The organism is Photorhabdus sp. RM322S, assembly GCF_042879395.1.
Classification (GTDB): domain Bacteria; phylum Pseudomonadota; class Gammaproteobacteria; order Enterobacterales; family Enterobacteriaceae; genus Photorhabdus; species Photorhabdus khanii.
The window spans coordinates 115,344-173,014 of record NZ_JBHFKW010000006.1; the positions used below are offsets into that span (position 1 = coordinate 115,344).

45 protein-coding genes and 4 pseudogenes (1 of these 49 only partly in view) are annotated in these 57,671 nt (G+C 41.8%); 24 read left to right on the top strand and 25 right to left on the bottom strand.

Going from position 1 to position 57,671, the window contains the following annotated elements:
- A protein-coding gene (gdhA, locus tag ACGF63_RS05905) for an NADP-specific glutamate dehydrogenase (protein WP_036846411.1) crosses the window boundary here: on the bottom strand, positions 1-94 show its 5' end (the start). The gene continues 1,250 nt to the left of window position 1, outside the view; 94 of the gene's 1,344 nt are visible here — the first part of the coding sequence; it begins with the start codon at positions 92-94; the stop codon falls past the left edge of the window.
- A 259-nt stretch (positions 95-353) separates the two neighbouring features.
- Positions 354-785: a universal stress protein UspA gene (uspA, locus tag ACGF63_RS05910; RefSeq protein ID WP_036846412.1), complete on the bottom strand. Its 432-nt coding sequence runs from the start codon at positions 783-785 to the stop codon at positions 354-356.
- 420 nt (positions 786-1,205) lie between these two features.
- On the opposite strand from uspA, the gene uspB reads away from it, so the two are divergent.
- Entirely contained in the window at positions 1,206-1,541 is a 336-nt protein-coding gene (gene uspB, locus ACGF63_RS05915) for a universal stress protein UspB (RefSeq protein ID WP_036846413.1), read from the top strand.
- A gap of 54 nt (positions 1,542-1,595) precedes the next feature.
- Here the strand turns inward: uspB and pitA are convergent, their stop codons facing one another.
- Entirely contained in the window at positions 1,596-3,086 is a 1,491-nt protein-coding gene (gene pitA / locus ACGF63_RS05920; RefSeq protein WP_036846414.1) for an inorganic phosphate transporter PitA, read from the bottom strand.
- A 299-nt stretch (positions 3,087-3,385) separates the two neighbouring features.
- Here pitA and ACGF63_RS05925 point away from each other — a divergent pair, with 299 nt between their 5' ends.
- Complete coding sequence (locus ACGF63_RS05925) at positions 3,386-4,570, top strand: NAD(P)/FAD-dependent oxidoreductase (RefSeq protein WP_162524185.1); 1,185 nt, start codon at positions 3,386-3,388, stop codon at positions 4,568-4,570.
- An 860-nt stretch (positions 4,571-5,430) separates the two neighbouring features.
- Here ACGF63_RS05925 and ACGF63_RS05930 read toward each other — a convergent pair.
- From ACGF63_RS05930 to ACGF63_RS05945, 4 genes are all read right to left on the bottom strand, one after another.
- Positions 5,431-5,940: an MFS transporter gene (locus ACGF63_RS05930; RefSeq protein WP_152963220.1), complete on the bottom strand. Its 510-nt coding sequence runs from the start codon at positions 5,938-5,940 to the stop codon at positions 5,431-5,433.
- Positions 5,892-6,494 (bottom strand): hypothetical protein, encoded by a 603-nt coding sequence (locus tag ACGF63_RS05935; protein ID WP_152963219.1) that lies wholly within the window; start codon positions 6,492-6,494, stop codon positions 5,892-5,894. The genes ACGF63_RS05930 and ACGF63_RS05935 overlap by 49 nt, the downstream gene beginning before the upstream one ends.
- 748 nt (positions 6,495-7,242) lie before the next feature.
- Entirely contained in the window at positions 7,243-7,719 is a 477-nt protein-coding gene (locus tag ACGF63_RS05940) for a hypothetical protein (RefSeq protein ID WP_162524184.1), read from the bottom strand.
- A complete protein-coding gene (locus ACGF63_RS05945; RefSeq protein ID WP_036846435.1) occupies positions 7,719-8,216 on the bottom strand; it encodes a hypothetical protein in 498 nt (165 codons plus the stop codon). The genes ACGF63_RS05940 and ACGF63_RS05945 overlap by 1 nt, the downstream gene beginning before the upstream one ends.
- Before the next feature lie 887 nt (positions 8,217-9,103).
- On the opposite strand from ACGF63_RS05945, the gene ACGF63_RS05950 reads away from it, so the two are divergent.
- Both ACGF63_RS05950 and ACGF63_RS05955 read left to right on the top strand, forming a co-directional pair.
- Positions 9,104-9,979: an alpha/beta fold hydrolase gene (locus ACGF63_RS05950; RefSeq protein ID WP_036846442.1), complete on the top strand. Its 876-nt coding sequence runs from the start codon at positions 9,104-9,106 to the stop codon at positions 9,977-9,979.
- Between the two features lie 26 nt (positions 9,980-10,005).
- A complete protein-coding gene (locus tag ACGF63_RS05955; RefSeq protein WP_387629477.1) occupies positions 10,006-11,532 on the top strand; it encodes a flavin-containing monooxygenase in 1,527 nt (508 codons plus the stop codon).
- 81 nt (positions 11,533-11,613) lie between these two features.
- Here ACGF63_RS05955 and cynS read toward each other — a convergent pair whose 3' ends face one another.
- Positions 11,614-12,084 carry a cyanase gene (gene cynS / locus ACGF63_RS05960; protein ID WP_387629479.1) on the bottom strand — a complete coding sequence of 157 codons (471 nt, stop codon included), beginning with the start codon at positions 12,082-12,084 and terminating at the stop codon, positions 11,614-11,616.
- A 350-nt stretch (positions 12,085-12,434) separates the two neighbouring features.
- On the opposite strand from cynS, the pseudogene ACGF63_RS05965 reads away from it, so the two are divergent.
- Positions 12,435-12,653 (top strand): annotated as a pseudogene (locus ACGF63_RS05965) (type II toxin-antitoxin system HigB family toxin); the annotation flags it as partial.
- A gap of 482 nt (positions 12,654-13,135) precedes the next feature.
- On the opposite strand, the gene ACGF63_RS05970 reads toward ACGF63_RS05965, so the two are convergent.
- Both ACGF63_RS05970 and ACGF63_RS05975 read right to left on the bottom strand, forming a co-directional pair.
- Positions 13,136-13,696 (bottom strand): hypothetical protein, encoded by a 561-nt coding sequence (locus ACGF63_RS05970; RefSeq protein ID WP_387629482.1) that lies wholly within the window; start codon positions 13,694-13,696, stop codon positions 13,136-13,138.
- Positions 13,693-14,343 (bottom strand): hypothetical protein, encoded by a 651-nt coding sequence (locus ACGF63_RS05975; protein WP_387629485.1) that lies wholly within the window; start codon positions 14,341-14,343, stop codon positions 13,693-13,695. The genes ACGF63_RS05970 and ACGF63_RS05975 overlap by 4 nt, the downstream gene beginning before the upstream one ends.
- Before the next feature lie 547 nt (positions 14,344-14,890).
- Here ACGF63_RS05975 and ACGF63_RS05980 point away from each other — a divergent pair.
- The 3 genes and pseudogenes from ACGF63_RS05980 to ACGF63_RS05990 all read left to right on the top strand — a co-directional run bounded on the left by ACGF63_RS05980 (position 14,891) and on the right by ACGF63_RS05990 (position 16,837).
- Complete coding sequence (locus ACGF63_RS05980) at positions 14,891-15,343, top strand: hypothetical protein (protein ID WP_387629488.1); 453 nt, start codon at positions 14,891-14,893, stop codon at positions 15,341-15,343.
- A 123-nt stretch (positions 15,344-15,466) separates the two neighbouring features.
- Positions 15,467-15,752 (top strand): annotated as a pseudogene (locus ACGF63_RS05985) (transposase); the annotation flags it as partial.
- Positions 15,753-16,126: 374 nt separating this feature from the next.
- Positions 16,127-16,837, top strand: coding sequence for a hypothetical protein (locus ACGF63_RS05990; protein ID WP_387629491.1), 711 nt, complete (start codon positions 16,127-16,129; stop codon positions 16,835-16,837).
- 155 nt (positions 16,838-16,992) lie between these two features.
- On the opposite strand, the gene ACGF63_RS05995 is transcribed toward ACGF63_RS05990, so the two are convergent.
- Positions 16,993-17,205 (bottom strand): hypothetical protein, encoded by a 213-nt coding sequence (locus ACGF63_RS05995; RefSeq protein WP_387629494.1) that lies wholly within the window; start codon positions 17,203-17,205, stop codon positions 16,993-16,995.
- A 376-nt stretch (positions 17,206-17,581) separates the two neighbouring features.
- Between ACGF63_RS05995 and cynR the strand changes: the two genes are divergently transcribed.
- Positions 17,582-18,364: a transcriptional regulator CynR gene (gene cynR, locus ACGF63_RS06000; RefSeq protein ID WP_152963215.1), complete on the top strand. Its 783-nt coding sequence runs from the start codon at positions 17,582-17,584 to the stop codon at positions 18,362-18,364.
- A 36-nt stretch (positions 18,365-18,400) separates the two neighbouring features.
- Here the strand turns inward: cynR and ACGF63_RS06005 are convergent, their stop codons facing one another.
- From ACGF63_RS06005 to pulA, 5 genes are all read right to left on the bottom strand, one after another.
- Positions 18,401-19,597, bottom strand: a complete 1,197-nt coding sequence (locus tag ACGF63_RS06005) for a DUF3322 domain-containing protein (RefSeq protein ID WP_387629496.1) — start codon at positions 19,595-19,597, stop codon at positions 18,401-18,403.
- Complete coding sequence (locus ACGF63_RS06010) at positions 19,594-22,992, bottom strand: ATP-binding protein (protein WP_239002471.1); 3,399 nt, start codon at positions 22,990-22,992, stop codon at positions 19,594-19,596. The genes ACGF63_RS06005 and ACGF63_RS06010 overlap by 4 nt, the downstream gene beginning before the upstream one ends.
- Positions 22,985-23,893, bottom strand: a complete 909-nt coding sequence (locus ACGF63_RS06015; RefSeq protein ID WP_387629500.1) for a DUF4194 domain-containing protein — start codon at positions 23,891-23,893, stop codon at positions 22,985-22,987. Before ACGF63_RS06015 ends, ACGF63_RS06010 begins: the two co-directional genes overlap by 8 nt.
- Before the next feature lie 45 nt (positions 23,894-23,938).
- Positions 23,939-25,399, bottom strand: a complete 1,461-nt coding sequence (locus ACGF63_RS06020; RefSeq protein ID WP_152963211.1) for a DUF3375 domain-containing protein — start codon at positions 25,397-25,399, stop codon at positions 23,939-23,941.
- Between the two features lie 393 nt (positions 25,400-25,792).
- On the bottom strand, positions 25,793-29,062 hold the full coding sequence (pulA, locus tag ACGF63_RS06025; RefSeq protein ID WP_387629503.1) for a pullulanase-type alpha-1,6-glucosidase: 3,270 nt from the start codon (positions 29,060-29,062) through the stop codon (positions 25,793-25,795).
- A 544-nt stretch (positions 29,063-29,606) separates the two neighbouring features.
- Between pulA and ACGF63_RS06030 the strand changes: the two genes are divergently transcribed.
- The 7 genes and pseudogenes from ACGF63_RS06030 to ACGF63_RS06060 all read left to right on the top strand — a co-directional run bounded on the left by ACGF63_RS06030 (position 29,607) and on the right by ACGF63_RS06060 (position 38,796).
- Positions 29,607-29,885: an Imm42 family immunity protein gene (locus tag ACGF63_RS06030; protein ID WP_239002470.1), complete on the top strand. Its 279-nt coding sequence runs from the start codon at positions 29,607-29,609 to the stop codon at positions 29,883-29,885.
- A 695-nt stretch (positions 29,886-30,580) separates the two neighbouring features.
- Positions 30,581-35,659 carry a DUF637 domain-containing protein gene (locus tag ACGF63_RS06035; RefSeq protein ID WP_274534114.1) on the top strand — a complete coding sequence of 1,693 codons (5,079 nt, stop codon included), beginning with the start codon at positions 30,581-30,583 and terminating at the stop codon, positions 35,657-35,659.
- Positions 35,649-35,849, top strand: coding sequence for a hypothetical protein (locus ACGF63_RS06040; RefSeq protein ID WP_036846462.1), 201 nt, complete (start codon positions 35,649-35,651; stop codon positions 35,847-35,849). Before ACGF63_RS06035 ends, ACGF63_RS06040 begins: the two co-directional genes overlap by 11 nt.
- Before the next feature lie 315 nt (positions 35,850-36,164).
- Positions 36,165-36,545 carry a hypothetical protein gene (locus ACGF63_RS06045; protein WP_036846464.1) on the top strand — a complete coding sequence of 127 codons (381 nt, stop codon included), beginning with the start codon at positions 36,165-36,167 and terminating at the stop codon, positions 36,543-36,545.
- 219 nt (positions 36,546-36,764) lie between these two features.
- A pseudogene (locus ACGF63_RS06050) lies at positions 36,765-37,091 on the top strand (hemagglutinin); the annotation flags it as partial.
- Complete coding sequence (locus ACGF63_RS06055; RefSeq protein ID WP_239002468.1) at positions 37,048-37,347, top strand: hypothetical protein; 300 nt, start codon at positions 37,048-37,050, stop codon at positions 37,345-37,347. The pseudogene ACGF63_RS06050 and the gene ACGF63_RS06055, both read left to right, overlap by 44 nt.
- A gap of 473 nt (positions 37,348-37,820) precedes the next feature.
- Positions 37,821-38,796, top strand: a pseudogene (locus tag ACGF63_RS06060) (IS630 family transposase).
- A 61-nt stretch (positions 38,797-38,857) separates the two neighbouring features.
- Here the strand turns inward: ACGF63_RS06060 and ACGF63_RS06065 are convergent.
- From ACGF63_RS06065 to ACGF63_RS06080, 4 genes are all read right to left on the bottom strand, one after another.
- A complete protein-coding gene (locus tag ACGF63_RS06065; protein ID WP_036846469.1) occupies positions 38,858-39,310 on the bottom strand; it encodes a hypothetical protein in 453 nt (150 codons plus the stop codon).
- Between the two features lie 384 nt (positions 39,311-39,694).
- The gene (locus ACGF63_RS06070) at positions 39,695-40,183 is read right to left on the bottom strand and encodes a heme-binding protein (RefSeq protein WP_036846471.1); all 489 of its coding nucleotides are present in this window, start codon (positions 40,181-40,183) and stop codon (positions 39,695-39,697) included.
- A gap of 101 nt (positions 40,184-40,284) precedes the next feature.
- Positions 40,285-40,911 (bottom strand): response regulator transcription factor, encoded by a 627-nt coding sequence (locus tag ACGF63_RS06075; RefSeq protein ID WP_036846473.1) that lies wholly within the window; start codon positions 40,909-40,911, stop codon positions 40,285-40,287.
- A complete protein-coding gene (locus ACGF63_RS06080; protein ID WP_152963208.1) occupies positions 40,911-42,242 on the bottom strand; it encodes a HAMP domain-containing sensor histidine kinase in 1,332 nt (443 codons plus the stop codon). Before ACGF63_RS06080 ends, ACGF63_RS06075 begins: the two co-directional genes overlap by 1 nt.
- A 723-nt stretch (positions 42,243-42,965) precedes the next feature.
- Between ACGF63_RS06080 and ACGF63_RS06085 the strand changes: the two genes are divergently transcribed.
- Positions 42,966-43,661, top strand: coding sequence for a pirin family protein (locus ACGF63_RS06085; protein ID WP_036846479.1), 696 nt, complete (start codon positions 42,966-42,968; stop codon positions 43,659-43,661).
- 49 nt (positions 43,662-43,710) lie between these two features.
- Here the strand turns inward: ACGF63_RS06085 and pckA are convergent, their stop codons facing one another.
- From pckA to ACGF63_RS06105, 4 genes are all read right to left on the bottom strand, one after another.
- A complete protein-coding gene (gene pckA / locus ACGF63_RS06090) occupies positions 43,711-45,330 on the bottom strand; it encodes a phosphoenolpyruvate carboxykinase (ATP) (protein ID WP_387629511.1) in 1,620 nt (539 codons plus the stop codon).
- 205 nt (positions 45,331-45,535) lie between these two features.
- Positions 45,536-46,408 (bottom strand): Hsp33 family molecular chaperone HslO, encoded by an 873-nt coding sequence (gene hslO, locus ACGF63_RS06095; RefSeq protein WP_036846483.1) that lies wholly within the window; start codon positions 46,406-46,408, stop codon positions 45,536-45,538.
- Between the two features lie 22 nt (positions 46,409-46,430).
- Positions 46,431-46,847: a ribosome-associated heat shock protein Hsp15 gene (hslR, locus tag ACGF63_RS06100; RefSeq protein WP_036846485.1), complete on the bottom strand. Its 417-nt coding sequence runs from the start codon at positions 46,845-46,847 to the stop codon at positions 46,431-46,433.
- Positions 46,848-46,907: 60 nt separating this feature from the next.
- Complete coding sequence (locus tag ACGF63_RS06105) at positions 46,908-49,019, bottom strand: IgaA/UmoB family intracellular growth attenuator (protein WP_387629515.1); 2,112 nt, start codon at positions 49,017-49,019, stop codon at positions 46,908-46,910.
- 353 nt (positions 49,020-49,372) lie between these two features.
- Here ACGF63_RS06105 and nudE point away from each other — a divergent pair, with 353 nt between their 5' ends.
- Positions 49,373-49,921 carry an ADP compounds hydrolase NudE gene (gene nudE, locus ACGF63_RS06110; RefSeq protein ID WP_036846490.1) on the top strand — a complete coding sequence of 183 codons (549 nt, stop codon included), beginning with the start codon at positions 49,373-49,375 and terminating at the stop codon, positions 49,919-49,921.
- Between the two features lie 43 nt (positions 49,922-49,964).
- On the opposite strand, the gene mrcA is transcribed toward nudE, so the two are convergent.
- Entirely contained in the window at positions 49,965-52,493 is a 2,529-nt protein-coding gene (mrcA, locus tag ACGF63_RS06115) for a peptidoglycan glycosyltransferase/peptidoglycan DD-transpeptidase MrcA (protein ID WP_387629517.1), read from the bottom strand.
- A gap of 119 nt (positions 52,494-52,612) precedes the next feature.
- Here mrcA and pilM point away from each other — a divergent pair, with 119 nt between their 5' ends.
- The 6 genes from pilM to aroB all read left to right on the top strand — a co-directional run bounded on the left by pilM (position 52,613) and on the right by aroB (position 57,590).
- On the top strand, positions 52,613-53,443 hold the full coding sequence (gene pilM / locus ACGF63_RS06120; RefSeq protein WP_387629520.1) for a type IV pilus biogenesis protein PilM: 831 nt from the start codon (positions 52,613-52,615) through the stop codon (positions 53,441-53,443).
- A complete protein-coding gene (locus tag ACGF63_RS06125; protein ID WP_036846496.1) occupies positions 53,440-53,994 on the top strand; it encodes a PilN domain-containing protein in 555 nt (184 codons plus the stop codon). Before pilM ends, ACGF63_RS06125 begins: the two co-directional genes overlap by 4 nt.
- Positions 53,981-54,526 (top strand): hypothetical protein, encoded by a 546-nt coding sequence (locus tag ACGF63_RS06130; RefSeq protein ID WP_036846498.1) that lies wholly within the window; start codon positions 53,981-53,983, stop codon positions 54,524-54,526. Before ACGF63_RS06125 ends, ACGF63_RS06130 begins: the two co-directional genes overlap by 14 nt.
- On the top strand, positions 54,519-55,553 hold the full coding sequence (gene pilQ, locus ACGF63_RS06135) for a type IV pilus secretin PilQ (RefSeq protein WP_036846605.1): 1,035 nt from the start codon (positions 54,519-54,521) through the stop codon (positions 55,551-55,553). Before ACGF63_RS06130 ends, pilQ begins: the two co-directional genes overlap by 8 nt.
- Before the next feature lie 368 nt (positions 55,554-55,921).
- Entirely contained in the window at positions 55,922-56,443 is a 522-nt protein-coding gene (aroK, locus tag ACGF63_RS06140; RefSeq protein ID WP_011144496.1) for a shikimate kinase AroK, read from the top strand.
- A gap of 46 nt (positions 56,444-56,489) precedes the next feature.
- The gene (gene aroB / locus ACGF63_RS06145) at positions 56,490-57,590 is read left to right on the top strand and encodes a 3-dehydroquinate synthase (RefSeq protein ID WP_387629523.1); all 1,101 of its coding nucleotides are present in this window, start codon (positions 56,490-56,492) and stop codon (positions 57,588-57,590) included.
- The last annotated feature ends 81 nt before the right edge of the window (positions 57,591-57,671 follow it).

Sequence of the window (57,671 nt, forward strand, 5' to 3'; positions counted from 1 at the left end):
ATACTTCCCGGACAGCCTGAAGATATTCTGGTTGATATTCATCCCTGAGTTGAATCGATCCAAGAAATGAAGACAAAGATAGTAAACAGCTCATAGTTATTCCTTATTTCTACTTTGGTTGTAATGTCTCCTCAGCAATTTCCTAATTATTATTTTTGTCGAAAATGTGAGGTAAGTTGCGTTTGCCCTTTGAATATATCACTGTTCTATATTCATCTTTCAAGAAGTTTTTTCGCAGAAAGGTAAAAAAAATTTCTTGATTGCATCGGACATAAACCAAACAACACCTCATTTCATCAAAAAAAACGCCTGCATAAGCAGGCGATTTTATCGAATAAATTTTCAGTTTATGGCTATTCATCGTCACGCAGAGGAACGATCAGCATATCAACATGAACAGTGTTAATCAGCTGACGCGCAGAGGACATCAGTTTGCTCCAAAAATCCTGATGATGACCACAAACAACCAGATCTATGTCATATTTCTTAATCGCATCAACCAATACCTGAGCCAGATCACCGCTACCACTCAAGGTTTCCTGAATGTCATAATCGGTACCTGCGGAAAGCTCTTTCAACGCATTGCGTGTCTCGTCAGTAATACGTTGCTGCATATCACCGAGATTAACATCAATCAAACCGGTGTAAAGATCGGAATAGTTAACATCAACATGAATCAAGGAAACATTAGCATTGTACGGCTTTGCCATGGAAATGGCTTTTTGTACCAATACCTGACTTTCCGGAGATAAATCAACCGCAACAAGAATATGTTTATAAGCCATAAGCGAACTCCTTCCATAATGCCGATTAATGAGTTGGCAGGGCAAATTGCCACTATCCTGTGTTTATTACTATAACTACTTAGAATGTCCTTAAAATGCTGTTTCGATCACAACTCATCATTGGCTATCCAGCAAAGAACATTCACCAAACAACATATACCACAATAGCTATTCCTGCTACTTGATGAATAACAAAATCAAGTTCTGGAGTTATGGCTTTTCTTAAAACCCAATATATTTGCATGAACAACCGACAAGGATTAACCGCCATTCTAAGCTCTGAACAAATTTAAACTATGTAGAAGGGTTTTTTGTACTATCTGACTATCTTTCCTACAATAAATATAAGGCGTCACCGCCTGCAATTTTGATTTTTTTCCTTTTGTGACAGCTTTGGCTAACCATTCTAAGGAGGGGATTATGTTCAGTTCAATTGCACTGTTTTGGGCGCTGTGTCTTGTCTGCATTATGAATATGATGCGCTACTTCTCTTCACTGCGGGCATTGTTGTCTATTCTTCGCCAGTCCGATCCCTTGCTTTATCAATCAGTAGACGGTAACGGTTTTTTTACTGCTCATGGACAGCTCAATAAGCAGATAAGGCTCGTGCACTATATCAATTCGCAACGTTACCTTGCTCATCATGATCCAGAAGTGGTGCTTCGCTGTGAACGGCTGAGAAGGCAATTTATTCTGACGAGCGCGTTGAGTGGATTAGTTGTTGTTTGTCTGATTTCTATGTTGATTTGGTATTAAAACGAAAGGCGGTATAGTTAACCCATACCGCCTTCAAATTATTCGTCAAAACAATTAAATCAGTTTCAAAGCGAACCAGTAGAAAATACCGGATAACCCGATTGAAACTGGTAACGTCAGTATCCAGGCCAACATGATGTTCTTGATTGTTTTACCCTGAACACCACCACCATCAACCAACATCGTCCCCGCTACTGCAGAGGAAAGAACCTGTGTAGTCGAAACCGGCATTCCGGTATAACTCGCAACACCAATTGAAACAGCCGCTGTCATCTGAGCTGAAACACCCTGTGCGTAAGTCATACCTTTCTTACCAATCTTCTCACCGATAGTCACTGCAACACGTTTCCAACCAACCATGGTTCCCAAAGACAGTGCCAGTGCCACTGCTATGATGATCCAGACAGGTGCATACTCAACAGTGTGTAGTAAATCTTTGCGCAGCTTATTCAGGAAACGGGCATCTTCAGTACTGGTTTCCGGCAGTTTAGCCACAGACTCCGCAGTGTCAGCGATACACATCAACATGCGGCGCATATTGTTACGCTGTTCAGAATTCAGACCACTATAGCTCTGAATGCCCTGCAATATGCTTTCTGTCTGATTAAGAACAACTACAGCGCGAGTGCTGTCACAATGGAATCGCCCTTCCGGCTCATCTTCAGCAACAGCAACCAATGGCGTCAGTTCAATAGCATGAGATAACGCGGTACCATGCTGCTGATAATATTGTTGCAGGTGAGTAACTGCATCGTAAGTCCGGGCAATGTCATAACCATTAGCATTCATGTTTACGACAAACCCCGCCGGAGCTACGCCGATCAGCACCAGCATAATTAAACCGATGCCTTTCTGACCATCATTTGCCCCATGAGAGAAGCTGACTCCTACCGCAGACAAAATCAGCGCAGTACGCGTCCAGAAAGGTGGCTTACGCTTACCATCTTTCTTTTCACGTTCAGCGGGTGTCAGATGAATACGTTTGCGTTTCTTAGTGCTACTCCAGTAACGGCGCAGCAGAAACACGATTGCCCCGGCGATGATCAATCCGACTAAAGGAGAGAGGATCAACGACAGGAAAATCTGTATCATCTTCGGCACATTCAGCGCATCAACCACAGAAGAACTGGTCACGATGGCATTGGTCAAGCCGATACCAATAATGGAACCAATCAGGGTATGAGAACTGGATGCAGGTAAACCGAAATACCAGGTACCAAGATTCCAGACAATGGCAGCCAGCAGCATGGAAAATACCATGGCAAGACCATGAGCAGAACTGACATTGAGCAGAAGATCGGTAGGGAGTAAATGTACAATCGCGTAGGCGACACTTAATCCACCAAGAAGAACACCGAAAAAGTTAAATACCCCAGCCATGACGACCGCGAACTGTGCTCGCATAGCACGGGTATAAATAACTGTTGCTACCGCATTCGCGGTATCATGAAAGCCATTAATGGCTTCATAAAACAGCACAAACAGCAGTGCCAGTACTAACATTAGGCTGGTGTGAAAATCCAGGCCAGTAAAAAGATGTAGCATAAACGTTAAGCCAGTTAGTTGGACATGAACGCGGCGCATTATCAGTGACAAATGCTAGCGGGGAAAGTGAAATATGAACTTTTTTTGATTTCATGACAACCCAGTAACAATAAGAAATGAAAATATTCCTTATATATCATAAAATTGCATATCTTTTAAAAAATTGACAATTTTAAGACAAAAAATAAATTTACCTGACAAATTCAGGTCATACGGGGACTTTTCTCCGCAAAATTATCAAAAATGCGACACTTTAAGGGAAGTTCCCGCTAAATTATTCGGTCATAAAGAGAAAAACAGTGGAAAGATTTGATGTAGTTATTGTTGGTGCCGGTGCAGCCGGTCTGTTTTGCGCAGCTCAAGCCGGGCAACGCGGTTTACGGGTGCTGGTTCTGGACAATGGCAAAAAAACCGGGCGTAAGATTTTGATGTCCGGCGGTGGGCGTTGTAACTTCACTAATATGTACACAGAGCCATCAGCTTATCTTTCTGCTAACCCCCATTTCTGCAAGTCTGCCCTGGCCCGTTACACACAATGGGATTTTATTGAACTGGTTCAACGCCATGGCATTGCTTACCACGAAAAAACCCTGGGACAGCTTTTTTGTGATGATTCAGCCCAGCAGATAGTTGATATGTTGTTGAAAGAGTGTGAGGCTGGTCAAGTCACTATTCACCTGCGTAGCGAAGTTAGCCACGTAGAAAAAAAGGAGCTGGGTTTCGTTATCACCGTTAACGGAAAGGGAGTAAGTACACGCTCATTTATCATCGCTTCCGGTGGGTTATCTATGCCGGGTCTTGGCGCAACCCCTTTTGGTTATCGGATTGCAGAACAGTTTGGTCTGCAAGTCTTGCCAACCCGCGCCGCTCTCGTGCCTTTTACTCTGCATAAACCACTACTGGAGCAACTTCATGTGCTTTCCGGTGTATCCGTTCCCGCCACTGTCACCGCCGAAAATGGCACGCTGTTCAAAGAAAATATCCTGTTTACCCACAGGGGACTTTCTGGCCCGGCAATCTTACAAATTTCCAGTTATTGGCAACCGGGAGAGTTTGTGAGTATTAACTTACTTCCAGATATTGATCTGGAAACGTTTCTGGAGAAAGAACAGAGTTCTCACCCGAACCAAAGTGTAAAAAATACTTTGGCAAAATTATTACCGAAGAGGCTGACAGAATGTCTGCAAACACTCGGTCAACTTCCGGATGTTTCTCTTAAGCAGTTGAATTCCGTCCAGCAAAAGCAATTAGCGACAAACCTCCAGTCATGGCAAGTACAACCCAACGGTACTGAAGGATATCGTACTGCTGAGGTTACTATAGGCGGCGTGGATACTCATCAGCTTTCATCCAAAACAATGGAAGCTAATCAGGTAAAAGGACTCTACTTTATCGGTGAAGTAGTAGACGTCACCGGCTGGCTTGGTGGCTACAATTTCCAGTGGGCATGGAGTTCCGCTTGGGCGTGTGCGCAAGCGTTGTGACTTTTGTGAGGAGTTTAGGATTATTCGTTAATAAAGTGTCAGCGGCTAACTGAGAAGAAAATTCTGGGCATGTCAATACATCTTCGCCTCAAAATCGAACTGTACCGAAACTTTCTTACAGTCATATGTAATTGTATACGCAGCTGTCTGGCATCAGATTTCAGTATGTTTTCTATAACAAAAAATGCATTTAAGAATGATTACTACCTCAGTTTAAATTCTCTGTATCTGGGAGCCAGTTTTGTGTCAACCTCAATGTGAGTTTGAGCTGAATTAAGACGCCCTTTAGAAAGGGTGTTTACCTTTCTGTGGAGGAAGGGGTAGTCAGGCCGTCCATTGAAGCAGGAACCCACCGAAAGTGTTCAGGTTAGGTAAAACCAAAGTTGTTTTGCCGACCTGGAGAGGACCAAGCAGACACACCACTAACGTATCAGTCAATGCTGCCTTGAGATGTGGTTCTATGTATCTTGGATATAGTGCATTGTTCTTTATGTACAATGTGAAAAACGCAGCTTAAATCGCTCTGTCTATTTGTTGGCTATGTCATCGTCTAAATGCTGGTTTGTATAGCGTCTATTTGTTGGTTTAATCTCCGTCTATTTGTAGGCTTCTGACGTTCTTACACAACAATCAAAACTTTTTGAGTGTTTATCACCCCTCGTCTGAGCATCAGGCGCAACCTCTGAACAATCAGTATTGAGAAAAGGCACCTAAAGCCAGGGCCGAGTTTGATGGTATGACCTATAATGAAAGAGATCGCATTGTGAACGTCATGGAAGAGCTGATGAAACTTACCCTAAGGACTCACGACAGATCAGACTAACTGGTTAACCTCTACAGTTAACATAAAATGAAATGGCTTATACATACGTATTCCTCTTCTCAGTTAATTTATACTTTTTAAATAAAAAATACAGGAATATCACTGCAAGCAGAATACTTGTTAATTTGAAAGTAAATTCGATAGAAATAAGTTTTGCAGTATATCCCCCAATAATTGGCATCAAAATCGCCACTATAGATGAAATTTTCTGTATACCTCCTGTAGCTTTCCCTACATGTTCAAAACCAATAATATTTCTTACACCGTATCTGATTGCGAAAAATGTCACACCAGAAGCCGTACCAACCAAGAAAATTAATAAATAGTATGTAGCATAATGATTTGTTTTTGCGTCTAAAAAACCAAATCCCCAAAAGGCCACAAAGTTAACCATAACGGAGAATAACAGGAGATTCTTAGCTGACAACTTTTTCAGTAACAAGCCAGAAATTCGCGTCCCTACTATGCCACCGACGCCGAGAAGTGAAATTATGTAGCCTATGCTACTTTCACTTTGTCCAATCTTCTCGAAGAAGATACCAAGCATATCATTGCTAAGAAAAAAGCTAAGTTTGACAAAGTATAGGCCGAAACAAGTAAATATAAATCCGGTTTGCTTTTCAATTGCTGTATGAGTGAGAAATGCTCTACGGCAGTAGAATTTATACCTCCATTTGCATCAGGCCGAAAAGTATTATCAAAGTATGATGTCAGCATGCCAACCAAGTTAAATATTATTGATAATGACAAGATAAACCATAATCCATAGTACGTATTTAAATAAACAACAAATAAGGGAATGACTATCCTGCTAAAGTTAGTAATATATCCATAAATTTCATAAAATCTTTGAGATTCATTATCATCTACATTCAATTTTGTATTTGATATTCCAAGGCCACACCGACAGGTTGTCTTGATTAATGTAATTACATAAAGAAATATAATTGGATCAGCTACAGATAAAAAAGGCATGACAATGCCGTTAATAAAGAACAATAGCATCCTCCATTTTAATATACTTCCGTTGTCAAACAGCTTGCCGAATAATCCACTTGCCACCAAAAATGGAATAGCAAAGCAAGCACCTAATATTCCCATTTCAGATGGCGTAGAATGCAGACTATATATAGCTATGATGCTTCAAATAGCGTAATCAAGATAAGTATCAAGTTCATTTACACCTATACTAATGTACTTTTTCATCGGTTATCACTCAGATTAGGATAGTCATAAACACATATTCATACCTATCCTTAGCTTGTAAAAAAATATATTATCTAGCCAGTGTCTGGCAATCCACAATTACTCCTTTCAAAGTTTAGTTTAGGTTGACATTACATTATTTCCCACGAGGGAGATTAAATATAAGCAAACATATTCCTTTATGTAAATCATCTGTTAAAGTAAAAATCTTATTATTGTGAGCCAACTCATGTTTTTCTAACTTCCCAACATTCCTTATTCTTGTATTTTAAAAACCATTTAAATACATACATATACCATATGAAATATTGAATAATTTTTCCCGCATTAATCTCATTGTCCACATTTATTTACATTCAGAATTAATAAATTCATTACATATACCCTATAGATTTCAAGATGCATCGAGACGGCAAGGGAGCGAATCCCCGGGAGCATAGCGAACTCTGTGACCGGGGTGAGCGAGTGCAGACAACGAAGAGGCAACTTGAAAGATAACGGGTATATCAACACGTATAAAAAAGAAGCCCCAATCTTGTATTCACAAAACCGGAGCCTAGTGCCTTTCGCTTTATGTCGGGGAACTGAGCACCATGACAAAATGGGAGAAGAACCGTCAACTAGCTACGCCTTGGAAGCTGGCTCATAACCTGAACCGCTTTCCTATTTTTACCGAAAAAGCATTTATTATCGAGATAACGATCGCACATAAACTGGGTAGTAGCTGCGCAATAAAGCCAAGAATAGTTCCCTGGCTTACCTGGGAATGATGATGCGCCTCGCCCCCCATAGCAATCTGCATGAAAGCAGAGTTTGTCAGGTAAGCATAAACCAAACCGCAAATCCCCGTTACCAGCGGAAAACTTATCAGCATAGCGACCACCGCCCCCACCATCTGAGGTAATCTTGTTCTGATTGAATTGATGGTAAGAGCGGTCAGGCAACCTGGAGCAAAACCCCAGCCCAATATATACCAAACAATCATTAACCCTTTCAGCGCAGTGTTGTGCGCCATTTCCAGAATATCGGCACGCCACAATATCAAATTCAGGCATGCAGCCAGCACAGCCAGAAATACGGAAATAGCGAAACTGTTGGGTAAACTCGATTCTTTATTCACTAAAACACCTTTAGACAGTCAAGGAATCTTGCACCTTTTATCGAGTTAAGAAGAAAACTGCCCAAAATGCCAGCAATGAGTGCAGCAGTGTATCCCTTAATCAGGAACAACAACGGCATTTCTATTGAGCCCCAATAATTCAGCCCCACGTTGTGATCCAGCCCCCAGCAAAGTGTCTGGCAAACACTGAAAAACAGAGCGCTACTCACTGCGGTCATGATATAAGCTCCGGCGCTTCCAGGCATAAAACGGGCTGAGAGCAAATAAGTCAATCCCCCAACAGCGGCCCCCATGCCGATACCACATAAACCAAGAGCCCATACCAGACGCCATACCAACGGGCCATTGTCGGGAAATAAAATAAAACTCATTAAAAGAAATCCAGCCTCTGCGATAAAACCCAGAGAAATAAATAGCTTAATCGTGCGTATAGCACGTTTTTCACCTTCTGCCACCGCATATTGCCGATGTTGTTCATTCACAGTTTGATTAGACATTTTTCATCTCCTTAACGTCCGTTAAGCATCACAAAATACTGCGGAAAATGGTCTGATAGTGCTTTTTAAATCTGAATCCAAATTGTCTTTTTCCAAAACAGAAAAAATTGCACTTCCTTGATAATTTACCTCTAATTTATTTCAATCACTGGTTTTGCTTAATTATATGAACTATTACTGAATAAAGTCCGAATAATAGATCAAATAAATTATTTGAGAATACAAGAAAATCAACAGGTCAAAGAAAACAAACTCTATATGATGTAATTACTATGGTATGAGGATGAAAACCTGTCAATGTAAAAGAAGAAATTAAGAAAACAGTCCAATATATGGGCTTAATATTTTGATACTTTATCCGGCCAACCTGACAGAGCCCTTGCGTTATTATCATATTGATCTCCAGAGATAAACAGCAGGAATAAACACTGAATTTGAGTTGGCAAACAACGCCACGCATATTCTGGCTTGCCAACTTGACTGCCTCACTCAAGGAACTGGCTTTCAAATGATAAAAGATGTGATGCCATTTATTGCTACAAGAAACAACAGCTTTCATTTCTGCGTTCTTAATTCCAGAATATACTTAGCGTAATAATTATTTCATCATAGTTAATAACTTGCGATTTTATTATTTATCACTAAAATATAATAAATAATTCCGAGCATTTAATTTTATAATAAAAATATTCAAGTATAGGCACAATTTCAACTTTATGGGTTTGACAATAGCCTGATACTTAGTTATGACTTTATTTAAGAAGCAACAAAATAATTATTCAATGAACTTATTGCTATCAAGACAGAATAATGACAACCATGATAACCAATAAAGTGCAATATTTGGATTTTATTGGATCATATCTATAGGGAGATATATAACTGCCATGAATAAATCCGATCAAGAATTTAATGTTAATGAAAGTACTGTGAAAGTAGATGGAAAGGATGTCAGGTTCTTCACAGCTAAACCTCCGGGCCTAACTAAGGATAATGCCAAGAGTAATACTGTGGTGTTAGTGCATGGTACAAGCGGAAATACAACGCTGCATTTCTGTCATCTATTTCCACTACTTGCCACAAAACACGCCGTTATATCACTGGATTTTTCTCAACCAGTGAAAGCAGGCGAAACCCTTACTCTTGAACATCTTGGAAAACAGGTCGAAGCCGTTATTGAAACAGCTGCGCCAGGGGAATCTGTCACACTGATAGGTTATTCTCTGGGCGCAGTCGTTGCTGCTTCTGTTGCCGCTAAACGTCCGGATCTGGTTCGTAATTTAGTGATGCTCGCAGGATGGATGAAAACAGATTTACAGATGGAAAGACTTGTTGCTGTCTGGCGTCATTTATGTGAGACCAACTCACCTGTTCTTACAGAATTCGTCATGTATTGTGCTTCTGGTGTCCCTGGTCATGTGAATATGGTTCCAGACCCACCTGCAACCGGATTTGAAAATATCAATCCGGGGGAATTCGATGTGTTGCAACTAGACCTTGATGCCCGGGTTGATATCACTCAAATTGCTCCTGAGATAAAAGCCACGACTCTGATTATTGGCTGTACACACGATAACATAACACCCACCTACCATAGCAAAGCACTTTTTGGCGCAATCCCGGATGCACGCTATACAGAGATAGCAGCCGGACACGCTGTCATTTATGAACGCCCTTCGCAGTTGATGTTGGCTATTGACCAGTTCTGCACGGAACCTTCTCTTTACCCTGCCGGGACCATTATTCCCGCTGACCGGCCATAATCCCTTTTACGCTTTGGAGAACTATTATGAATAAAAGTACACCAGACCATCATCCACAAGCAGATATATCGCAGGTCACAGATGCAGAGATTATTATCATCGGCGCGGGTTTTGCCGGCCTTGGTATGGGAGCCCAGCTTAAGCGCCGATCTCAGCACAATTTTCTCATTCTCGAACGTGCCGATGATGTAGGGGGCACCTGGCGCGATAATACTTATCCCGGTATAGCCTGTGACGTCCCCTCACACCTTTATTCTTACTCATTTCGCCCCAATCCTGACTGGTCTCATGTTTTTTCACCAGGGAATGAAATATTCACCTATCTTCAGGATACCGCCAAGGATGAAGGGCTATTGCCTCATATCCACTTTGGCGCCAACGTTGAAAAAGCCTATTGGGATAACCAAAAAGAGCGCTGGATAATTATCACCACCGCGGGTGTTTTCAGTGGACGGTTCTTGATAACAGGCACCGGGCATTTAACAGATGCAAATCTTCCACAGATCGAAGGTTTGAGCAGCTTTACTGGGGAAGTTTTTCATTCAGCCCGCTGGAAACATGATGTCTCTCTTCAAGGTAAGCGAGTAGGTATTATCGGATCGGGTGCTTCAGCAACTCAGATAGTGCCAGAAGTAGCTCAAAGTGTCTCTGAACTTGTTATTTTCCAGCGAAACCCATCCTACATTATTCCACGTCCTGACCGAAGTTATTCAGATAGTGAAAAACAGCGTTTCCGACGCGATCCAGAATCTATTCCCGCTGTTCGTTCAGATATATTCTGGCATTTTGAATCTCTGTACCCATCCCGTCGTTCTATTCCGCAATATCTGGCAGAATTCAAACGAATAGCCTCAGATCATCTTAAACGGCAAATCCCCGATCCAGAATTACGTGCAAAATTCACCCCCAGCTATGAAGCGGGTTGTAAAAGGCTTGTGATTGCAAGCAATTATTATCCTACGTTTCTACGAGATAACGTTAAACTCGAAACATCAGCCTTACAACGTATAGATGGGCAAAATGCAGTTTCAGTGGCCGGCAACAGTTATCCACTTGATGTACTGATCTTTTGTACTGGTTTTCAAACCACCCAACCACCTTATTCCCGTCTGGTTCATGGCCGTGATGGCCTCAGCCTTGCTGATCACTGGGCCCAAGGCATGGAAGCTTTCGCATCAACCACAGTGACAGGTTTTCCAAACCTATTTATTATTAACGGACCGAATGCAACACTTTCTCATAACTCAATTATTTACATAATTGAGTCTCAAATAGAGTACATTCTCGGAGCTATTGAATACAGCAGGAAAAATAACAACTGCGTACTTGAGGTTTCTCCCGAAGCTCAACATCGTTATGTAACCGAATTACAAGAGCAGATGAATGGCACAGTATGGGTTGGAGATAATTGTACAAGCTGGTACCGTGATTCCCGAAATAAGCGCTTAACACTGATATGGCCTGATTTTGCTCACACATTCAGACAGCACAATGGCAAATTTGATCCTGCTCCTTATCTGTCTCATTCGACAACCGAAATCACTAATCCATAAGCTTTAAACAGCAATGGGATATTCATTCTGTGAGACGGCAAGGGAGAGAGCTTGTCTCCCTTGCCGATACCAACAATCGCTTTAGAATGGCTTGGTCGGCAAATACTTCCCATCGAGCGTAATCACAGCACGAGAACCGCCATTAGGGTCATCAACCTTTTTGATATCAAGTTTGAAATCAATCGCGCTGATAATGCCATCACCAAACTTCTCGTGAACCAGCGCCTTTAACGTTGAACCGTAAACTTGCACCATTTCGTAGAATCGGTAAATAGTCGGATCAGTCGGTACACCACCTGGGATGCTGCCGCGCACAGGGATAGTTTGCAGCAGAAGGAAAGCATTCTCGTCAAGTTCAAGCCGGTCAACTACAATCCTCGCAGCGTCGGCAGGCAATGGATGCTGACCTAGCAGCGCAGCAGTAACGAATGCGAGACTCAGGCCAGTTCCTTGTGCGATGTCCTCAAACGTCAAATTCCAGCGCATTTTGGCGTCGATGATAGCATCGGTAAGGATCTGGCGGGGAGTTTGGGAATATTGAGATTGTGTCATAATGATTTCCTTTGGATTAATGGGCTATTAAATGCCGTGGTGAAACATGGATTGTGTTGCAGAAACATGCGGATAGTCCGCAAGCGAAACAAATTGACCGAGCAAGCCGTCTAGTGCATCGATCGAACCAGCCTCTATGTCGTAAATCCATCGTGATCGATAAGAAAGCTGATGGATGAAGAATGAACGAATTTATCTATAGCGTCAAAGATCGGATTTCTATCACCTCTATAGTATTTTCCAATAGTTAATTGTCGTTCTGCGGAGACACATTTGTTAATAATCCAGTAGTCACATATTTTTATTTCAGGCCCTGGCATATAGACTTTGCTACCTACTATTGGTCGGCTTTGGAACCATTTGAGAAAGCTGCACGCGATTTCCCAAATGATGCGGATGCAATTATTGCAACGTATAAGCAGTTAAAAGAAAAAGATTTTGAGAACCCTGCGGAATTACGAAACCAGTTCCCTAGTCTTGATAATTTCAAGTACAGAAATAAGTGGTGGGTGATAGACATAGGCGGACAAAACTTACGAATGATTGCCTATATAAATTTCGTTAATAAATGATGCGGCTTTTTTATCGTCTTCATTCTGTTCAAACCTTACCACCGGGTTGTCAGGCAAGCGGCCTATCACCACTTGGTAAACAGGGATAAGCTGCGGGGTAATACCCTGTCTTTCCTACACAAATCTCTTGGTCTATTCGAGGGATTTTTTTGAACTTTTGCTTGTCTTGCTGATCTCAACAAAAAACAGTGATTGAGGTAACTTAGGATGTTTTCAGCCAACACCGAGCAATGGGCAAAAATATAAAGAAAGGAGTCTTTCATGGAGCTGTCTACGCGCAGAATTACTACTGTATTGATGTCAAATCACGTTTTTTGCAGAGTGAGCTACTTCAAGCTCATGAAGTACATTATTTGGATGATTTTATGCAGAAACCATTAGCCAATGAGTCCAACATCAAGGTTGCCCCTATTTCCCGCCGACCAAAAACTAAAAGATGCCCATTTTTTTAACTGGGCATTTAGTTGAGCATCTTAGAGTCAACTTATTTGCGCTATAATTTTATTTGAGATCTCTTCCACCTCATACAATTTGTGGATCGCGATATCCCGGATTAATGTTGGCTTAAGCGGGATGATAATGTCGTGAATTGGGTTGTGCAACCATAGAGCCACGAAATGACACCAAGGTAAATTAAGTTGCCGCACTTCATAGCTTTGCTGTTGAACCCTACTATCCATTTCCGCTGCAAGGAGCGCCTCAACTGTCGAGACGGGTATCGGGCCATCAAGGGTCATCGAGGAAACGATGAGATTTGCATCGTGCATGTTCAAATGGAGGTCGGACACGGCAGAGCTGCCTGACAACAATAGATACCTCCAACCTGTAGCATGAGCAGCTTTGATCAAAGATTTCGTTTTTTCAAATTCACTGTGATCGACATAGTACATTTTAATTGGGTTCGACGATGAGACGTCGTTGGTATTTATTTTATTGTTTTTGTCAGCTTCGCTAAGCGAGCCTCCATCTATAATACCTTGCAAAAAAGAAACGATAACACTGTCCGCTCCGCTTGGATCGTTCACAAAGGAAATAGTCATTTACGTGCCTCATGTATTGTTGTTGGTTGTTTTGTTGGTTGTTTAGTAAAGCAGGTTTGCCTCCAGTCAGCTTCTGAATCTCCATAGTAATATAACGGGAATATATGGGCATTCTCGAGCGTTTTCGTATTGTCCCATGGATTGCAAACCTCCCAAACTGGATATGGATTTGTCGATGATTGTGGCACCAGATCGAATCCGCCTGATATCACTACTGCGTGACCCCCAGTATCACCCAAGGCGGGAATTTTCTTTGAGAAAATAACGGCAACGACAAATGGACTATTATTAGCCAGTTCTTGTGCACAACGGTTAAAATCAGCTCTTCCTTTTATTTCTTCCTTAAGCGCCCCTATCACCTCCAAGGACGTGTTTGGCATTCCCTCCTTATTGCAATTATCACCACCTGGAAAATGGTTGTAGGGAGCTACACAAGATCCAGGGTTAAGCTGTCGGGCACCAGAATAAATCGGCTCTTGTAGGTAACGATACGGTTTCCGCGCATAATAACTGCCTACACTCGCAGCCACAGCGATCCAGCACCAAAACGTTTGCTCCTGCCTCTGCGCGTACCCTTTACGCCAGAAATCCGTGACATAGGGTTGTTTGTCGGCTTCTATGCTACGTTTGGAGGCAGAAAGCGCCACTCTCTTTAAAGAGAGGCATCTCGGTAAATTGCCATTTTGAATATCAGTCATGTTGTCCTCACTTGTTGAAAATGCGACTCCAGTTTTAGAATTTCAGATCACTAATCACATTAGATTTTAAGCTCGTAAATTATAAAAATCACATATAAAAAAAGACGCTATATTAACATATTGTGGTAGCGTAGTTAATTTGGCTCTCAGATTAGTAGTTATTTTTTTGTATAAACATGGGGTGTGAAGAGACATATTTAAATGTAAATTGCTTTGTATTAACTTTAAATGCATACACTATGTACAAGCTTTAATGGGAATCATTTTGATGATTTGTTCCACACTTTATTTATGTTCTCCGAACATAAGCTCTAATGAAATAATTAGTAATTTGTTGACATGGCTCTGATGAAGTTTATATTTTGTATAAAAATAAAATAGATCTTATATTGTGTATGACAAGTAAAAAATTCTATGATTTCTTGATTTTTCTTAAACACACTATATATAACTATATGTGAATTTTATCTTATAAATATCTAAAAAGGAGTATGTTATGATTTATTACAGGTTAACTAGCGCAGAAACAGGTTTATATCTCGGAGTTCGAGAATCTAGTCCATCTAATATAGTTGGAGGGTTTAGTCTTGATGAAGTATCTGAGCCGAGAAATAATATTCATGTGGTATGGGTTATACCACAACGGTTGGACGGAGCTCAGACAGGAGCAATAGACGCGTTAATCCGTAGTCAAACTTTTAGGTTGGCAAACGGTTATGAAAAGATAGAAGTAGATGGCCGTATTTATGATGTCTTGACTGTTGGAAACAGTCCTGATGGTGATAGCCTGAGATTTACAGTCAGCAAACATCATAATGGTTTTTACACTATACAGCCAGCGAATGACCGTAAAGCCTATTTGAGTATACCACCAGGCCAAGTGGCCCCCCATCCAAGAGTAATTTGCGGGCATAAACTCTTTTATTGGAAGCTAGAACTAAACACCTAAGTAACTGTTCTGAATAGTAGATCACGCCCCAAAAAATGAACTCAGTCCAAATTTAGTGATCTGATCGATGGCTAAACATCACAAATCACTAACAGGACTGAGTCATGTCTATCATAGCCCCGATACCGAAGAGCCAAAAGTATCACGTTGATACGGGATAACTACATCATCCATAAAAGCCGTAAGACAGAGGCTTGGTTGAAAAATAACCCGAAGTCCAAATTGTTATTCCAACCCATTTATTCGCCATGGATGAATCTGATTGAGAAACCTTGACACGCCCTGCATGAAACGATAACACGTAACCACCGATGCCAATATTATGTGGGAACGCCTCAGGAAAATTAAGCATTTTATGCACAACGTATCCCCCTTTCCTGGAGGCGGTCATGGTATGACAAATATGTAGCACAATGAGGATCAGTTATTTAGCCTATTTCATAGTTTCTATCCTTTCAAAGGATTATAATAAGTAGATAGAAAAGATCCCAATGAAAGGAGCTTTTATATACTGATACTTACTAGTAATAATGAAGTTTGTACGTAGTGTATGTATTTTAAGTTAATACAAAGCAATTTACATTTAAATATGTCTCTTCACACCCCATGTTTATACAAAAAATAGCTACTAATCCAATGTTAAAATTAACTATGACGGCATAATATGTTAATTGTGGCTGTTTTTTTATATATGGTTTTTATAATTTACGAGCTTAAAATCTAATGTGATTAGTGATCTGAAATTCTAAAACTGGAGTCGCATTTTCAACAAGTGAGGACAACATGACTGATATTCAAAATGGCAATTTACCGAGATGCCTCTCTTTAAAGAGAGTGGCGCTTTTTGCCTCCAAACGTAGCATAGAAGCTAGCCGCTCATATGTTGATCGGACAGGCTACTTCACGGATTTCTGGCTTAAAGGGTACGCGCAGAGGCAGGAGCAAACGTTTTGGTGCTGGATCGCTGTGGCTGCGAGTGTAGGCAGTTATTATGCGCGGAGACCGTATCATTACCTACAAGAGCCGATTTATTCTGAAGTCCGACAGCTTAACCCTGGATCTTGTGTAGCTCCCTACAACCATTTTCCAGGTGATGATAATTGCAATAAAGAGGGAATGCCAGACAAATCCTTAGGGGCAATAGGAGCACTTGAGAAAGCAATAGAAGGAAAAGCTGATGCGAGTCTTTGTACAGAAGAACTGTTTAATAGTCGACCATTTGTCGTTGCCGTTTTTTTCTCAAAGAAAATTCCCACCTTGGGTGATACTGGGGGTCACGCAGTGGTGATATCGGCCGGATTCAATATGAAGGAGTCACAACCACCGTTACATCCAGTTTGGGAAGTGTGTAACCCGTGGGACAATACGAGATCTTTGGAGAATTACGAGACATTCCCGTTATATTACTATGGAGATCCAAAAGCTCGCTGGGCGCAAACCTGCTTTACTAAACAACCAACAAAACAACCAACAATACATGAGGCACGTAAATGACTTATATGGACACCGACTCAATTCAAGTGGGTGAGTAAATTTTTCTGACAACGTAGTCGCAAACATATATTCGGCTTCAATGAGCCCTGATGAAAATCCGCACTCTCTGCCCTCATTATTTGAACAGCCTCGATAGACTGGGCTATTTACCAGGTTCACAGAGAGTCGGTACTACCTGTCAATTTTTCCGGTACATAACGCATCCCCGGACGACTGTCTGCTTCCACAATAGCTACTGCATCATTTTTATCATTCTTGCTGCCCATTCTGAATGGGGCAACATATTTGGGGCTGATTTGCTTCACCTCATGACCAAAGCGTTTAAATTGGCGGCTCCAGTAATTTGCGCTGCCACAAGCCTCCATCACTATTTTTGAAGGGGGTTATTGAGCAATGTACGCAGGAGCTGACTTGACGAGTGATGGAAAGATGATTGACCTGGATACGCTTGTGGAGAGCTGGAACTAGGGTGACGGAAAAATCGGCGGTTCTGGCGTAGAACCCCTATTTTGCAACAGGGAATTTATGTAGAAGAGACAGGTAATACCACCAGCGTCAACACTAGCTTCGGAACGGGCCGCTACAGAACGACAAACCGACGTTGACATGCTCGGGAAGCCCTTATAGTCTTCACTCCATCGTGGCCGATAAGACAGCTGACAGGTGAAGAATGAGCAAATTTTTCTATAGTTTCAAAGATCGGGCTGTCATTATTTCCATATTACTTTCAAATAGTTAATTGACATGCTACTGCGACACATTCGTTATCTTCTGGCGATTGCCGAACATCAGAGCTTCACTCGCGCCGCAGAGGAACTTCATGTCTCGCAGCCGACCCTATCACAACAAATCAGACAGCTTGAGGAATCACTGCATGTGCAGGATTTAAGCCTTGGATTGCTCAGGCTGGCAATGACACCCACCTTCACTACTTACTTCATCGGCCATTGGGTAGAACGTTTCAACGCACGCTATCCGGGAATTGCATTGAATATCAAGGAAATGACGCAAGATCAGATCGAGGTAGCTTTAGCGGAGAACCAACTCGATCTCGGCATCGCGTTTTCAGCGGTGCGATCCCCCGACATTGATAGCGAGCCATTGTTCATCGAAACACTCAGTCTGATCGTTGGTCAATCGCATCGATTCATCAGTCAACAAACATCATTGACAGCGAAGATGCTGGAACATGAAGGATTAGCGCTATTAAGCAAAGACTTTGCAACGCGAAGCCATATCGATTTGTACTTCCAGAGACAGGGGATCACGCCGCGCATTGCAATTGAGGCTAACTCAATCAGCACAATCGTAGAGATTGTCCGCCGGGGACGGCTCGCGACTTTGTTACCTGATGTCATAGCCTACGAGCAGGCCGGGCTCAATTCCATTGCCATTCAACCTCCGTTACCGCAGCGCAATGCCGTGCTGTTATGGCGCAGCGGCGCGTATCGAAGCGCTGCGAGTCAGGCGTTTGCCAATTTGATCACGCACCGTTTCGATGTACACCAAGAAAGTGATAATTTCTGATAAACAGAAAACACAGTGCGCTTGGTGGCTTCCGAATTAAGACAGCCAATCTATAAGCTTGTTTCTAATGTAATCAGATGAAAGACGTTCCTGCTCTAAACGTGAAGACTGGAACCGGCCAGAGATGAGATTATTAAACAACTTTGCTTCATCCTCATTTAGCGATGAAGGATTGGATTCAACTGGATTTGGTTCAGGAACCATTCTATCTTCATGAACTTTAACGGTTTCAACATCCATCATCAGGGATTCAATATCCACAAACTTGTCTCTGGCGTCACTGAGAATAGACAAGCCCCAGGTATCAATATCTCCCCAATACCCTACACGCTTGCTTCTCAACCATGTCGCATCCATCCATGCAACGTTTTTCCCTCCTCCTATCACCGCAACTGTGTCAGGCATGTCGGGTAATGCCAAACCAGACTGTAAGTTTTCGACTACTAATATATTCGATGCTGGAAGTTCGTGCTGTTTAAGTAATTCACCAGGTATTTGAAGTATCGGAATTCCACCAAGCGCGGCCATCGCAGTATGGCAAAGCGGTCTGATGGTTAACCAGCCCTTGGGATTTGTTAAACAACCCAACCAGGCAGTAAGACCTCCAAATGCAGAAACCGCACCTTTGTGAATCACATCGGTCAGCTCTTCGATCAGGATTTGGTGGTTCTCAAGAAACTTAGTATCAATACCAATGAGAGGTAATGCTCTTAAATATTGTCCTTCCCCCAAGCCTGGCTTTAATTGTGGAAGAAGCTTTGCCAGTAATTCCGCATCTCTCAAAGAGAGTTTTTCCACAATATCTATACACTTAACCAATGCAGGATAGAGATCTTTATCAACCCGCAAGAATGGCTTCATATTTCTTTCCCATACCTTACTTCGCGCAAGAGCATCATTCCCTAAAAATTGAATCAAATGTTGCATTGATTCAATAGCAACAAAAGTCGGGATTCGCTGCTCAGACAACTCCCGGAAATTTTTGGAAGACCACTCCACATGGTCTTGATAGGGAAATGATTTCCACTCATCAACAAACCGCTGAAAATGAACCATATCTGATATGGCAGAACTGCCTCTCGGTGGTTTTAAGCCAACACGGACAGGGAATGCTTTGATGCCCAGTAACCGGGCCTTTAGTGAGGAAAGATTATCCCACTCACGTTGCCTAATGATGCTCTTAACTTGTGCCGGCAATAACCCCCAGCGCGTTTCACACAGCCCTTTTTTCATATCAGTTTTTCAAGTTCGATGCCCAGACCAGCAACCTCAGCAGCTAACTTTTTCTCCTTCTCTTCACTCATTCTCCGATCAATCTCTTCCCAGGTGACTTCACATAAATGGCTATCGTGGTTTTCCTGGTCTCTTTCTGCAATGAGCAACGAGCGGGCCGATTCTCTCGCCAAATTCAGGTTTTTATAAGGCGTAATCAAATTAACGTGAATATGCAGTTCCCTAAATACCCGGAGCACACGCCGGCTTACTGTTTCGGCCGTATTCGAGAATGCTTCGTCCAGGAAAACAGTACAGTAGACAGGTCGATCATAGCCATTCGGCGTCAAAACATAGGCCAAACTTGCCGCAACAATAGTTGCCGCAAATGACTCTTTCTCCCCACCTGACTTTCCACTGGATGACTCCAATACATCACGAATCTCACCCGTATTGATATCCAATTCTTCGGCATAAAATGACATCTGATAACGGGAATCAAGCAGCCTTAAACTTTCCAATGTATTTGAGGAACCTGGCGCACTTGCTTTCCCAAGGATCTCAACTACCTTAGCCAACTGACGGAACCGTGCTTCATGGTCATCACTGGTTACCTGACTAAGCACCTTACGCAGATGCTGTTCAAATTCATTAACATGCGGGAATTTCTCTCTTTTTGAACCCAACTTTAAATGTGTCTCTGATCGAAACTCTGTACGCTTGAGGACCCGGTTAATAATGTCAATCCGCTCGAGGATATCTTCCCGTTCAGATTCAAGCTTAGTTTTAATCCGCGCCAGCGACTGCGTTGCATGCTTATTCAAACGTTCAATAAACTGCTCTACCAGGTTGGGAAGCCCTTCCTCTTCCAGTTGTCGTAAATGATTAAGATAATCAGGTAAGCTGCCAATATCACTTTGCCAGTCAACCGTGAAGACTTGCCATTTATCGTTAGACCTGAACGAAACCATAATGCTGATGGCTGATCTTTCCGCTCTGTCTTTATTGTTCCGGCTAGAATCTAACAGACGATCCAAATCTTCTTCAACTTTCGACACCAATTCAGCCATCCGGCTTAAATCGTTTGTATTAAGCACGCCAACCCGCATCGCAAGTAACTGCCTGGCTGAATCAGGTAATCCCCTCGACGCTTTTGCCTGCGCTTTGCTCCATTCTTCTTGCGCATTTTTCAGCGTATTTTTAACGCCACCAGAATCAGAGTTAAGCTGATTTAATGCCGATTGAATTTGAGCCAATTGCTCTTTAGCCGATTCCCAACGCTCTCTGGCCTTATCAAGATCACCGCCTGATTGTTCTAACACCTTAAGGTCAGCTTGCAAATCAGAAAGCTTTTCGTGCCAGTAAGGAGCATTAATATCATCCCAGCGGTAACTTTGGATCTTCTCCCAAAGTATTTTACGATCAGAAACAGAATTCAAATCTTGACGGGCCTGACTCACATTTTTCCCGGTTTCCGCCAGTTGCAGAGTTAACTCTTTTTTATCGTTATTAAGAATGGCTAAACGTGATTTATTTGAAAAACCCAGACACCAGCGTCTCCTGTCATCTATCCGGTTCTGATCTTTTTTATCAAAGCGCCCCTTATCCATGTGCATTAACCCCTGTTGCGTCATCGAAAACGGGGTTTGATCCAATTCTTCCGTATTCGAAACACATTGCAGGTCAAATCGCTGCAAGTGATGCTTGAGCCACTCCCGATAAGGGTGAGTGCGCCATACCAGTTTCCTTAAATAACCGTCAGGCTTAAACTCCGCCGATTGACCCAGGTTAGTCGCAGCATCATTCACAACTTGAACACGTACATGTAAACCCGTATGCCGGGCGTTTAACCAGCGAGTCACCATCGAATAACAATGATGTGGCACAGCAAGTGTTGTCCGTAACCCGCCTAACGCCCTCTCTATCGCGCCTTGCCATCTCTTTTCATGATCTTCGACATCGATAAGCTCACCGATAAATACACATTGGTCTTTACTTAATTCTAAGGAGTTAACCAGTTCATCCCGCAGTTGCTGATATTTCACATCAATATTAGAATCCGGCCTTGCCTCGATTTCCCGAATTTCCTGAGAGATATCATGGATATTTGCTTGCAACTCACTGAATTTAGCACTGATGGTGGCAAACCTATCCTGATACTCTTCTTCGTCACGCTGAATACTAGCAAGCCTGACTGATGCTTCGGATTGATTTTTGAGAAATACAGCCTCCTCTAATACAACAGGGAGAGCCAGATCTTTGGCATGAGTTTGATATTGCGATGAAATTCGAACCACCCGATTCAATTGATCTTGGGTATGACCCATTTCTTTTCGAAGCGACTCTATTTTATCCCCGCCAAATTGAAGATATTCCTCATGTCTTCGTTCAACCAGGTTATCCGCATCGACTTTCTGCCCTTCAGCTTGCTTAATTCCGAGGGATAGTGCTTCAAGTTCAGCCTCAATATCGGCAATTTTCTCACTCCACAATTGTGCGAAGATTTCCCCAAAGTAGACCGGGAGACTGTTTTTTTCGGCCGTTAATTCCTCAAATTCTTTCGTCTTTTTTTCGATAATTGAGCTGAGTTCAGGTAACCTGGATAAATGCTCTTTTTGTGCTCTTGCATCCACTAATTGACTATGAATTGCCACTAGATCAGCAAACTCTTCCACTACCTTTTTGGCATCATCTTTGACTGTACTCGGTTCAAGTACCAATTCACGAATCAACCCGGTTAAATCATCAATTTTTTTCAGGCCCAACGCCCGCGACAACAATGCAGGCGCATTCTTATTGTCCATATACAGAAGCTTTCGGTACAGCTCCTGATAATCGGAAAAATTATCATCACAGCATGTCATTGCCGGATCATCACGGAGCCATTGCTTGAATGATCGGGCATTACCATCCCCAAAGGCATCAAGCATTTCCTTAAGAGTCAGGTCTCTTTTGGCGACAATATAAACTCGTGTCACGTCCGCAAGCACATTCGTCGATTTAGTGATCCAGAAAAGTGCCGCAAGCGTGATTTTTGAGCCATCGTTACCCTGATATAAAGCTCTAAGCCCAGTCACCACGCCAAATTCACGCTTACTTCTGACTCTCGTACCCGCTCCATCATGGGCAGATCCAAAACTTCCCCGCATATAAGAAAGTAAAGTCCGGTCAGAACGATCACCCTGCGCCGCAGCCACATTAAAGGTTGCCCTTCCGGCAGGAAGGAGCAAGGCCATAAGGCCATCAATAAACGTCGATTTTCCCGCACCGTTATCCCCAGTAACCAAAGTTCCCATAGGATCGATCAACGCGGTATGCAAGCCGTTAAATGACCCCCAGTTATAAACTGAGAGTTCGGCTAATCTGATTTGACCAACATGAAATAATGAATCAGCCGAAAGAGTTTGATCAGTCATTTTCATCTCCTGTTTCCTCCTCTCCATCTTGATAATCAACAGCGTTGCTGCCGTTTTTATTTAGCTCAATACCCTTCTCGCCCGCCATTTTCAGGTATTCATTAAGCATATTTTCGAGAAATTCAGCGCTGACTACGTAGCGGATCACCGGTGTAACCTCGAAGCGATCCTCACTTCCCCGCACTGAACTCAATATTTTTTTCGTCACCATTTTCTCAAGAGCACCCTTGAGTTTTCTCCGGTCAGATTTAGTACTGTTTGTCAGCGGTAAAAACGGTGTCAAATGGGATTCTATACGCTCGATATCAATGATAATCCTTTGCTCACCTGACGTTTCCCGATCCTGGTAGTGTTTGCGCAGCACTAACAGCAACAACGTATCGTATAAAGAGAGCGTCCTTCGGCTAATCAGAGAGACAACCTCTTCATCATCTATACCCAATGACTCGGTATCTTCCTCATTTTGAAAACCGGCTATAAAGGCGACACCCGCTTTCTCATCTAAAACCAGCTTCAAATAGACTTCTGACAGATGTTTGCGTACAGCACATTGGTATCGACAAAGCGATTCAAACAACTTGGCTTTCTGCGAAGACAATATAACGCCCTGACGCAGCAAGCTAACCAGCACCCGGCGCGCATCAGGTGGCATGCTACTACTTGAACTTTCAGAGTGATCACTGGCTAACACATCATCAACTTCAACGGATGAGCTTTTATTGGCAGCGACATCAGATTCAACAGCGGATGTGCCTGTAAGCGGGTTATACCCTGATTGAGTATGATGTTTTATCAACTGATCGAAGAACCCTGTTTGCTGTTCTTTCTGAGGATCTGAATCAGACTTCTCGAGGGTTGCGGGGGTACCATTATCTTTATTCAACTTTTTGTCTTTATGCATTCCAACCCTCACACAATGATATCTACAGCCACTTTCTATTCACCATTACAGGACCAATTCATCCAAACTGTCTGGAAACAGGTCGGCACTCAGAAGAAAAGTGGGGATAGACGCCCGCAAGCGAACTCCCTGTTTGTCACTAATTTCAATTGATTCCTTCTCTTCCAATAATGCCGCCCCGACAGATTTCGCAACCCGTAAATAGGCAACTAACTCCTCCAACCCTGAATTAAGCGGGTGATAATGTGCAATAGATGCAATCGTCATTGGACCAAACTCTTTTAACGTTTCTAATGCCCTCTCAGCGATCAATCGGATTTGAACAGTATCAAGGCAATCCAGCATCTGTATACTCGGTTCTCGAGAGTTAAACCGCTCTTCAACACCAGAGGTATCCAGCTTTTCATCGGGTGATTTAAGGAGCATGCTTTCGGGAGAACTAATACTTGCCGCCCCAACGGGCAATGAAAGAGCTGTTGTTGTTTGCAAGTCGCAATCAGCATTCCTCAATTCAACAGCAAGTCGTTCCAATTGACCAAGCAATCTATCAACAGCACGATTTTCTTGAGCAGTGCCACTCTCTATGTAAGCACGCAAGCTCTCTTCTGTTCTTCGTCTGATTTGAAAAACTCGGTCACTCTCACGGCTCAATTCTCGCATGAGCTGACTTAAGAATTGCCGTTGCGGGGTACTTAAGTGTTCTGCGACCGGGCGATTTAAAATGCTTCGAAGCTGATCCCGCAACTCCATAGTTCTATTTTGATCACATAACAAATCAAAAAAGCTTTCAAACGCACTACCGGCATCCGTTTTAGCCAATAGCGCTTCTTTTTCCAAAACAGAGAGAAGAACATCTCCTCTGGTGGAATCTCCCTCAATAATTTGAATACGAATTTCCTGATCCAACCGACGAATTTCATCTTCAACACGGCGAAAATCACCCGTTAAAACAGAAGCCAACTGGTAGATTTCACGAATTCTTTCCCGCTGCTCAACCTCGGTCAGTTCGGTTACAACGCCAGCCCTTAGAGCATCAATCTCTCTCTGAATTTCAGATTTTCTATCTTCCAAAAGCGTAACACGCTCATCGACATTTGGGCTAATCGCCACCGCAAAGTCCCTGACCGCTTCCTGAACAATTCGAAGATGAGACGCAGTAGTTCCTGAACTGCGCTCATCAAGTCCCTGACTAAAACGGAGCGCAATTTCACTGGCATCCGTTTTAGTTAATGTGTCATCCATCTCACGCAACCAGCCTTCCCGAATCCATTTATTGAGATAAGTGCCAGCCCCCGTTTCCGTTTCCCACAGACCAAGTTCACGACAGCGTACCAGCTCTGCATCAAGTGACACACGGGCACGACTAAAAGGGACTTCACTATCCTCCGAAAATAACTCACCCAAAAATGCCAAAATTAAAGGGGAATTATCAGCTCTTAACAGTTTCCAGGCTGCACTTTCCTGAAATAGACGGCGGTACTTTGCCTGTAACCCTTGGAAGTTCAACTTGCCTCCCTCTGTGTGGTTATGAGTAAAAAGCGATTAAATGAGTACTGGCTCGTCACCACCCTTTCCAAAAAGCCACCACTAAGAATTTTGTATAATTCACAATCAAATAAAAACCATATCATCATGTTTTTTATTATGTCAACGCCTGTTATTAACTCTTGTAATTATTAGGCGCTGTGATCAGAGAGAATTAAGCTTATAAAGCCATCCATTTTTTGAAGAAGGCAGTAAGATGATGAAAAACAAAAGCGATTAGCGCAGATAATTTAAGGTGATAAACAATGTCTCAATTATCATCAGCAAGGGAAGCGGCGGGAGTCCCCCTTTGAAGTTAAAGATGGGCGATCTGTCCAGACCGCCCCGATGCAAACAGTGGAAAATTCCTGCGCGTTACTTCCTGCGGACAGGCAAACCAGTACCGCGAACGCCATCCTGTGGTAAAACCAGCACCGCTACCGACCAAGCCGGCAACGTAACCGAGCCATCTTTTGCTATTTTGATACCAGCCGCCAGCGAGGTGTTGCCCAGCTCGCTTTGAATATCGTTCAACTTCAATCCCTTGACATTAAGATCTCTCACCGTAGCAAACCATGGTGCAGCATTGATCACCACCACCAAGCCGTCAAACCGCAAATCGCGGTCATCATCGGTGGTATTACCATCATCTATCGTCATCACCAGTAATCCGAGTTGCTGATTCGGCCCGATATTACGGAAATCGACACGTTGCTTAACCGATGCACCATCACCAAGCGTCATCAGTGGTGAAAATTGACGCAGGCGCAGCAGTTCCTGATAAAAAGCGGTCATCTGCAATAACTCAGTTTGGCCTGGTTTATCCACTACGTTTTTCACTCGTTCAATCAATGCGTAATTTCCACCATCATCACGCAAGCCTGGCATACCAACATCATAGTTATTGTCTTGGTAAGTGTAGCTGACACGGTTAAACCAATCGCCGGCATTATAGGAATCACGGGTAAAAGACTTAGAACGTAGTAGTTCCGATCCATGTTGAGCGAAAGCCAGTCCCTGCCCAAGGAATGTAGTAGCGAGGGATATTGCCTGCATACGAACCCGTGTCGCCAGATCCGCCTCGCGCGCAGCTTTGTAGCTGATTATGTCCCATAACGTTTGATTATCGTGTTTGGATACATAATTGATCACCTCAATTGGATCAGCAGCATAACCGGCTATAGCCCCTTTGTAGTCAATTTCTCTGCCGGTTTTCACCGCCCCATCTTTATCGATCAACACAAAATCAGCCAGATTGCCCGCCATCCCCAAACGTACCAGATCCGCCAGATGACGCACCTCATCAGCATTTAACCAAGACTGTTCGTTAGGTAAAGTCCCGGCACCATTACCCACTCCCTGGTTAATACGAATGCTGTCAGCGGAATCGAACGGTCCACCACCCTGTATTGCATCACGCAATCGATCAGAGAAAGTACCAATCCCAGTACCCTTAAGATTAATCTGTGAAGCCATCTCGAAACGGTCGTCCTGCCCGGAATTCCAACCTTCACCGAAGAAGTAGACCGATGGGTTAATCGCGCGTACTTTTGCCAGCGCCGATAACATCTGTGCCTTGGGATGAAAACCCATTAAGTCAAAGCGGAATGCGTCGATCTTATAGTCCTTAACCCAGGTAACCAATGAGTCTTCGATTAGTTTAGCGAACATGCGGTGCTCTGGTGCCGTATCGTGACAACAGGTGTTAGATTCAACGTTACCACTGATTTCATTCAGGCGATGATAGTACCAAGGGACTATCTTATCCAACACGGAAGATTTGTTTGTTGGGCCCGCAGCATTGGTGTGGTTGTACGCTACGTCCATGACCACATTCATTCCCAGTTGCTGCTTGATGGCCTGAATCATAGCGCGAAACTCTTTTATACGTACCGAACCTTCCGCATCTGTGGCATAAGAGCCTTCCGGTACTGAGTAATGGAACGGATCATAGCCCCAGTTGTAGGAATCGGTTTCCGCAATCATCGCATTCAGCTCTTGTACCTGCGGGTTATCGGCATTATCACCACTCAGCAATTCCTGTAACACTTCACCGACTGTCTGTGACCCATCGCAATAATCAGCAAAGCGGCTGTTTCTCACCATTGTATTGATCTGGCACAAATGACTGAATGGATGATTAAGATCAGCTACTTGGTCGCTGAATTCACTAACAGAAGCCAAATCAAATACTGGCAACAGCTCCATATGAGTGATTCCTGCCCGGCTCAGTGCTTTAAGATGTTTGAACATATCGCTGTTGTTAGCAGTCAGAGCCAGATATTTACCGCGCCAAGCTTCCGGCACCGTGTTATCTGCAACGGAGAGATCACGAACATGAGCTTCATATATGGCCATGCGTGCAATGTCCGCCGGTGTACTTTGCGAACGCGGCATAATCAGGCTATCCCAGTTTTGTGGTTTCAACGTCACATCATCCAAGTTAATTACTTGACTGTATTCCGAATTGGTCGACAGACTATGGGAATAGGGATCGGTAACCTCATAATGCTCCACATTGCGGGAACGTGGATGGTACACCGTTACAACATAGCGGTAATAAGCACCAACCAATTCCTTGTCACCTTGCCATGACCAAGCGCCACTAGCAGGATCACGGTTCATTGGATAGTTGGCGATTATTTGTTTATCTGTATCGTAGATAACCAGCCCGACATCCTGAGCAGTAGGTGCCCACAAACGGAAAGTAACACCTGCATCATTGATCAGCGCACCATACTCCAACGTGTCAGCCGCATCGGCAAAACGGTCATCCAACACGCCGGCAGTTTGTACTTGAGTCGCTGATAATAACAGGCCTTCTTTATTGGTCGCCAACACGACCAGATCACCGGTGAGTAACGTTTCAATATCCGTGTCTTCTGGCAGGCGGAACGCTGTTAATTTCTGCAAGTGTGGGAATCGATCCGCCGTTTCCTGACTCAAGGTAGTCGGTGTTAATGCCAGATAGCTATCGGTAAAGTTTCCTAGGTCATTGGCTACGACTTTACTCCGGCTATGATATAAACGGACATAAGGCTTATCTGCTCCACCTGACCACAACAGTGTCTGATTGTCGACCCAGTGTGCCGAAGCCTGGGAAACACCGAACACAGATTCAAAGGCTTCCGCCCGACTACTATAGATTTGATTACTGCCGGGTATGACAGAAACAGTACGGTTACTGAAATCGGAGAAGGAAATTCTCAGGTCACTGTCGATCAATTTAGTGTTGTTACCATCACGCACGATAAAATTAATACAGCCCTCGTTTTTGTTTAACGGCACAACCCAGTAAGGTCCATAACTATCGCTGCCCGTAGGAATTGCACTGAAATCATTCCAGCTTAATGAGGGAGAAGCCAGGGCATCACAGCTTTCATCGTTCCATAGGTAGAGGGTATTGGTACTGTAATCACGGTTTGTTATCGGATCGCGTTGACTTAATTTATCAATATCCACCAAGTGGATAACGGCCTGAAGATCACCGGCACGAGCAACTTCACCCGGTATTTTGATAGGGAGATGCGCTATCGGCTCTTTAGGGGGATTAGGTGAAGAACCATTGTTATCACAGCCTGCCAGCAAAACGAATGAACCGCTTAATATGACCGAATAAGCCTTTTTCAAGAAGTGAGCTACCATAATCAGACCTTTTAATAGTAAGAAATTATCGACGATATTATTGCGAATGAATTAAATTGGAAATATTAAATAATGTCTCAGATAAAGCAGCATCCTCCTAATTTTGATACTAATAGGGAGGAGGAATCAGGAGGAGATGCCTTTTCGTGATATCGCACACAATAATTATGCAATATTCTTTTATTACATAATGCTGATGTGAGTTTTATGTGTATTACTCTATATATTTTCCATGCTGATGATATTATTTCGTCCCGGTTTTATTTAGCTTTTACCTTCAGTACCCGCGCTCATTTTTCCTTTAGCGAAAAACGTACCTGATAGGTTAACTGTTATTATTAACCGGGATTCCGTTGCAGTAGGTAATACCAGACGAATAGCATAAAACTAAATAATTTTCCAAAATAGTGCTCCACTTCGGACAACGCCTTGTGTAGCAAGGGTTGTGCGCTATGCATAGCAGAGTGATGAGTTAGTGCGGCTTATCAGGTATCAGACTTGCATTGCTCGGATATTAATCAAATAGACCAACTGTATCGGTATTATGAAAAGCTATTTAGATGTGCCAGAAGATTTTGAATCATCATATATTTATAAAGCTTCAACAGAGAATATTGATGATTTTGGTAGTTCTGTATTCGCTGTATCTTACAATGATATTGTTAGAATCATCGGAGCAAAACGACGTATCTTGAGATATGATAATAATGGTTGTGGTTATTGGGAAGATATTCCTAAACCCGATTTCTATGAAACAAAACTTTATAAAGATGAAGTTAAAGAAATAATTGCCAATATAAAAAAATATTATATGTCATTGTAATATACCTAATAGATTTCGAGTTGCAACGCGGCGGCAAGTGAACGAATCCCCAGGAGCACAGATAACGATGTGACTGGGGTGAGTGAAAGTAGCCAACAAAGCAGCAGCTTGAAAGATGAAGGGTATAGTTAATCCTGTAAAAGGTTTTAATAGAATCTCATATTCTTGTTATTGGGTTAATACTGTCATTTCGTCACTTCATTTATCAGCTTAAAACTCGTTTTTCCTGACATTTTCTCTTCCAATATCGGTATAGCATTGCGTTTTTTACCCGCTTTAAACAATCTTTCATTACGACCTCTTACCTTTAATGATGAAATTTTTTACTGGTCTTTTCATCGTGGGAGCTCGTTCTTGCTCGATTGCCAGAGACCCTCACGCAAAAACTGAAAGAGTCCTGCCTCTGGCGCAAGGAAACAATATCTCCAGCCTTATCGTGATTTTCCGGCATTTAATATAACAGATTCCCCATTGTAAGGATTAAAAAACCTATCGCCGATCACATTTCATACTATTCATTCTGACAGTCAATTAATTACACATTAGAATGGTTTAATGATGTCACTATTAAATCATCAATATTCTCTGTGGGTAGATGACCCTTTTATCACCGCAGCCTGACCGCAGAACCGGGTCATTTATTGGTCAGCATCACTGACTTTGTCACACTTAAATTAAACAAAAGGGAAAGTACGATGAGTAAACTCAACAACTCTGTGGTGAGAGGCACGAGTTATCTTTTAATTTACCTGACGGCAATTCAGCCACTCCACCCGGCGATTGCTGCCGGAATAACACCGGACAATAACCATACTCAGGTACAAAACCAGGGCAATATCCCGGTGGTGAATATTGCCACGCCGAATGACGCGGGGATATCCCACAACACCTATAAAGAGTTTAACGTTGCCACTCAGGGTGCTGTACTTAATAACGCCACTCAAGCGGCTAAATCACAACTGGCAGGGCAACTTAACGCTAACCCTAATCTGCATGGAAAAGCAGCGGAACTGATTATTAATGAAGTGACCGGTAGCGGACAATCTAACCTGCAAGGCCAGTTGGAAATTTTCGGCAATAAAGCCAATGTGATGATTGCCAACCCCAACGGCATTACCTGTGATGGCTGTGGTTTTATTAATACGGCCAGTGCCACACTGACCACGGGTAAACCCCAATTTGATAAACAAGGCGCGTTGGAAGCATTAGAGGTTAAAAAAGGCCAGATTACTATTGGCGGTAAAGGGCTGGATGGCAAGGCGACGGATTATGTCGATATTATCAGTCGAGCGACGGAATTAAATGGAAAAATTCAGGCGAATAATCTGTCCCTGACGCAAGGTGCCAACCGAATCAGCTTAAAAGACGGCACAGTTAAACCTATTGCTGGCGAAGGAACTAAACCTCAATTAGCGGTTGATACCAAAGCGTTAGGTGGTATGTATGCGAATAAAATCCGCTTGATTGCCACAGAAGATGGTATCGGCGTTAATCTGAAAGAGTTAACCAGTGACCAGCGTGATATTACCTTAAATGTTAATGGCAAAATTGAACTGGGAAATATTAAGGCTAAAACGGACCTGAATATTATTGGCAAAGAAACCCATATTGCGCCCAATATTACAGTACAAGCGGGACGAGATATTACTCTGGAAAGTACCACTCTGGGTAATAAAGGCAGTGTGACTGCTGGCCGAGATATGCGAATATTTGGCGACACGGTGAAAAATACAGGCAACAAAGCTCTGCTACAAGCCAACGATAATATGTGGATACAGAAAAATGCACAAGGAGATAAAAGTCATCTTATTGAAAACAGATCTGCTACCATAAAGACTAATAAAGGTGATTTAGTTGCCAGGTCTGATAAAATGCTCAATATAAGAGATCTTTATCTCCTTTATAATATTAAACCTGAAAAAAACTATTTTCTTGATTTTGGTAATGTTGATGATCTCAGTGACATGAAAAATTGGTTCTTTATAGAAAATTATGATAGCAGTTTAATTTCATCCGGAGGAAATTTATATATAAATAGTGATAGTTTATTAAATGTAAACAGTGAAATACATGGAAAAGGCGATGTATTTTTGACCGGAAGTCATTTTACAAGCACTAAATTTATAAATACTGAAGGTCTATATAATGAAAATACTTATCAACATTTTATAATAAATAATTCACATCCTATATTTAATAATCCATACTATAAATACAGAAATAAGCTGGAAAACTCTAGGGAAATACATGTATTAGATAGAAATAACACAGATATAAAACAGCAAGATTGGGATCTTATTCGGAATAATCCTTCTAATAAAACAAAAATTGACCCATTCATAGATAAGACAATGCTATCTTCTGGAAAGAATTTAGTTATTGATTTTCTTGGAGAGGTTAAAATTACATCCAATAAGGAACTTATTAATGAAAATGACTTGAATACGCCTGGCTGTAAAGAAAAAGCATTAAATTTATTAAATTCAGAAACTGATGATATCAAAGTTAAAAATAATCTTATATTAAATGCCAATGGATTTACCTTAAAATCAGCACGATTAAATGCCGAAAAAGATATAAACATTATCTCATCAGATGCTAACTTTGTCGATCTTGCCGATTCTAAAATCATCTCTAAATCAGGTGATTTATCTATACTTTCAACCTATTACAAAGCACCGTATGAATTTTTTCATACACTATCATTTCCATCTGCCATTAATATTTCCTCCACTGTATTAAAAGGACATAATGTTTCATTAATAAGCAAAAATTCAGGAATATCCGCTAATAAATCTACAAAAATTAGTTTTGGACCTGATATTGATGATCGAAGTAATATAATAAACTCCTCAGGAGATTTAACACTTTCTTCAGGAACAAATTTAGATTTAAATTTCGTTAATTATTTTACAAAAAACAAGAACACGACTTTAACTGCGGCCAGAGATATTAAAATAAATATAAGTAAAACCAGTATAGACTCATCCGAGTCCATATCCATTAATGGTGGTATAAATCTAGATATTGGTGGTTTAGAACTAACCGCAGGAAAAGACGTTATATTAAATTCTTCTCAAGATTCTAAATTATGGGGAGTTCCTATTACAGCTAATAGTATCTCTATATTTACGGGGAAAGATTTAAATATAACTAACTCTTCATTGAATGCAACAGAAAATATATTAATGAATTCTGGTGGAGATTTAAATTTATCTGCTGCTTATGGTTATGCAGGTAGTCTGATAAAAGAAGGTAAAATAAGCCATGTTACTGCTGTTAATGCAGGGGATAAATTAAATTTAATAGCTAATGATAATATAAAGTTAGAAGGTTCAAGTTTAATTTCTAAAGGTGATATGACCCTCACTTCTGGTGGATATACATACTTTAAATCCGCAGTAGACACTGAAAATAAAGATTCCAGCTCATCTATTACACATAAAGAAGCCAAATTAGATAGCGGTAATAATTTAACAATTCTTACCGGAGAAGGTCTTTTATTTCAAGCAACTAAACTTTTAGCTAAAGGTGTAATGAATATTGCTGCTAAAGGTGGTTATCTTTATGCACAAGCACAAGAAGATGTTACTGAATATACAACCTCCAGTACTAAACGTAAGTGGTACGGTAAAAAGAAGACTTCAACTACCACTCATCATTCAGTAACCAATAAAGTGACTGAATTTATTGCTGATGGAGATATTAATTTACTCAGCCGAGATGACAGTACTTATGAAGCCAGCAAAATTGAAACAAATAAAAATGCCAGACTGACCAGTACACATGGAAAAATAAACTTTAAAGCCGTTAAAAATAGTTCTTTTGAACAAACCATTAGCCAGTCTAAAGGATTTTTCATTAAGAACAGAGATAGTGGTCATCGGGCAGAAACATGGGTGCTGCCTTCGGTTCACATCGGTGGAAAATTAACGATTGATGCCGCAAATGGAATCAGTGCTGATATCAAAACACAGAAAGGACAATCCTTACAGGCGGTATTGGCTGCTCTTGGTAACACTTCTGAAACAGCCTGGTTAAAAGAGTTAAGCCAACGTCAAGATGTAAACTGGAATGAAGTTCAGGATGCTTATGAGAATTGGGATCATAAGAGCCAGCATTTAAATCCTGTCGTTTCTGCTGTTATCGCTATCTCCGTTGCTGTAGTCACAGCTGGGGCCGGGGTAACTGTAGCTGCTGCTAATGGTGCCGCTGGTGCAGCCAGTGGTGCCGCTACCGCAGCCGGAGCCAGTACTGCAACAGCAGCAACAGTGAGTACCGCCACATACGGCGCAGTTTCTGCGGGTATCTCATCTCTAGCTGCTACGGCAGCGGTTAAGCTTATTAATAATGAAGGAAACCTATCGAAAACCCTTAAGGATATGGGAAACAGTGAGACAGTCAAATCAACGGTCACTTCAATGGCGATAGGTGGCGCTCTGGCTGGCTTTGATAACGTCATGGGATGGGATAAAGCCGCCAACGGCACGCAAATTAACCCAGCAAAAACGACATTACCTAAACTCAGCAATGGTGACTGGAGCAAAGTGGCTCAACGGGTAGCAGGTCAATCCATTATCAGTTCCAGCCTGGGTACAGCCATCAATGGCGGTAGTTTTAAGGACAATTTTATCACCGCATTACTGGCCAATATTGGCAGCCAGATTAACGCCGAAGGGGCCGGGTTGATTGGCAATAATGGTCAGGTGTTAGGTTTACCCGGAAAAGCCATCAGCCATGCGGCGGTTTCTGCCCTTGCGGCGGAAATTGGCGGCGGAGATGCCAAAGGGGCGGCTGCGGGGGCATTAGCCGCAGAACTGGCCGCGATAACATTGGATAAAACATTCAATGATCCAATGAAAATTCAGGCGGGGGGCAAAATCATTGGTAGCGTTGCAGGGGCCATTGCAACCAATAGCGCCAAAGGCGCTAACAGTGGGGCTAATGCCGGGGAAATTGTCATTCTCTTTAACCACCTAAACTCCATGAATGCCTACAATCTGGCTAGAGAGCTTCAAGAAGCTAATAAGCAAGGAACCCCTACCGAAGCAATCTGGAACAAATACAACAAACTGAGTGCAGCACAACGGGCAGACATGTTATCTGACTGTGCCGGGAACGGTGGATTATGCACTCTGACCTATCAGGCCGAAATGGACGGTGGGATAAAAACAGCGGATGCTATTAGTGGCTTAAGATGGATGTTTGACTTATCGGCTGAGGATGCCCATCGTATCAGCCAGTTTGTGACGACAGAAAACCAGAACGATTTAGGGCTGTTGTATAACTCGCTGCCTGCCTGGGAAAAAGGTGCACTGATAGCCAAAGAGGCGGTAGAATCTGCCGGTATTGGTGGTGCTATCGGCAACAAAGCTTCGGTTGCTTCGATTATTGAAGGAAATAAATCAACTAACATAGGGAAGGGAAGTAATGTACGTACTAATAGTGAATCATCTGTAAGATCAAATAGTCAGGTAACTATTCCTAATTCACGAGTTGGGCATATTTTCCGCAAAGCAGAAGGACACATTGCCGATACACCTGAAAATAGAAAATTAATATTGGATGTTGCAAATGATAAAACGGCTATTTTAGGTGGTGATCGTTATGGTAACAGTTGGTCTGCACGCATGTTGCCGGATGGCACTCAAGCTTGGGTTCAAACTCGTGGAGATACAGTGATAAATGCAGGGATAAATAATCCACCTAAATCATATGACCCTCAGACAGGATTATCTTCACTGAAGCCAAGAGGTAGTAAAAATGGACAATAAGATGATTACAATAGAACAAGCTTACAAAGCTATGTTTTATTTTTTGGAGCATGAATACCAATTGACAAAGTCTGATGATATTGGTTGTTTATTAGGATCAATGGATTGGACGATCTGGGATGATTCAACTGGCCCAGCAGATCCAGCTATGTGGGAAGATTGGCTAGCGGCAGTTAAACGGACTGTATAATAGATTAGACCCCGACCAGAAAGTCGGGCTCTTTCCCCTCTTTGAATCCAGTTGTTTTTACAGTCATTGCGGTGGCTACAGTGATAGCGGGGGACGGAATAAATTACCGCCAGCACCGCCGCTACCATTAGTTCCGTGGCTTATGACGCGACGGCTTTAGACTAAGCCGGAAAGGGGATCAATTTTACTTAGATGGTAAGCATAAGAACCATTTAGAAGTATTTCATAGTAAAGATAAGTTCAAGTTCGCTCTTAACTTGGATGGGACTATAAACGATGATAAAACTCGTGCAGGAAAGGGAAGGAGGCTAAAAGTTGACTAGAATCAGTTCATTGAACGAATCAAAAGAAGCGTTAGTTAGACTGGCTCAAATCTGTAATATTCCCAAACGTGAATTATATGATGAAGGAAATACAGATTATACACTCAATCTGGATGAGGAACTGAATCTCAGTATCAATCGATTATTGGATGCTTTTTCTTTATTACAAAAAGCACTTGATCAGGAAGATATGATCGCTGTTCAAGCTGCTTTAAATCGAGCACGAGCTAACTCAATGGATCTAAGCAATTTTTTCGCGAATATATGTGAAGATATAGAAATGATAGGTTGGACAGATCGATATAATTGGCCGAAAATTCCTGAAAATTATAAGATCCCAGACCACTATAATTATCCTGAAAATAAGAAATAATAACTACCCCAGCTAAAAGGCTGGGGTAGTTATTAACAACGTACTGATTTTTAGTCGGTATTTTTCTCCTATAAAAATTTGCTAACATGTCAAAGCCATCCAAATTTTTCCTCCAGAAAGGAGCTCTCTTGAGTAACTGATGAAGCTATCGGCAGTAAAGCTTCCGTTGCTTCAATTATTGGGAAGAATCATAATGTTGGCAACACAATAGATTCAGGCAAAACTAAAGAAACTCAAATATGGACGGAAACGAAGAAAAAAAAACCTGTAGCAAATGCTTATGGTCACTGGGATAAACATAAAAGTGAATTCCCTTAATATCAGAATTCAAAACAATATGTTGAAGCCACCCATAATTTTATTAAAAATCCTCCAAGAGGAACTTTAATCAAAACCCGGGCTAACGGAGATACTTTATATTACAATTCAGAGACAAATATTTTCGCAGTAAAAAATGCGGATGGTGTTCCTAAAACAATGTTTAAACCAAATCCAGTAGATCATGGATATAAAACAAATTTGGATTACTTCAATGCACAAAAATAATAGATTATATGTATGCCGTGTATGTGGCGCAGAACAATTAGATCCTCCGTGGGGTGAAGATGGCAATTCACCAACGTTTGATATCTGTGATTGCTGTGGGGTGGAATTTGGCTATGAAGATGCTACTTTAACAGCATTAAAAAATTACAGATCTAAGTGGTTGGATAAAGGCGCAAAGTGGAATTCCGAAAAATCCAAGCCAGAAAATTGGTCACTAGAGGAGCAGATATCAAATATACCTAAAGAATATTTGTAAAATTTAAGAGTCTACAAATGGATTTGTGTGATCTCTTGTTAATGAAATGATTATCCTCCCGTGTTAACAGTACGCTAACACGGGGAATTTATAACCGACCATATCAGCCAGTTGGTTGATTAAACACACGTTCAAGCAAGCCCTGAACGTTTTCAGTGCCGGGAATCGACATACTCATAAGTTATCTGTTCCAAAAGAATTGCGAAATTTTCGACCTATCGTATAACAGACGGAGAACAGAAGACAGAGAATATAAGTACAGTTACTAACTTTTTCCCGGTGATACAATGAGTAATAAACGTCTTTTTGAAAAAATAGATTATAACAGTGATTCGGAGTGGGTTATGAAGGAGTTTTTTAATTCTATATAAATAACTTTTCAAAATAGTAGATCACTTTGAGGGAACTCAATCCGGTTTGAGCGATCTGATCAATCACCAATAAAGAAAAAAACCACCCAACCGGACTGAGTGATGCCAATCATAGCACCTATACCCCGAAACGAACGTCGCCTGATGCAAAAAGTTGTTCATCAAACGCAGGATAAAAACCACGCCAGAAGGTTAATGGCGATGTTAATGTTACATCGTGGCGATTCTGTCACTCAGGTAGCTAAAACGCTTTGTGCTGCCCGTTCTTCTGTTAACCGATGGATAAACTGGTTTACCTTGTTCGGGATTGACGGTTTGAAAAGTCTTCCTGCGGGACGACCATCCCGATGGAATTTAAATCCGCTTTTTCCTGTTTTTTCTCTGTTGTTACAGTACTCTCCCCAACAATTTGGATGGCTACGCTCACGCTGGAGCCTTGAGTTATTAGCTATAAATATCCAATCGTTATTTAATATCACGCTTCCCATTAGCACACTTTATCGGTATTTCTCCCGGGTAAATATCGTCTGGCGCAGAGCAGCCCCGACCCTCAAAATACCGGATGCGGAATATCCTGTATTTTATGAAGATGAAGTCGATATCGCGTTCAATCCCAAAATCGGTGCTGACTGGTGTTTGAAAGGTCAGCAAAAACGTATCCCCATCCCCGGCCAAAATCAGAAATATTATCTGGCAGGGAGTGTTGATGCCCGGACAGGAAAAGTCGATTATGTTGGCGGCCAAAGAAAGAATTCTGATTTGTTTATCAGTCTGTTAGAAAAACTGAAACACACTTATCGTCAAGCGAAAAAACTGACGTTAATCCTGGATAATTATGTGATCCACAAAAGTTGTAAAGTGCAAAATTGGTTGAAAAAGAACCATAAATTTCATCTTCTGTTTTTACCTGTCTATTCATCCTGGCTTAATAAAATAGAACGACTTTGGCAGTCTTTACACGAGACCGTCACACGAAATCATACTTGCCAATATGTGGCAATTACTGGGAAAAGTAAATCGATTTATGGCCGCCGCTTCACTCTTCCCGGGCAGTCGAGCAGGAACAGTAAAAGTGTAGCGGTATTATGGAAAGTTATTTAGATAATCTGAGTCCGGTACAATACCGAATGTGAAGTTCGTTACCTAAAAAACTTCAATATTCCATGCTTAAATGTTTCAGCCTGAACAATTTCAGTATTAAAACCAAAGTTATTTCTTATGAATCCCGAAACTGGTAATAAACGCCCTACGGAGGGTCTGTAATGACCAGAATGATTCACTAAATACACGGTGTTCCTATATCGATACATATAACCAGCACTGATAACTCTACTTCCTCCCTCCCTTGACGCTAAAACTGGGTGAGAAAGCATCTTCGAATTAACCTTTTTACTGATACTCCCGATAATCAGTTGTCCTTCTACATTAAAAATAAATTTATATGATTTGGTTGTATCAAGCAAAATATCCAGATCTCTAGCCTCAGTGATGGTCTGTACAGACGCATCACCATAACGTCGCGCCCAACCAGCTAAGTTTTCTTCCATATCAAACAGATTTAGTTTGGTATTTCTCAAATAACCTTCAAACATCTGCGACTCCCCAATGGGGTTTCAAATACTTGCCTTGTGACATATTAATAGATCCTCATACTATTTTTATTTTTCATCTTCCAGCTTACTATTCTAGATACCAAACGATAAAACCACTTTTATAGCTTATAGTTATTTTCTAATAAGTGACAAACGTAATAAAACATTTCCCTATTATTTCTGACTTGTCAGTAAACGAAGCATTTTTTAATGTGGTCGATTCACATAATAAGTGCAACACCTTTACTCCAGAAAAAAGAAAGAGGTTCGATGCTATACATCGAACCTCTTTAAACTAAAAAACTTAAATTTATTTAACACCACAACAAAAATTAATTATTACAAACACCCAATTAACAATCACGACAATTCATATTATAAGCTTCAAAACTCTAATGAAACCTTTTGAATTGCATCAAGGGCACATTGATGATCTAAATGACCCCCAGGTGCACCACCAATACCAATTGCACCAATGATTTCACCACCCGACCTCACCGGAACACCACCAGCCATCAGCAGGAAACCTGGGATGTGCACCATATTTTGAGCACCAAGATTTGATTGTGCAGATTTCATTACTTCATCTGACGTTCTTTGGGTAGATAATGCCGTATAAGCTTTCATTTTGCTCGCCTCAACGGTATGTAAACCCGCTTTATCCATACGCTGAACAGCTTTCAAAACCCCACTTTTATCAACAACAGAAACCGTCACGTTATAATTATTCGATTGACAGGATTGAATTGCCTCAGAGGCTAATTTATTTGCTGTTTCAAGCGAAATATTACGTTCAGTAATTGTTGATGTAGCAAAAGCCATTTGAGCAAATAAACCTGTCGCCAGGATAGTACAGAGAAGAGAATGTTTCATAGGTAAACCTCATTAAGTTGATGAATTATCCTGCTCTAACTTAATGAGATTTATAGACTCTATCTATTAGGTTGATTACTTATCCGGCTTAGTAGAAATACTTAAACATAAGATAATGACTTAAATAGCTCATATTCTTTTACTAATTGTGGTAAGGAATGAATATCTAATTTATGAAATATATTAGCCCGATGAACTTCAATTGTACGTGGTGATAATGCCAATTGTTGAGCAATTTGCTTACTGGTTTTTCCTTCCAGAATAATTTCCATTACTTCACTTTCACGCTCAGATAACTGGCTGAATTTAGTTTTCAACTGCTTATATATCTGACATTGCTTAAATATTTCCTGATGAGATAATAATGCATTTGAAACTGTTTCAATCAATAAATCTGCATCAATAGGCTTAGTTAAAAATTCAAAAGCCCCATTTTTAAAAGCACGGCGACAAATATCAATATTTCCGTGCCCTGTCATAATAATCACCGGCAATGTATTGTTGAGTTTTAGAAGTTCATCATGTAATGTCAACCCAGGTTTTCCCGGCATACGAATATCCAATAAAATACATCCCTGAAGATCTGAAATATTTGTCTTATCAATATCATCAAGAAATTCTTGAGCGCCAGGAAATGAAGTTACCGACCAATTCATTGTTTCTAACAACATAGATATTGAATCACGAATCGCTTCATCATCATCAATGAGATAAATCACTGCTGCCATTACTCCTCCTTACCTTTATTGACTGGTAACCAAATAATAAAACGAGCACCACCTGTTTCACAATTTTCAGCACGAATATCACCACCAAGTTTCTGAATTAATGTCTCCGTTAGAGTCATACCTAACCCCATTCCCTGCTGGCGTGTTGTAAAGAATGGAATAAAGATGTTTTTCAAAACTTCATCGCTTAATCCTGGTCCACTATCTGCAATTACGATTTTTATCATGTTATCAGTATAGGTGATATCAATACAGATCCAATTCTGATGGTTTGTGTGATCTTGCTGTGCCTGAATTGCATTATTTATTAAGTTATGGAATATTTGCTCTACCCATAATGGTTCGGTGAATATCATTGGTAAATCATCACAAATATGTTTTATGACCTTTATTTTCCCCGCTTTGATTTCATTTCCGAGCAATATTTCAACCCGACCTAATATCGATAGAATATTTACAACCTGTAGTACAATACTACCCGTCGTCAGCTTTTGGCGGTATTGTGTTAATAAATTTGCGATACGTTGAGTTTGTAAGATTGATGAATCCAGTATTGAAGTGATTTTATCATATTGCTGCTTTTTCATTAGCCGCAGTGCAGTTTGGTTATAACTCATAATCGCCGTCAAAGGCTGGTTTAACTCATGAACAATACCCGTTGCCACCTCATCCATGGTATTCAAACGGGTGAACTCAAAGAAATGTGCCCGTAAATCAGAAATTTTCCTTAATCTCTTATTCTTTTGAATTAAAAAGATAGAACAAATAATCACTGCCCACAAGAAACTGAGACAAGTAATATAACCCCACGGCAGTTGCGACCATTGTTGATTATTACTGGCTTTAAGCACGAAAGGCTGAAAACGACTGGTCAGCTTTTTCTCCCAGTGCCAAAAATGCTGCTCTTTCTCCGGCCCATATGTAATCAATTGACGATTATTCCAATCCAGTTGTACCGATCGAAATTGTGACAATAATGATAATTTTTTCATAAGGATATTGAGATCAATCAATAATCGGATACTGTTGTTTGTACTATTAAGCCAATATCTTCCATCTCCCTCTTCACTGATTACAGGGAATATTAATACATTCACCGGGATCTCCTGTAATCCGATGATTTGCTGAAAATTTTCCTGTAACTGCTCCAATCCGATATTAGCATCCATCAGCGATATAATGGCATCATGCTGTGCAAGCTTTTCACTCAATTCCCGATAAAGGATATTAAATGAAACTGTTTGTTGTTGATAATTTTGCTCTAATGAATGATTAATCATTCCCCAGGCTGTCAAAACTGTTAACACGATCCACGCAAAAAAATGCCACATATGATTACCGAAAGGATATATTTCATGATGTTAAGATATTGTAAGAATATATAAATTAAACAACTATCAGAACAAACAAATTCAGGGTAAATTGGATTTTAGATAACGTTTGTAATTTAGTGTCACATAAAATTCATTACAGTGTAATTATTTCATCAAAACATTCCTCAAAAAAGTAGTTGGCTACAGTAATGTTAAATTCCCGCTTTTTCATTTTCTCTGAGCGTTTTTTAACCATTAATAAAATAATTTCGATAGATGAATACTGGATAAGCGTTTACGACGGTTTTTACTAAGACGCTTAATGTCATGTCAAATTTCCTGAATAATTTAAGGTAACCATTCAATAAATCGACTAAGAGAAATGGTTCTCATTCTCTTAAATGCCACTCCACACCTATAAAAATATCAATATTTATCAAATAGTTGATAAAATTCCCCACAATTTTTTCCATTTAATCAGAAAAAACACTTTACAATCGATAGTGATAATTATTATCATTCGTATCGCTTTCAGATGAACCGCCTTCCGGGTAAAGATGAAAGCACGACATTGCTCACATTGCTTCCAGTGTTTACTTTAGCCAGCCGGGTGCTGGCTTTTTTTTATTGATCAATCCGATTGTTATATTTTCAAAATATTTGAATAATTAAGTTAGGTTTTTAGACTTTTATGTTATCTCTTCTCAACTAGACTGTAAAAACCATTGAGGAGATTTGAATATGATCTATTTACGCAAAGCATCAGATCGCGGCCACGCCAATCATGGCTGGCTAGATAGCTGGCATACCTTCTCATTTGCCAACTATTACGACGCTAATTTTTTGAATTTTTCAGCGCTGAGAGTAATTAATGAAGACTTCATCGAAGCAGGTCAAGGCTTTGGGACCCATCCACATAAGGATATGGAAATACTGACCTATGTGCTTTCCGGTGCAGTTGAACATCAAGATAGTATGGGAAATAAAGAGCAGGTACCCGCTGGTGAATTCCAAATTATGAGTGCAGGTTCGGGTATTCGTCATTCAGAATATAACCCAAGCAGTGATCACCCATTACATCTGTATCAAATCTGGATTGCTCCAGATAAAACCGGCTTGACACCACGCTATGAACAGCGCCGTTTTGATGATGTACAAGGTCGCCAATTAGTGCTCTCTCCCGATACCCGAGACGGCTCACTAAAAGTCTTCCAAGACATGACCTTGTGGCGTTGGATACTGAAAAATCATGAAACTCCCGAATATCTTACAGAGAACGGCCGTTATATCTGGATACAAGTGATACGTGGAGAAGTGACTGTTAATGGTGTACAGGCAACCACCAGCGATGGTCTGGCGATCCGGGATGAAACCCATCTTCAACTTAACGCCGGTGATGATAGTGAAATATTGCTGTTTGACCTTCCTGCGGCATAAATCCCCAATAAACCTCACCCATACGGATGAGGTTTATTTATACTCACAATTACAGCTTAGGACCCGCTTTTACTAAAGCTTCCCCTGCTGGGGTATCCGTGTATTTATCAAAGTTGTCGACAAAACGATGTGCCAAATCTTTCGCCTTCTCTTCCCACTGAGATTTATCTGCATAAGTATCACGTGGATCAAGAATATCAGTATCAACACCAGGCAACGCAGTCGGAACCGCCAGATCGAAGATAGGTAATGTCGTGGTATCAGCTTCCTCAATATCACCACTTAGGATGGCGTCAATGATTCCACGGGTATCCTTAATAGAGATTCGTTTACCGGTACCATTCCAGCCTGTGTTCACCAGATAAGCCTTGGCACCTGCGGCCTGCATGCGTTTTACCAAGACTTCCGCGTATTGAGTTGGATGCAGACTTAGGAAGGCGGCACCGAAACAGGCAGAGAACGTTGGTGTTGGTTCCGTCACACCGCGTTCTGTACCAGCCAGTTTTGCCGTGAAGCCAGACAAGAAATGATATTGAGTCTGCTCCGGTGTCAGACGGGATACCGGAGGCAACACGCCAAACGCGTCTGCCGTCAGGAAAATGACCTTGGTCGCGTGACCTGCTTTAGAAACCGGCTTAACAATGTTTTCAATATGGTAGATAGGATAAGAAACACGGGTGTTTTCAGTTTTTGAACCATCATTGAAATCAACCGTGCCATCTGCCAGTACAGTCACGTTTTCCAGCAATGCATCACGTTTAATTGCATTGTAGATATCAGGTTCCGCTTCTTTGGATAGATTGATAGTTTTCGCGTAACAGCCCCCTTCAAAGTTGAATACGCCGTCATCATCCCAACCGTGTTCATCATCACCAATCAGCTTACGTTTTGGATCAGTAGAAAGCGTGGTTTTACCTGTACCTGATAAGCCGAAGAAAACAGCAACATCGCCCTTCTCACCCACGTTGGCAGAACAATGCATTGAAGCAATACCTTTCAATGGCAGCAGGTAGTTCATCATTGAGAACATTCCTTTCTTCATTTCACCGCCGTACCAGGTACCACCGATAAGCTGCATACGCTCTGTCAGGTTGAATGCGACAAAGTTTTCAGAATTCAAACCCTGCTCTTGCCATTGTGGGTTAGTGCATTTTGCACCGTTCATCACAATAAAGTCTGGTTTGAATCCGGCCAATTCTTCATCTGAGGGGCGGATAAACATGTTCTTAACGAAATGAGCCTGCCATGCAACTTCTGTAATAAAGCGGACTTTTAGGCGTGTATCTGCATTCGCACCACAGAAAGCATCAACAATAAACAAACGTTTGCCTGAAAGCTGTTGAGTAACCAGACCTTTCAGATGTGTCCATGTTTCCTGTTGTAATGGCTTGTTATCATTCTTGCCTTTTCCCTGGTCAGCCCACCATACGGTATCACGGGTAACATCATCACGGACAATATACTTATCCTTGGGGGAACGACCAGTGAAGATCCCCGTATCGACAGCCACAGCCCCCAGGTCGGTCAAAGTGCCACTCTCGTAACCCTCCAGTGAAGGTTTAGTTTCTTCTAAAAATAACAGCTCATAGCTTGGGTTATAAACAATCTCACTAACATCATGGATTCCATAGTCCGCGAGTTCCTGCGGGGTAATGCCTTTAACACTCATGTTATTGCTCCTGGGTCCTGGATAGTCACGCTTTTTCTGTAAGCAATAATAAATAGTTATGATTAATTAACAGCGATTGTTATCAAAAAATTGAAAACCTATCATTTTTTTAGGCGTAATCTGAAACGAAAGACACGAAAGAAGCCTTTGAATATTATAGATATTGATAGAAAGGCGCGGATCCGCGCCCTAAAACAGATAAATATTAGTGTAACCGGCTCTTTTTTTCTGACCTGATTTCAACGATATCATCAGCATCAAAAATATAGTGTGTACCGCAGTATTCACACTCCATATTAATGTTGCCATCTTTCTGCAAAATATGATTAACATCCTCATCAGAAAGTGTGACTAACGTGTCAGCACAACGTTGACGAGAACAAGTACAGCGGAATTCAACGGGTTGCGGCTCATATAATACAACATCCTCTTCATGATAAAGACGATGCAAAATCTCCTTAACTTCCAGTGAAAATAGCTCTTCACCTTTAATGGTTGCAGTAAGCTGTACCAGATGATCAAATACGTCTGCACTACCCTGCTCCGCTGCTGGCAAAATCTGTAGTAACATACCGCCGGCAGCGATACTTCCATCCTGAATACCGGTACGGATAAACAGACGGGTTGGTAACTGTTCAGACTGTCTGAAATAATCATCCAGACATTCTGCCAGCGTTTCACCTTCCAATGCAACGACACCCTGATAACGCTCACCATGAATTGGTGTAATGGTAATGACCATATAGCCTGTGCCAACCATCTGCTTCAGACTACTATTTTCAGCAACTAATCCGTCAATACGGGCGACACCGCGCATTTGTTGCTGATGATTACCGTTAATGACTGCCAGTTTTACCGGGCCATCTCCCTGAATTTGAACAGTAATATCACCATCAAATTTCAGTGTCGCCGTTAATAAACTGGTTGCTACCAACAGTTCTCCCAATAATTGCTGTACCGGCTGCGGGTAATCATGATTTTCCAGAATATGCTGGTAAGTTTCACTGGCTAAAACCAGCTCACCACGTACAGAATAATTCTCAAACAAAAAGCGGTGTAATTGGTCTTGTTTAAACATAAATATCTCTCACTGGAGCAGGTTATTCCTGCTCACTTAATTTGGTGTTTTTAAACTTAATCAGCGTGCGTCTTTCTTTTTTATCCGGCCGGCGATCAGGATGAGGCATAGTTAATGCGTTCATTTTACGGGCTATCGCTATTTTTTCCCGATTAGCCATACTCGCTTCAGTCTCCCGGTAAAGTTGTTGAGCTTCCGGTGCACCGCGCCGATGGCTGCTTAACGCAAGAACTTCAATCGTACGTTCATCATTACCCTGACGCAGTTTAATTTCAGCTCCGAGTTCAACCACTTTACTCGGTTTACTTCGTTGACCATTATAGTGAACTTTACCACCGTCTATCATTTCCCGTGCCATAGCCCGTGTTTTATAAAAGCGGGCAGCCCACAGCCATTTATCCAGACGGACAGCTTGATTGGAGTCTGAATTATCTTTCATTTTTTTCTCCCAATATCAGCTCCGGCGAAAAAGCCAAGCCTAACACACCATTGCTGATTATCACCAACGTGTAGGTGGGAAAGCCGTATCAAAACAGCTATCGTAATACTGCCTGATTTTGCTTAGACGTTGTTTGTTTTGCCGATTTTTCTTAACAGCTAACACCGAATTAATGACCAAAATAGTCAAAAGCACCAAAAGTAAAAGCGTTGTGCCAATACAACGGATCAGCGTCATGGAATCCAGTGCACTATGTAACACAATCCGGCGGGTTCCATTAGTATCTACGGACAATTCTGTAATAATTCCTACTGTCTCAAATGGTGTTTGCAACACCGTATCCGATAACCGCTGTAACTCACGCCATTGTTCTAACGCGCTATGGTCATAAGAAACAATTGCCGGCGTGATATATTCAACCAGCTGTTTACCTTCATCACTAATCAGCAGAACACCACCCGGAGAAGGGCTATTAAGCAGGATTGCTATTTTATCTATTTCCCGGTAGATAAATGACGATGTCGTCGCATCAACCAGCTTTCCCAGAGCTTCAGCCCCCGCTGGACGCAATAAAACATGGATATCATCAAACTTGCCATCCTCTGTATTCTTTAACAAAGTTGTCCAATCATTGGCACTACCCAAGTTAACCAAAGCATTCTTCAATCGAAAACAGTCTGCTTCTTTTCCACATAATTTTTTAGTTTTCAAGATGATATCAGGAAAATCATCCAATAAAATCATACCAGATTTAGCAATTTCCTGAGCAAGACCTGGATTAATTACATCGCTATTTTCCTGTAAACGTAATTGCTTATTAACAGTTGCAATCAGTTTAGCCGCATTTTCTATAACTTCCGATTCTTGGATTGGCAGTGAATGAGTACTATTCCAATATATCCCTGAGCAATCGAATGGAGAAAAATAAGTGTCTCCTTTGCCGTTCATATTATTTGGCGGCATATAACACATACCAACCCCTTTTGCTTTCAGGACATCCCCGACCCGCAACGCCATCTCTTTCATCGTATTAGCATCAGTGACAACCTTCGTGCTGCTACCACGCAACCAGGCAAAACTGAGTTTCATTGGTACACTAACCGGCTGATAAAAATAGAGCAGCAGCATAATAAGCAAGCTGCCGCCAATCATCATTAGATTTTTCCCATAACGGTGATAAGGGTGATTTTTCTCCTCATCGTGCAAAGAGAGATAATGCCCTTGCCTGACTACCTGGCCGTTAGTGTAAATATCGATATTGATTTTCTGATCAAGATCGTAGGTAACATAAGATTCCCAATGAGGTGGGTATATTAAATCAATCCCACCAAGAGAAATATTACTCATTTGCCCTTGTTCAAATTCTCCAAATAATCCCCACCGTTTTGGCATACCGGTAAAACAGTGGATATCCTGGCGCCTGCGTCTTGAAGACGGACAGAACAACGGCCAAAAGCTGACAGCCATTAAAGTACCAGCAATCAACATCAGCCACGGCAAAAACAGTATCGGTGAGAGTAACGCAAGGAACCAAATAAAAAATCCGAGACACAAGAATCCTCCCTCCCAAATACCCGATGAGTGATTTAACCGGTATTCTTCCGAAGTCTCTTTACGGATACTTTGTAATTTTACGCTGGTATCGCCATTTTTTTGGATCGATGCCTGCTGATGGGATACATCTGAAACTACCGGAGCGGAAGGAAAATCCCGTTGAAAATCTTTCAGGAAGTGACCATTAATCGAAATAACAAGTGGTATTCCCGCAGTGTGAACAACATCAATAATATTCTGTTGTTTAATAAAAGGCTCAAGGAAAAATGGCAAATGAACTTCTGCCATATCAATGTAATAACGCCAGCTATGTGGTTCATCTGAGGCAACAGAAAACCGGGTAATGGAATTACAGATAGTATAAACCGTATCATTTTTGTCCGTCAGAATTAACCCGCTTGTTTTATTGATACGGTCGGTTAAAACCAGTGGCAACACCTGCTTCAGATAACATTCAATGGCCTGATATTCATCAGCATGAAGTTTACGATAGGTCGGGTCAGCAACAGAAGGCAGATAACGGGCGTTATCATGCGGCTTCCATCTGAAAATCAGAAAAGAAGCCATTATAATCAGGCTAATCATCAAGATAGCCAATATAACGGCTGTTGAGTTCATTTTTCCCCCACATCCATGACAATATTGCTATTGTTGTTTGCAAAATAGCAACCACACGTTCAGTTCTGAATCAGGTTATTTCTATCTATCTTTTTAATTTATTTTACAACAAGTTATATAATCACTCTCTGAATTATCTATAACACAGATCTATTTCCAAAGAGGATAAAAATAACAGTAACAACAATGACAAGCGATAATCACTATCATTTATCAAAATAATCGGCCATATTTAGTCAAGCTATGGAGTGTACCTAATTTCATCATAAAACCTAAGGTTAATGAAATAATTTATGACGTAATAATGCACAGACACTCAAATCAACCAAATATTAATGCCATCAGGGGCAACTATGAATGACCAGAAAAACCCTAAAATCCTGAACATAGAGAACATTGCCCATTCACGTCTATTTCATATTCAGTCAGTAAATCTCGAATTCAGTAACGGTGTAAAACGCGTTTATGAACGGATGCGTCCAGCAACCCGGGAAGCAGTTCTAATCGTCCCGGTCATTGGAGATGAATTGATACTCATCCGTGAATACGCAGTAGGTATTGAGCAATATGAATTAGGCTTTCCCAAAGGTGCTATCGACTCTGGTGAAAGTATCCTTGAAGCAGCTAACCGTGAATTGAAAGAAGAAATCGGTTTTGGCGCCAGAAAAATAGAGCAACTAGCCAAACTCACTATGGCTCCGTCCTATTTTTCCAGCAAAATGAACATTGTTATTGCTGAAAATCTCTATCCGGAAAGCCTGGAAGGGGATGAACCTGAACCATTGCCGCAAATACGTTGGCCAATAGCCGATATGATGTCATTGCTGGATCACGCTGATTTCAACGAAGCGCGAAATGTCTGCGCCCTGTTTTTGGCGCAAAAATACTTACACCACCGCTGAAATTAACAGGCACAACGGATTTCCCGTTGTGCCTGATTTATTATCAGAATAGCTCCTGACTTTCACCATTCTCGATCAACGTTGTGCCAACTTCCTGCACCGCACTCGCTGTAGGCTGAGTTCCGTCAATGAAATACTCACTGCGGGTATCTCCACCTCCACCAGCAAGTTTACCTGTTTTACGATCTATCACGACGGAAACAATACCCGGAGGGGCGGCTACTTCTTTTTCAGGAACACCCTCCAGTGCAATTTTCATAAAGTCATCCCAAATTGGCTGCGCACTCTTAGCACCCGCTTCACCGCCACTGGCTGCTGTACGACCAAGGCTTCTACGGTGATCATCAAAACCAATCCAGACGGTCGCCACAATATCCGGCCCATAACCTGAAAACCAGGCATCCTTTGAACTGTTGGTTGTCCCGGTTTTACCACCAATATCGCGACGTTTCAGATCGCGCGAGGCACGCCACCCCGTACCGCTCCAACCTGGCTCACCAAAAATATTGGTATTCAAAGCATCATGGATCAGAAATGCCAAAGGGGTACTGATAACGTGAGGCGCATATTTTTGCCCATCTTCACCACCATCAACTACCGGAACCTTCTCTAATTCAGGCAGCGGTAATATCTCCTGCTGCCCGACCTGAGATTGAGCTACATTTTCAATCGAGTTTTCAGAAAGTTCGATTGAACGCACAGTATCACCATAAATCACCGGAATATCGCATTGCGGACACGCAATCTTCGGCTTTGCCTCAAACAGAATATCCCCATCTTCATTTTCAATTTTGGTAATGAAATAAGGATCTATCAAATAGCCGCCATTGGACATGACCGAATACCCACGCACCATTTGCATTGGTGTAAATGATGGGGATCCCAAAGCCAGAGATTCTGTACGAACGATATTTTGTGCCGGAAAGCCAAACCGTTGCAGATAATCAGCGGCATAATCAACCCCCATCGCACGCATTGCCCGAACCATCACAACGTTCTTCGATTGTCCTAATCCCTGACGCAAACGAATTGGCCCCGCATAAGTTGGTGGGGAATTTTTCGGACGCCAGTCAGTACCGGCTCCCGCATCCCAGCGGCTGATTGGCAGGTCATTAAGCAATGAAGCCAGCGTCAGCCCTTTATCCATCGCAGCGGTATAGAGAAACGGTTTAATATTGGAACCAATCTGACGTAATGACTGCGTAACACGGTTAAACTTACTTAAGCTGAAATCAAACCCACCCACCAGCGCCTTTACAGCACCATCATTAGGATCAATAGAAACCAAAGCCGCATTAACTTCCGGCATTTGTGACAACCACCAGATATCTTTTACTTTCCGAACCCAAACCTGTTCACCAGCCTGAACCACTTCATTCACACTACGTGGAACCGCACCCTGCACACTATCAGATTTGAATTTTCTGGCCCAACGGACACCCGCCATCGGCAATTCTGCACTGCTGCCATCAACCAGCATCACCGTCGCCTGATCAGCTCCCGTGCTGGTCACAACCGCCGGCATTAACGGCCCATAATTTGGCAGGGCCTTAAGCTTCTTAACAATCTGTCCCCTATCCCAGGCAGGTTCACCCACTTTCCACAACACTTCCTGCGCCCCGCGATAGCCATGACGCATATCGTAATCAATGATGTTATTACGCACCGCATCCGTGGCAGCCAACTGAAGTTTGCGGGTAATCGTGGTGTAAACTTTATAACCGTCGGTATAAGCATTCTCGCCATAACGCTCAATCATGTCCTGACGTACCATCTCAGCCAAATAGGGCGCAGAAAAAGCAATCTGAGGCGCATGATAATTAGCCACCAACTTTTCACTTCTGGCTTGATTATATTGCTGCTGAGTAACATAGCCCTGATCGAGCATACGGCTCAGAACCACATTCCGGCGGTTAATCGCCCGGCCATAAGAATAAAGCGGGTTAAAAGTAGAAGGCGCTTTTGGCAGACCGGCAATCATGGCCATTTCACTCAATGTCAACTCATTGACATTCTTACCAAAATAAACCTGAGCCGCAGCCCCAACACCATAAGCCCGGTAACCGAGATAAATTTTATTGAGATAGAGTTCAAGGATCTCATCTTTATTCAGTAACTGCTCAATCCTGACGGCCAGAAAAACTTCCTTGATTTTACGCATCAATGTCTTCTCAGGACTGAGAAAGAAATTTCTCGCTAGTTGCTGAGTAATGGTACTGGCCCCTTGAGAAGCACGGCCTGAAGTCATCGCCACAGATGCCGCCCGGATAATTCCTATAGGATCAACGCCATGATGTTCATAAAAACGACTGTCCTCCGTTGCAATAAATGCCTTCACCATCACAGGTGGAATTTCGGACAGAGTAAGAGGCATACGGCGCTTCTCACCATACTGCTCAATAAGCTCCCCATCCGCACTGAACACCTGCATTGGTGTCTGTAATCGAACATCTTTTAATGTCGCCACATCAGGTAACTGAGGCTCGATATATTGGTACATGCCAAAAATCGAGGCTGTTCCCAGAAAAATGCAACTCACGACAAAGATTAAAAAATACTTTACGAACTTCACCTGAAATTTCCCATGCCACGTTAGTTGGGTGGTTTATAAACAATCGGCACGTAGTATAAAGGTTACACAGCACCTTGAATATGGTCTTTTATTAAAATTACTGATATGGAGATCGTCATATGTACTCACCAAAGTGGTATGTCGGACTGGACATCCAAAATGGAGCCATTCGTGCCGTCGCAGCCATAAAACGCCGTAATGGCTGGCAGCTTCGCCACTGCTGGCAATATCTTTTATCTGATGCGGTTATGCCAGAAGGTCGTTTACAGCGGCCAGAGATATTATGCGATATATTAAATCAATGGCGCCAAAAATTACCCAAAAAAATCAGTTTCAGACTTGCCTTACCTGTACAGCAAACATTGCAGCGAAATCTGACTTTACCTTCAGATATCAGTCTTAAAGAGCCGGAACAAGGCTGGTTTATCAATGCCAGCGCCGAAAAACAATTTCCTTTTAACACCCGTGAACTGGCTCTGGATTACCGTATTATCGAGCAAAACGCCTATATCAGCGCCGCCCGTCAGAAAGATCTGAATATCTGGCTACAATGCCTTGCACAAGCAGAAATCTTTCCGGACGCCATTGATATTGCCCCCTGTGCACTACGCTATATAGCGCAATATGCTGGCGTTCCGGCTGATAGCTGGCTGTTACACCGGCAACAATCCAGTTGGTTGTGGGTATCTCCTGCTAATGCCCCCTTTGCTTATGACCTGGTATCAGCAAATACCGCAGCTTCTCCACTACAGGTTATTAGCCAATTACCGGCCTCATCCATAACTAAAAAGAATATTTATTACAGCAGCTACCAGCAGGAAGCTCTGCCTGAAGGCACTTCCTCCTGGGATATGCTGGCAGCATTCCGTCACTATCAACCACCGCTCCCAGTTCAACTGATGGAGTATGTGATAGCCGGTGGCTTGGCACTCAGACCGGATGACAAATGATGTATCAAGTTAATTTTCTGCCCTGGCGACAAACCCGACTGAAATCCCGCTATCGTTGGTGGACCATTCTTCTCCTATTGCAATTAGCGTTGTGGCTGGCGGTACTCATTTGGATGTCGTTTAAACAACTGGAAACGATTAACAAGCATCAAAGACAATTACAACAACTTAACCAGCAACAATTACATTTACAACAACAGATAACTCAGACAGAAGAGGCATTCAATCTTCACAACAAACTAGCCTATAAATTAAAACAACAACAAACGCGGCTGAAACAGAATCAGCAACATTTGAGATTATTCAATGAATTACCTGAGTTACTACCGGAAGGAAGTTGGCTAACCGCTTTCGATGACCATGCAGGTCAATTGAAATTGGTTGCTAACAGTCTGGATTATTCCAGTATGACATCGCTGCTGGATAATCTCGAAAACAACGGGCAATTATCTGAAATTCAACTGAAAAAAATGACCACCACTGAGCAGCAAATCAGGCAATTTATTATTGACGCGAACTGGCAGACGGAGATACCCGATGATAAAAAATGACTATTTATGGTGGTTTGCCAAACCCACCTGGCTGCTCTTTATTTGGCAACAAACTATCATCATCCTGGTCCTGACCCTGTTTTATCTTTTCTCCTGGCAAGAGAAAGCTGAACGGGAAATTGGGCTGACACAGGAAATAATCACCCAACAAACCAATACAAAATCAGCCAATAACCAGCTAAATCAGTTACCTCAGTTGGAAGATATACGGCAACAGATAAACCAAATAGAAAATGAACTTAACCAGCCACCACAAAACACCGTAAAAATTACCGCAGTAAAACAACTGCAACAACCGTTGATAAATTCTGGCGGGCAAGTTATTGAGTGGCAACGTAAAAATGAAGGGGAAAAAACGCTCTGGCAAATAACGATTTATTTAAACTATGAACAAATGCTGAATTTTCTTGATGCATTACAGGCGTTATACCCGCCGCTGCTGATTAAACAGTTTTCTGTTTCTCCATCAGGCGAATCTCTCAATGTCAAAATGACTTTGTCAGAAACCTCATATGAAGAATTTTATGACTAAAATATTTATTCTGTTTATCATTTTTCTGCCTGCTATCTGCATTGCAGAAATAAGAAACCCTTTTGCTCCACCAATAACAGAAATAGCAGAGCAACCTATTGAGTTATTTGATCAATCAATCAATGAAGCTGAGATTCAGTACCTCTCAACAGCATTACAATATGCAGACGCAGAAAAAATTGCCCTTAATCTCAGACAAAATATACCCTCACTGATGACCAAAGAGGGTAAAGCTGATTTTGATCCTGAAACCAACAGCCTGATTTTGCAGGATAGCCCCATCGCAATCGCTCAGATAAAAAGCTGGCTAAAAGAAATAGATACACCACAACAGCAAGTGCAGATTACCGCACATATCGTAACCAGCAGCAGGGAAGCATTGCATGAGCTGGGAATCTATTGGGGGATACCGATAGGAGATCAACTTAATACATCAACAGGTATAAACCGCCTCAATATCAACCAAGCCGCCAGCGACAACATGCACCGATTTGCGTTCAATATTGCCCGCGTCCATACCAGTTTGCTGGAAATGGAACTCAGCGCCTTAGAACAGGAAAACCAACTGGATATTATTGCCAGCCCAAGACTAACCGCTTCACATCAACAGCTAGCCAGCATTAAACAAGGCTCTGATATCCCCTACGTCAGTCAGGAAAAAGAGAAAAGTACCGTACAATTTAAAGAAGCTGTACTTGGGATGGAAGTCACACCTCATATACTGAGAAAAGATAAAATCAGACTCTCACTGAAAATCAGCCAAAACATGCCGGGAATCTCAATCAGTCAAGGTGGAGGTGAGAATTTAACCATCGATAAACAGGAAATCATAACTCAAGTTACTGTAAAAAATGGCGAAACCCTTATTCTCGGTGGGATTTTTCAACAGAAAAAAGGTGAAAAAATGCAAAAAGTACCTTATCTATCAGACATCCCGCTACTCGGTTCATTATTTAGCCAAAAAGGTCATAAACACAGCCGCCGTGAGCTGGTGATATTTATTACGCCTCAATTGATGGATATTTAGCCAAAACAAAAAATATAACTGTTATATCAATGAATTGACAATGAAAAATTCAGCTATTACGTATGATTATGCGCAGATTTTTTCATCTAACCCTGTTTATAGATTTGACGCTGAGTCCGATTTAGCATACAAGAGTTAGCTAATTGAGTGGTCGGGTTAACATCACAATAATAAGCCAATAAAACCGGGGTTTCTATCACAAGAAGCTCAAGGTTGATTTATATAGTTGCAAAACTGGCTGATGTACTGAGATAATTTTCTCATCTGATCTCACATTACCGCTCATGAGGTTTCAGTTTAGGTCCCGCTGCTAATTTGATTGGCGGGGCGGGTTATCATTAACGAATAGTCTTAGTAATACCAAAAACATGGCAGAGAAACGTAATATCTTTCTGGTTGGGCCTATGGGTGCCGGCAAAAGCACTATTGGTCGTCAGTTAGCTCAGCAACTCAATATGGAGTTTTATGACTCCGATCAAGAAATTGAGCGACGTACCGGAGCTGACGTGGGCTGGGTATTCGATGTGGAAGGTGAAGAAGGCTTCCGCGAACGCGAAGAAAAAGTGATTAACGAACTCACTGAAAAACAAGGCATTGTGCTGGCGACTGGCGGGGGCTCTGTTAAATCCAGAGAAACTCGTAATCGCCTGTCTGCCCGTGGTGTCGTAGTCTACTTGGAAACCACCATTGAAAAACAGTTAGCACGCACTCAGCGCGATAAGAAACGTCCTTTACTTCAAGTTGATGCACCAGCACGCGAAGTTTTAGAAAATTTAGCAAACGAACGTAATCCTCTGTATGAGGAAATTGCTGATGTCACTATCCGTACCGATGAACAAAGCGCTAAAGTTGTCGCTAACCAAATCATTGAGTTACTGGAAAAGAACTGATTCAAGCAAGTCTGTACAGCGATAAATAATGAAGGCGAAGGCTGCTATGGAAGAGATCACTGTTACTTTAGGGGAGCGTAGCTACCCAATTACTATCGCCAAAGGGTTATTTGATGATCCTTCTGCTTTTGCACCACTAAAAGCAGGTCAGCAGATTATGCTGGTGACGAATCAAACTCTGGCTCCGTTGTATCTGGCAAAAGTAAAAGCCACCTTGCAACAAGCCGGGATTCAAGTAGATGAAGTTATTCTGCCTGATGGTGAACAGTACAAATCTCTTTCCATATTAAATGACGTATTTTCTGCTTTACTAGAAAATAACCATAGCCGGGATACAACCCTTATTGCTCTCGGTGGCGGCGTAATCGGTGATTTAACTGGTTTTGCCGCTGCCAGTTATCAACGTGGTGTCCGTTTTATTCAGGTTCCTACCACCCTTCTTGCTCAGGTTGATTCCTCTGTAGGAGGAAAAACCGCAGTAAACCATCCTTTTGGCAAAAATATGATAGGTGCGTTCTATCAACCAGCCTCTGTGATGGTCGATCTTAATTGCTTGCAAACGCTCCCAGCCCGTGAGCTTTCTTCCGGTCTGGCTGAGGTAATTAAGTACGGTATCATTCTCGACAGCGAATTCTTTAGCTGGCTTGAAAATAATATGGATAAACTGCTCACTCTTGATGACCAGGCAATGGCTTACTGCATCCGGCGCTGTTGTGAATTGAAAGCAGAAGTTGTCGCAGCAGATGAAAAAGAATTAAGCGGCCTGCGTGCCTTGCTGAATCTTGGTCATACATTTGGTCACGCAATTGAAACAGAAATGGGATATGGCGTCTGGCTACACGGAGAAGCGGTTGCCGCAGGAATGGTTATGGCAGCCAGAACAGCCCAACTGGTTGATAATTTCTCTGAGCAAGATACTCAACGTATTATCCGATTATTGGAGCGGGCAAATCTGCCTATATACGGGCCAAAAAACATGCCACCGGAAGCTTATCTCCCGCATATGATGCGAGATAAGAAAGTTATAGCAGGTAAATTACATCTGATTCTTCCGACAAAAATTGGTAAAGCTAATCTTCGTTCAGACATTGGACATGATTGTGTCCTTGAAGCTATCCGCCAGTGTTTACCATCTGAAAATATGTAATTATCAATAAATTAAATGTTTTTTTGCATACATCTGGTTGTTATGTCATAAAATAGCTACTTTATCAGACAAATTTTCATT

What these genes read in the sequence shown, in the direction of transcription:
- uspA (WP_036846412.1), bottom strand. Translation starts at nt 785, where the DNA reads ATGGCTTATAAACATATTCTTGTTGCGGTTGATTTATCTCCGGAAAGT.
- uspB (WP_036846413.1), top strand. Translation starts at nt 1,206, where the DNA reads ATGTTCAGTTCAATTGCACTGTTTTGGGCGCTGTGTCTTGTCTGCATT.
- pitA (WP_036846414.1), bottom strand. Translation starts at nt 3,086, where the DNA reads ATGCTACATCTTTTTACTGGCCTGGATTTTCACACCAGCCTAATGTTA.
- ACGF63_RS05930 (WP_152963220.1), bottom strand. Translation starts at nt 5,940, where the DNA reads ATGCTTGGTATCTTCTTCGAGAAGATTGGACAAAGTGAAAGTAGCATA.
- ACGF63_RS05935 (WP_152963219.1), bottom strand. Translation starts at nt 6,494, where the DNA reads ATGGGAATATTAGGTGCTTGCTTTGCTATTCCATTTTTGGTGGCAAGT.
- ACGF63_RS05945 (WP_036846435.1), bottom strand. Translation starts at nt 8,216, where the DNA reads ATGTCTAATCAAACTGTGAATGAACAACATCGGCAATATGCGGTGGCA.
- ACGF63_RS05950 (WP_036846442.1), top strand. Translation starts at nt 9,104, where the DNA reads ATGAATAAATCCGATCAAGAATTTAATGTTAATGAAAGTACTGTGAAA.
- ACGF63_RS05955 (WP_387629477.1), top strand. Translation starts at nt 10,006, where the DNA reads ATGAATAAAAGTACACCAGACCATCATCCACAAGCAGATATATCGCAG.
- cynS (WP_387629479.1), bottom strand. Translation starts at nt 12,084, where the DNA reads ATGACACAATCTCAATATTCCCAAACTCCCCGCCAGATCCTTACCGAT.
- ACGF63_RS05970 (WP_387629482.1), bottom strand. Translation starts at nt 13,696, where the DNA reads ATGACTATTTCCTTTGTGAACGATCCAAGCGGAGCGGACAGTGTTATC.
- ACGF63_RS05980 (WP_387629488.1), top strand. Translation starts at nt 14,891, where the DNA reads ATGATTTATTACAGGTTAACTAGCGCAGAAACAGGTTTATATCTCGGA.
- ACGF63_RS05990 (WP_387629491.1), top strand. Translation starts at nt 16,127, where the DNA reads ATGACTGATATTCAAAATGGCAATTTACCGAGATGCCTCTCTTTAAAG.
- cynR (WP_152963215.1), top strand. Translation starts at nt 17,582, where the DNA reads ATGCTACTGCGACACATTCGTTATCTTCTGGCGATTGCCGAACATCAG.
- ACGF63_RS06005 (WP_387629496.1), bottom strand. Translation starts at nt 19,597, where the DNA reads ATGAAAAAAGGGCTGTGTGAAACGCGCTGGGGGTTATTGCCGGCACAA.
- ACGF63_RS06010 (WP_239002471.1), bottom strand. Translation starts at nt 22,992, where the DNA reads ATGACTGATCAAACTCTTTCGGCTGATTCATTATTTCATGTTGGTCAA.
- ACGF63_RS06015 (WP_387629500.1), bottom strand. Translation starts at nt 23,893, where the DNA reads ATGCATAAAGACAAAAAGTTGAATAAAGATAATGGTACCCCCGCAACC.
- pulA (WP_387629503.1), bottom strand. Translation starts at nt 29,062, where the DNA reads ATGGTAGCTCACTTCTTGAAAAAGGCTTATTCGGTCATATTAAGCGGT.
- ACGF63_RS06030 (WP_239002470.1), top strand. Translation starts at nt 29,607, where the DNA reads ATGAAAAGCTATTTAGATGTGCCAGAAGATTTTGAATCATCATATATT.
- ACGF63_RS06035 (WP_274534114.1), top strand. Translation starts at nt 30,581, where the DNA reads ATGAGTAAACTCAACAACTCTGTGGTGAGAGGCACGAGTTATCTTTTA.
- ACGF63_RS06040 (WP_036846462.1), top strand. Translation starts at nt 35,649, where the DNA reads ATGGACAATAAGATGATTACAATAGAACAAGCTTACAAAGCTATGTTT.
- ACGF63_RS06055 (WP_239002468.1), top strand. Translation starts at nt 37,048, where the DNA reads ATGGATATAAAACAAATTTGGATTACTTCAATGCACAAAAATAATAGA.
- ACGF63_RS06065 (WP_036846469.1), bottom strand. Translation starts at nt 39,310, where the DNA reads ATGTTTGAAGGTTATTTGAGAAATACCAAACTAAATCTGTTTGATATG.
- ACGF63_RS06070 (WP_036846471.1), bottom strand. Translation starts at nt 40,183, where the DNA reads ATGAAACATTCTCTTCTCTGTACTATCCTGGCGACAGGTTTATTTGCT.
- ACGF63_RS06075 (WP_036846473.1), bottom strand. Translation starts at nt 40,911, where the DNA reads ATGGCAGCAGTGATTTATCTCATTGATGATGATGAAGCGATTCGTGAT.
- ACGF63_RS06080 (WP_152963208.1), bottom strand. Translation starts at nt 42,242, where the DNA reads ATGTGGCATTTTTTTGCGTGGATCGTGTTAACAGTTTTGACAGCCTGG.
- ACGF63_RS06085 (WP_036846479.1), top strand. Translation starts at nt 42,966, where the DNA reads ATGATCTATTTACGCAAAGCATCAGATCGCGGCCACGCCAATCATGGC.
- pckA (WP_387629511.1), bottom strand. Translation starts at nt 45,330, where the DNA reads ATGAGTGTTAAAGGCATTACCCCGCAGGAACTCGCGGACTATGGAATC.
- hslO (WP_036846483.1), bottom strand. Translation starts at nt 46,408, where the DNA reads ATGTTTAAACAAGACCAATTACACCGCTTTTTGTTTGAGAATTATTCT.
- hslR (WP_036846485.1), bottom strand. Translation starts at nt 46,847, where the DNA reads ATGAAAGATAATTCAGACTCCAATCAAGCTGTCCGTCTGGATAAATGG.
- ACGF63_RS06105 (WP_387629515.1), bottom strand. Translation starts at nt 49,019, where the DNA reads ATGAACTCAACAGCCGTTATATTGGCTATCTTGATGATTAGCCTGATT.
- nudE (WP_036846490.1), top strand. Translation starts at nt 49,373, where the DNA reads ATGAATGACCAGAAAAACCCTAAAATCCTGAACATAGAGAACATTGCC.
- pilM (WP_387629520.1), top strand. Translation starts at nt 52,613, where the DNA reads ATGTACTCACCAAAGTGGTATGTCGGACTGGACATCCAAAATGGAGCC.
- ACGF63_RS06125 (WP_036846496.1), top strand. Translation starts at nt 53,440, where the DNA reads ATGATGTATCAAGTTAATTTTCTGCCCTGGCGACAAACCCGACTGAAA.
- ACGF63_RS06130 (WP_036846498.1), top strand. Translation starts at nt 53,981, where the DNA reads ATGATAAAAAATGACTATTTATGGTGGTTTGCCAAACCCACCTGGCTG.
- pilQ (WP_036846605.1), top strand. Translation starts at nt 54,519, where the DNA reads ATGACTAAAATATTTATTCTGTTTATCATTTTTCTGCCTGCTATCTGC.
- aroK (WP_011144496.1), top strand. Translation starts at nt 55,922, where the DNA reads ATGGCAGAGAAACGTAATATCTTTCTGGTTGGGCCTATGGGTGCCGGC.
- aroB (WP_387629523.1), top strand. Translation starts at nt 56,490, where the DNA reads ATGGAAGAGATCACTGTTACTTTAGGGGAGCGTAGCTACCCAATTACT.